46 protein-coding genes and 4 pseudogenes (1 of these 50 running past the window's edge) are annotated in these 57506 nt (G+C 71.1%); 22 read left to right on the top strand and 28 right to left on the bottom strand.

All coding sequences use genetic code 11. The features are described from left to right. The coding region (locus ACFYXM_RS01975; RefSeq protein ID WP_389285951.1) for an RNA-guided endonuclease InsQ/TnpB family protein at positions 1–584 on the bottom strand (584 nt) is incomplete at its 3' end. A 25-nt stretch (positions 585–609) separates the two neighbouring features. Here ACFYXM_RS01975 and tnpA point away from each other — a divergent pair. Beyond that, on the top strand, positions 610–1026 hold the full coding sequence (gene tnpA, locus ACFYXM_RS01980) for an IS200/IS605 family transposase (RefSeq protein WP_389285953.1): 417 nt from the start codon (positions 610–612) through the stop codon (positions 1024–1026). 365 nt (positions 1027–1391) lie between these two features. Here the strand turns inward: tnpA and ACFYXM_RS01985 are convergent, their stop codons facing one another. From ACFYXM_RS01985 to ACFYXM_RS01995, 3 genes are all read right to left on the bottom strand, one after another. Beyond that, positions 1392–1805 carry a hypothetical protein gene (locus ACFYXM_RS01985; RefSeq protein WP_389285955.1) on the bottom strand — a complete coding sequence of 138 codons (414 nt, stop codon included), beginning with the start codon at positions 1803–1805 and terminating at the stop codon, positions 1392–1394. Positions 1806–1908: 103 nt separating this feature from the next. Further along, on the bottom strand, positions 1909–2931 hold the full coding sequence (locus ACFYXM_RS01990; RefSeq protein WP_389285957.1) for a LacI family DNA-binding transcriptional regulator: 1023 nt from the start codon (positions 2929–2931) through the stop codon (positions 1909–1911). Between the two features lie 636 nt (positions 2932–3567). Then, positions 3568–4404, bottom strand: coding sequence for a TIGR02452 family protein (locus tag ACFYXM_RS01995; RefSeq protein ID WP_389285959.1), 837 nt, complete (start codon positions 4402–4404; stop codon positions 3568–3570). A 150-nt stretch (positions 4405–4554) separates the two neighbouring features. Here ACFYXM_RS01995 and egtA point away from each other — a divergent pair, with 150 nt between their 5' ends. Genes egtA through egtD form a run of 4 tightly spaced genes read left to right on the top strand, consistent with a single transcriptional unit; the run spans position 4555 to position 8955 of the window. After that, positions 4555–5874: an ergothioneine biosynthesis glutamate--cysteine ligase EgtA gene (egtA, locus tag ACFYXM_RS02000; protein ID WP_389285961.1), complete on the top strand. Its 1320-nt coding sequence runs from the start codon at positions 4555–4557 to the stop codon at positions 5872–5874. After that, positions 5871–7241, top strand: a complete 1371-nt coding sequence (gene egtB / locus ACFYXM_RS02005; RefSeq protein ID WP_389285963.1) for an ergothioneine biosynthesis protein EgtB — start codon at positions 5871–5873, stop codon at positions 7239–7241. Before egtA ends, egtB begins: the two co-directional genes overlap by 4 nt. Then, positions 7241–7996, top strand: coding sequence for an ergothioneine biosynthesis protein EgtC (gene egtC, locus ACFYXM_RS02010; RefSeq protein WP_389286538.1), 756 nt, complete (start codon positions 7241–7243; stop codon positions 7994–7996). The genes egtB and egtC overlap by 1 nt, the downstream gene beginning before the upstream one ends. Beyond that, complete coding sequence (egtD, locus tag ACFYXM_RS02015; RefSeq protein WP_389285966.1) at positions 7993–8955, top strand: L-histidine N(alpha)-methyltransferase; 963 nt, start codon at positions 7993–7995, stop codon at positions 8953–8955. The genes egtC and egtD overlap by 4 nt, the downstream gene beginning before the upstream one ends. Before the next feature lie 245 nt (positions 8956–9200). Here the strand turns inward: egtD and ACFYXM_RS02020 are convergent. After that, positions 9201–9701, bottom strand: a pseudogene (locus ACFYXM_RS02020) (extracellular solute-binding protein); the annotation flags it as partial. 68 nt (positions 9702–9769) lie between these two features. Here ACFYXM_RS02020 and ACFYXM_RS02025 point away from each other — a divergent pair. Beyond that, positions 9770–9985, top strand: coding sequence for a dodecin (locus tag ACFYXM_RS02025; protein WP_389285968.1), 216 nt, complete (start codon positions 9770–9772; stop codon positions 9983–9985). A gap of 101 nt (positions 9986–10086) precedes the next feature. Here the strand turns inward: ACFYXM_RS02025 and ACFYXM_RS02030 are convergent, their stop codons facing one another. Beyond that, on the bottom strand, positions 10087–10575 hold the full coding sequence (locus ACFYXM_RS02030; protein ID WP_389285970.1) for a hypothetical protein: 489 nt from the start codon (positions 10573–10575) through the stop codon (positions 10087–10089). Positions 10576–11009: 434 nt separating this feature from the next. Here ACFYXM_RS02030 and ACFYXM_RS02035 point away from each other — a divergent pair, with 434 nt between their 5' ends. Further along, entirely contained in the window at positions 11010–12380 is a 1371-nt protein-coding gene (locus tag ACFYXM_RS02035) for a polysaccharide pyruvyl transferase family protein (RefSeq protein WP_389285972.1), read from the top strand. 336 nt (positions 12381–12716) lie between these two features. Here the strand turns inward: ACFYXM_RS02035 and ACFYXM_RS02040 are convergent, their stop codons facing one another. Genes ACFYXM_RS02040 through ACFYXM_RS02050 form a run of 3 tightly spaced genes read right to left on the bottom strand, consistent with a single transcriptional unit; the run spans position 12717 to position 16118 of the window. Beyond that, positions 12717–13463 (bottom strand): succinate dehydrogenase/fumarate reductase iron-sulfur subunit, encoded by a 747-nt coding sequence (locus tag ACFYXM_RS02040; protein ID WP_389285974.1) that lies wholly within the window; start codon positions 13461–13463, stop codon positions 12717–12719. Beyond that, positions 13460–15409, bottom strand: coding sequence for a fumarate reductase/succinate dehydrogenase flavoprotein subunit (locus tag ACFYXM_RS02045; RefSeq protein ID WP_389285976.1), 1950 nt, complete (start codon positions 15407–15409; stop codon positions 13460–13462). Before ACFYXM_RS02045 ends, ACFYXM_RS02040 begins: the two co-directional genes overlap by 4 nt. A 1-nt stretch (position 15410) precedes the next feature. Beyond that, positions 15411–16118 carry a succinate dehydrogenase gene (locus ACFYXM_RS02050; protein ID WP_389285978.1) on the bottom strand — a complete coding sequence of 236 codons (708 nt, stop codon included), beginning with the start codon at positions 16116–16118 and terminating at the stop codon, positions 15411–15413. A 96-nt stretch (positions 16119–16214) separates the two neighbouring features. Here ACFYXM_RS02050 and ACFYXM_RS02055 point away from each other — a divergent pair, with 96 nt between their 5' ends. Further along, complete coding sequence (locus ACFYXM_RS02055) at positions 16215–17126, top strand: LysR family transcriptional regulator (RefSeq protein WP_389285979.1); 912 nt, start codon at positions 16215–16217, stop codon at positions 17124–17126. Between the two features lie 139 nt (positions 17127–17265). Here the strand turns inward: ACFYXM_RS02055 and ACFYXM_RS02060 are convergent, their stop codons facing one another. Together ACFYXM_RS02060 and ACFYXM_RS02065 are read right to left on the bottom strand one after the other, a co-directional pair. Further along, entirely contained in the window at positions 17266–19440 is a 2175-nt protein-coding gene (locus tag ACFYXM_RS02060) for a putative bifunctional diguanylate cyclase/phosphodiesterase (RefSeq protein ID WP_389285981.1), read from the bottom strand. Then, positions 19437–20255: an SAM-dependent methyltransferase gene (locus ACFYXM_RS02065; RefSeq protein WP_389285983.1), complete on the bottom strand. Its 819-nt coding sequence runs from the start codon at positions 20253–20255 to the stop codon at positions 19437–19439. The genes ACFYXM_RS02060 and ACFYXM_RS02065 overlap by 4 nt, the downstream gene beginning before the upstream one ends. Before the next feature lie 1376 nt (positions 20256–21631). On the opposite strand from ACFYXM_RS02065, the gene ACFYXM_RS02070 reads away from it, so the two are divergent. Continuing rightward, positions 21632–21763 (top strand): hypothetical protein, encoded by a 132-nt coding sequence (locus tag ACFYXM_RS02070; RefSeq protein WP_389285985.1) that lies wholly within the window; start codon positions 21632–21634, stop codon positions 21761–21763. 17 nt (positions 21764–21780) lie between these two features. Then, entirely contained in the window at positions 21781–22548 is a 768-nt protein-coding gene (locus tag ACFYXM_RS02075; protein ID WP_389285987.1) for a hypothetical protein, read from the top strand. A 141-nt stretch (positions 22549–22689) separates the two neighbouring features. Here the strand turns inward: ACFYXM_RS02075 and ACFYXM_RS02080 are convergent, their stop codons facing one another. After that, positions 22690–22941 (bottom strand): hypothetical protein, encoded by a 252-nt coding sequence (locus ACFYXM_RS02080; protein ID WP_389285989.1) that lies wholly within the window; start codon positions 22939–22941, stop codon positions 22690–22692. Positions 22942–23771: 830 nt separating this feature from the next. Between ACFYXM_RS02080 and ACFYXM_RS02085 the strand changes: the two genes are divergently transcribed. Further along, positions 23772–24425: a peptidoglycan recognition protein gene (locus ACFYXM_RS02085; protein WP_389285991.1), complete on the top strand. Its 654-nt coding sequence runs from the start codon at positions 23772–23774 to the stop codon at positions 24423–24425. A 46-nt stretch (positions 24426–24471) separates the two neighbouring features. Here the strand turns inward: ACFYXM_RS02085 and ACFYXM_RS02090 are convergent, their stop codons facing one another. The 5 genes from ACFYXM_RS02090 to ACFYXM_RS02110 all read right to left on the bottom strand — a co-directional run bounded on the left by ACFYXM_RS02090 (position 24472) and on the right by ACFYXM_RS02110 (position 36014). Next, on the bottom strand, positions 24472–25461 hold the full coding sequence (locus ACFYXM_RS02090; RefSeq protein WP_389285993.1) for a helix-turn-helix domain-containing protein: 990 nt from the start codon (positions 25459–25461) through the stop codon (positions 24472–24474). 307 nt (positions 25462–25768) lie between these two features. Beyond that, the gene (locus ACFYXM_RS02095; RefSeq protein ID WP_389285995.1) at positions 25769–26404 is read right to left on the bottom strand and encodes a hypothetical protein; all 636 of its coding nucleotides are present in this window, start codon (positions 26402–26404) and stop codon (positions 25769–25771) included. Then, positions 26404–30078 carry a S8 family serine peptidase gene (locus tag ACFYXM_RS02100; protein WP_389285997.1) on the bottom strand — a complete coding sequence of 1225 codons (3675 nt, stop codon included), beginning with the start codon at positions 30076–30078 and terminating at the stop codon, positions 26404–26406. The genes ACFYXM_RS02095 and ACFYXM_RS02100 overlap by 1 nt, the downstream gene beginning before the upstream one ends. Positions 30079–30542: 464 nt before the next feature. Then, on the bottom strand, positions 30543–34280 hold the full coding sequence (locus ACFYXM_RS02105) for a S8 family serine peptidase (protein WP_389285999.1): 3738 nt from the start codon (positions 34278–34280) through the stop codon (positions 30543–30545). An 891-nt stretch (positions 34281–35171) separates the two neighbouring features. Beyond that, complete coding sequence (locus ACFYXM_RS02110; RefSeq protein WP_389286001.1) at positions 35172–36014, bottom strand: polysaccharide deacetylase family protein; 843 nt, start codon at positions 36012–36014, stop codon at positions 35172–35174. Between the two features lie 222 nt (positions 36015–36236). On the opposite strand from ACFYXM_RS02110, the pseudogene ACFYXM_RS02115 reads away from it, so the two are divergent. From ACFYXM_RS02115 to ACFYXM_RS02125, 3 genes and pseudogenes are all read left to right on the top strand, one after another. Beyond that, positions 36237–36357 (top strand): annotated as a pseudogene (locus tag ACFYXM_RS02115) (universal stress protein); the annotation flags it as partial. A gap of 109 nt (positions 36358–36466) precedes the next feature. Continuing rightward, the gene (locus ACFYXM_RS02120; protein ID WP_389286003.1) at positions 36467–37912 is read left to right on the top strand and encodes an amino acid permease; all 1446 of its coding nucleotides are present in this window, start codon (positions 36467–36469) and stop codon (positions 37910–37912) included. A gap of 287 nt (positions 37913–38199) precedes the next feature. Then, positions 38200–38769 (top strand): sigma-70 family RNA polymerase sigma factor, encoded by a 570-nt coding sequence (locus ACFYXM_RS02125; RefSeq protein WP_389286005.1) that lies wholly within the window; start codon positions 38200–38202, stop codon positions 38767–38769. Here the strand turns inward: ACFYXM_RS02125 and ACFYXM_RS02130 are convergent. After that, positions 38703–38900 carry a zf-HC2 domain-containing protein gene (locus tag ACFYXM_RS02130; protein WP_389286007.1) on the bottom strand — a complete coding sequence of 66 codons (198 nt, stop codon included), beginning with the start codon at positions 38898–38900 and terminating at the stop codon, positions 38703–38705. The two genes, ACFYXM_RS02125 and ACFYXM_RS02130, sit on opposite strands and share 67 nt — an antisense overlap. 125 nt (positions 38901–39025) lie before the next feature. Between ACFYXM_RS02130 and ACFYXM_RS02135 the strand changes: the two genes are divergently transcribed. Next, entirely contained in the window at positions 39026–39601 is a 576-nt protein-coding gene (locus ACFYXM_RS02135) for a hypothetical protein (protein ID WP_389286009.1), read from the top strand. Between the two features lie 17 nt (positions 39602–39618). Here ACFYXM_RS02135 and ACFYXM_RS02140 read toward each other — a convergent pair whose 3' ends face one another. The 4 genes from ACFYXM_RS02140 to ACFYXM_RS02155 all read right to left on the bottom strand — a co-directional run bounded on the left by ACFYXM_RS02140 (position 39619) and on the right by ACFYXM_RS02155 (position 43481). After that, entirely contained in the window at positions 39619–40827 is a 1209-nt protein-coding gene (locus ACFYXM_RS02140) for a histidine kinase (RefSeq protein WP_389286011.1), read from the bottom strand. Then, a complete protein-coding gene (locus tag ACFYXM_RS02145; protein ID WP_389286013.1) occupies positions 40824–42305 on the bottom strand; it encodes a cation acetate symporter in 1482 nt (493 codons plus the stop codon). The genes ACFYXM_RS02140 and ACFYXM_RS02145 overlap by 4 nt, the downstream gene beginning before the upstream one ends. Continuing rightward, the gene (locus tag ACFYXM_RS02150) at positions 42302–42664 is read right to left on the bottom strand and encodes a hypothetical protein (protein ID WP_389286015.1); all 363 of its coding nucleotides are present in this window, start codon (positions 42662–42664) and stop codon (positions 42302–42304) included. Before ACFYXM_RS02150 ends, ACFYXM_RS02145 begins: the two co-directional genes overlap by 4 nt. Before the next feature lie 64 nt (positions 42665–42728). After that, a complete protein-coding gene (locus tag ACFYXM_RS02155; RefSeq protein WP_389286017.1) occupies positions 42729–43481 on the bottom strand; it encodes a LytR/AlgR family response regulator transcription factor in 753 nt (250 codons plus the stop codon). Here ACFYXM_RS02155 and ACFYXM_RS02160 point away from each other — a divergent pair. Then, positions 43442–44314 (top strand): transposase, encoded by an 873-nt coding sequence (locus ACFYXM_RS02160; protein ID WP_389286019.1) that lies wholly within the window; start codon positions 43442–43444, stop codon positions 44312–44314. The genes ACFYXM_RS02155 and ACFYXM_RS02160 overlap by 40 nt on opposite strands. Before the next feature lie 403 nt (positions 44315–44717). Here ACFYXM_RS02160 and ACFYXM_RS02165 read toward each other — a convergent pair. From ACFYXM_RS02165 to ACFYXM_RS02175, 3 genes and pseudogenes are all read right to left on the bottom strand, one after another. Next, positions 44718–44831: pseudogene (locus ACFYXM_RS02165) on the bottom strand (Fpg/Nei family DNA glycosylase); the annotation flags it as partial. 117 nt (positions 44832–44948) lie between these two features. Continuing rightward, entirely contained in the window at positions 44949–46337 is a 1389-nt protein-coding gene (locus ACFYXM_RS02170; RefSeq protein ID WP_389286021.1) for a wax ester/triacylglycerol synthase family O-acyltransferase, read from the bottom strand. A gap of 242 nt (positions 46338–46579) precedes the next feature. Then, positions 46580–48646 (bottom strand): SpoIIE family protein phosphatase, encoded by a 2067-nt coding sequence (locus ACFYXM_RS02175; protein ID WP_389286023.1) that lies wholly within the window; start codon positions 48644–48646, stop codon positions 46580–46582. 261 nt (positions 48647–48907) lie between these two features. Between ACFYXM_RS02175 and ACFYXM_RS02180 the strand changes: the two genes are divergently transcribed. From ACFYXM_RS02180 to ACFYXM_RS02195, 4 genes and pseudogenes are all read left to right on the top strand, one after another. Next, positions 48908–50275, top strand: a complete 1368-nt coding sequence (locus tag ACFYXM_RS02180; protein ID WP_389286025.1) for an FAD-dependent oxidoreductase — start codon at positions 48908–48910, stop codon at positions 50273–50275. 129 nt (positions 50276–50404) lie between these two features. Further along, positions 50405–50908 (top strand): annotated as a pseudogene (locus ACFYXM_RS02185) (iron chelate uptake ABC transporter family permease subunit); the annotation flags it as partial. A gap of 230 nt (positions 50909–51138) precedes the next feature. Then, on the top strand, positions 51139–51663 hold the full coding sequence (locus tag ACFYXM_RS02190) for a DUF1990 family protein (protein WP_389286027.1): 525 nt from the start codon (positions 51139–51141) through the stop codon (positions 51661–51663). Positions 51664–51768: 105 nt separating this feature from the next. Then, on the top strand, positions 51769–53223 hold the full coding sequence (locus ACFYXM_RS02195) for a lipase maturation factor family protein (protein WP_389286029.1): 1455 nt from the start codon (positions 51769–51771) through the stop codon (positions 53221–53223). Positions 53224–53361: 138 nt separating this feature from the next. Here ACFYXM_RS02195 and ACFYXM_RS02200 read toward each other — a convergent pair whose 3' ends face one another. After that, entirely contained in the window at positions 53362–53538 is a 177-nt protein-coding gene (locus tag ACFYXM_RS02200; RefSeq protein ID WP_199883084.1) for a hypothetical protein, read from the bottom strand. 370 nt (positions 53539–53908) lie between these two features. Then, complete coding sequence (locus tag ACFYXM_RS02205; RefSeq protein WP_389286031.1) at positions 53909–55393, bottom strand: SDR family NAD(P)-dependent oxidoreductase; 1485 nt, start codon at positions 55391–55393, stop codon at positions 53909–53911. 550 nt (positions 55394–55943) lie between these two features. Between ACFYXM_RS02205 and ACFYXM_RS02210 the strand changes: the two genes are divergently transcribed. After that, entirely contained in the window at positions 55944–56414 is a 471-nt protein-coding gene (locus tag ACFYXM_RS02210) for an ATP-binding protein (RefSeq protein WP_389286033.1), read from the top strand. A gap of 154 nt (positions 56415–56568) precedes the next feature. On the opposite strand, the gene ACFYXM_RS02215 is transcribed toward ACFYXM_RS02210, so the two are convergent. Then, positions 56569–57252 carry a (2Fe-2S)-binding protein gene (locus ACFYXM_RS02215; protein WP_389286035.1) on the bottom strand — a complete coding sequence of 228 codons (684 nt, stop codon included), beginning with the start codon at positions 57250–57252 and terminating at the stop codon, positions 56569–56571. 224 nt (positions 57253–57476) lie between these two features. Between ACFYXM_RS02215 and ACFYXM_RS02220 the strand changes: the two genes are divergently transcribed. Continuing rightward, positions 57477–57506: the 5' portion of a DMT family transporter gene (locus tag ACFYXM_RS02220; RefSeq protein WP_389286036.1), read on the top strand. It continues 885 nt past the right edge of the window; the window shows 30 of its 915 coding nt (coding positions 1–30); it begins with the start codon at positions 57477–57479; the stop codon falls past the right edge of the window.

Below are 57506 nucleotides of genomic sequence, written 5' to 3' on the forward strand. Positions count from 1 at the left end.
CCGAGCCCGAGGTCGATGCCCAGCTCGGGCGTCGTCTGCGCCAGCACCTCCAACGGGCCGGTCTCCACGATGAAACTCGCGAAGTACCGGCCCGCACTGTCCTTGACCACGCTCACCGTGGACGGCGTGGAGGGCAGCGTGCGGGACCACTTCACCCGCACGTCCCCGATCTTCGGCAGGCGCAGCTTCTGTCCCGGGGTGATGGACCAGCGGGCGTTCGCGGTGAACCGGACGGCCTGCCGGGTGTCCTTGCGGGACTTGTACCGGGGCGCGCCCATGCGCGGGCGCTTGCCCTTCAGGCCGTCGAAGAAGTTCTTGTACGCCGTGTCCAGGTCCCTCAGGGACTGCTGGAGGACGACCGCCGACACCTCGCCGAGCCAGGCCCGTTCCGCAGTGTTCTTCGCCTCGGTGATGAGCCGCTTCGAAAGGTTTCCGGTCTTCGGGAACGGCAGCCCCTCGCTGCGGGCGGTCTCCCGAGCCCTGAGGGCGTCGTTGTAGACCACCCGCGCACACCCGAACGCACGTGCCAACGCCGTGCGCTGACCGGCGCTCGGGTACAGGCGGAAGCTGTACCGAAGCTGCACGCGGATCACGATACACAATTGGTTTATGGGTATCGATGAGAACGTTCGTACAGGCCGCCACTGCGTTTTCCGCATGCATGTCCACTTGGTTTTCGTAACGAAGTACCGGCACTCCGTCTTCGCCGACCGGCATCTGACGCGCTGCGAAGAGATCATGCGGGCCGTGTGCGAGGACTTCGAGGCCGAACTGGTGGAGTTCAACGGCGAGGCCACCCACGTCCACCTGCTGGTGAACTTCCCGCCGAAGGTCGCCGTGTCCAGGCTGGTGAACTCCCTCAAGGGCGTGTCCTCCCGCAGGCTCCGCCAGGAGTTCCCGGATCTCGTCCGCCACTACTGGCGGGCGCAACGCCTCTGGTCCGGCTCGTACTTCGCCGGGTCGGTCGGCGGTGCGCCGCTCAGCATCGTGAAGCAGTACATCGAGCAGCAGAACCGGCCGCTCTGACGCCGGCCGAGGTGAACAGTACGGACCCGTGTCCACAGCCGAGGTCAGAGCAGGCCAAAGATTCGCTTCACCACCGGGCTGAAGCCCGGTGCACTGCGAATAGACCCGGTAGCGGGGTGGGGATTCCCCTCGTGGAGTGAAGCCGAGGGAGCGGGAACGCGCCGGGCTCCGCACGGCAGGCGACGGTTCGAAGACAGTCCCCGGTCCCGTGCCCGCGCGAGCAGGGTGAGCGGCCCGGCCCTCCCGCCGGTCGGGCCGCTCACGCGTCCGATGGGGGAACGTCGGTCGCCTGTGCGGGTGATCGGTGCCCGCCGCGGGGCCGGCGCGGCCGGCGCGGCCGCTCAGTGGGCCGCTCAGTGGGCCGCTCAGTCGTCGGCTCCGTCGCCGGGGGCGTCGGCGGTGCGCTCGTTGATGCGGACGGAGAGACCGTAGTCCAGTTCGGCCCCGTCGACCAGCAGGGCCTCGACCGTGCGCGTCGCCGGGTCGATGTCCGCCACGACGCCCTCGCCCGCGTACCGCGGATAGCCCGACGCGCCCGTCTCACCGGTCGCCGCCACGACGGCCGAACGGAGGACGACGGTGTCACCCCTCCCGGTGTCGTCGGTCTCGTCCGCTCCGGTTCCGGTACCGGACGTGTCCGTCGCGCCACCGGCCCCGGAGGTGTCCTTCCCGGCACCGGTCTCCGACGCGTCCTTCCCGGCGTCCGTCGCGGACGTGTCGGCGGCTTTCTCGGTGAATCCGGGAACGAGCAGGATCTCGTAACTCTGCGGATGGCTCATGGTCACGACGCTAGGCAAGCGGCGCGCGGTGCGCACGTCGCCGCTCCCCCGGGGCGGGCGCGCTCCCCGGCCCGCGCGTGGCGGACGGGGAGGCGGGGCGGATTCAACTGGATTCGCGGTGGACCACCTCGGCCCTGAGCAGGTCGTGGCACTCGGGGGCGCCACCGGGCTGCCGCACCAGCCGGTCGACGAGGTCCGCGAGCGGCTGGGCCGTGGCCGCTTCGGTCCGTACGGTGCTCAGCCGGGGCCGCAGCAGCCGGCCGAGCATCAGGTCGTCGGCGCCGATCACGGCCGTCTCGCCGGGCACGTCGACCCCGGCGTCCTGGAGCGCCCGCATCAGGAGCATGGCGTAGGCGTCGTCGTACGCGAACACGGCGTCGAGCCGCAGGGCGCGCCAGCGGGCGGCGAGCCGGGCGGCGGAGTCCTCCTCGTACCGCAGCGGCAGGGGTTCGACGAGGGCCGCGTGGTTCCGTACGGCGTGCCGGGCCCCGGAGAGCCGGGGTTCGGCGTACGGGGCGAGGCCCTGGTCCTCCGGCATGATCACTCCGATGCGGCGGCGGCCGCGGGCCAGCAGATGGCCGACGGCCCGGCCGCCGATCTCCCGCTGGTCCATGACGAGCGCGTGGGCGCCGGCCACCGGTCGTGGGCCGAGGGTGACGACGGCTCTGGCCCCCGATCTCCGGAGCGTGGATATGCCCTGCGGGGTGAGGGCGATGGTGCCGGGTGCGACGACGGCGACGGGGCGCAGTTCGGCCCAGGCGAGGGCCGCCTCGTCGGCGCCCAGGCCGGTGCTGCCGTACTGGACCACGGTGTAGTCGAGGCCGCGCAGACCGGATTCGAGTTCGCACAGGAAGCGGTGGTGGAGCGGGCCGGCCGGGAGGTCGACGGTGGGCAGCAGCACGGTGCGGCTGTGTCCCGCGCGCAGGCTGCGGGCGGCGGCGTGCGGGACGTAGCCGAGTTCGGTGGCGGCCGCCCGGACCCGGCGCCGGGTGGACTCGCTGATCCGCACGGTCGTGCTGTCGTTCAGTACGTACGACACGGTGGCCCGGGAGACGCCGGCGAGGCGTGCCACATCCGCGCTGGTCGGGACGGGGCCCTCGGTGGGTTGCTTCGGTAACTGGCTCATGGCGTCGGGCAGTCTCGCAGACCCGGGCACCGGGAGCGGACCGATCGCGCCGACCTGACGCCCCGTCGGACCCGGGGCACCGCCGGACCGGCCCGGTCCGCGGCCCCGCCCGCCGGACGGTCCGGGGTCGGGTGTCGGGTCTCGGGTGTCGGATTCCACGGTGTGGGGGTTGAACGCGCAGCACCATGACGACCACGCCGACGACGCGGCCTTCGTCCCCGGCCGCACCGGCTCCTTCGCGACTCGTGAGACCGACCCGCGCGACGTGGGCCCGGTCCGCGGCCCCGCCGGTCCGGGCCGTGGGACGGCTCGGGTCGGCCGTCCTGGGTCGATCTGGACCGCTTACGACCTCACCCGCGATAGGCAGTGGATCAGCGAGCGGCGCCGTGCGGCTTCGAATCCAGGGCGGAGGAGGGAGGCGGATGGGGTCTCCCCTGCTCGAACGCAACTGAGAGCTCGGGGAAGGGGCGTCGTTGACCGACGACAACGCCGGAGGCGGAGTTGCAGGGCGTCGGGAGCCCGCTCTCTATCGCGGGTGAGGTCGTTGCTGCGGGTGCACGAGGACGGGATGCGGCGCGAGGCGTGCGCCCTGGACCGCGAGCGGTTCGGCCGGGTCGTCGGCCGGCTGCGGGAGCGCTACGGCCGGCACTGACTGTCGAACACCCGCGCAAAGGCGGACCGGGTGGCGGAATCCGGGGCACGGTCGAGGATGCCGAAGACGATCTGCTCGAAGTGCCCGGCGAACCGCCCGCCGTCGAGGAGCAGCGACCGGAACGCCCGGGCCACTTGCTCCGGATCGTTGCGGAACACACCGCATCCCCAGGCGCCCAGCACCAACCTGCGGTAGCCGCGCACCGCCGCCACCTCCAGGACGCGTTCGGCGCGGGAGGCGAGGACGGCGGGGATGCGGTGGGCCTCCTCGGGGGTGCGGTCCCGGACGACCCCGGCGTTGGGCGCCGGGGAGGTGAGGAAACCGACGGTGTACGGGATGTCGAGCAACCGCCCCCGGTCGTCGCGGAAGACCGGCACGCCCGGTGAGTGGATCACCCGGTCGGTGTAGAGGGCGCTGCGCTCCGCGCGGTGACGGGCGTAGTACTCGGGCGCGCGCAGCAGTGTGGCGTGGAGGGCCGACGCGCGGCACAGAGCCTCTTCCTGGGCCTGTGCGCCGTTGAGGTAACCGCCACCGGGGTTACGGGCGGAGGCGTAGTTGAGGACGGCGATCCGGCCGGGGGTCTCGCCGGTCATCCGGTGCGCCGCCCGCAGACTGCTCTCGTCGGTCACCTCGATGGCGGGGGTGCGGTCGGTGTCGAGTGCCGCCACGGGCACCGGCTGCGGACCGTACAGCCGGGTGCCCGAGAGCGCGGCCGTGACGGCGCGCTCGATGTCCACCTCGCGTCCGTCCGGCGTGCGGTAGCGGCCGGCCGCCACGATCTCCTCGGTCTCGCGCGCGATGGCGCGCAGCCGTGTGCTCATCGATACTCCCCCGTGTGGTGCATACCGGGCATCGTCGTCGCTCCGGGGGCACCCGCGCAATCGAATTTCCGACGCGGAAGGGCACTCTTGTGCGATCCCTCCGCGGGGGTTTGGGTGGTACGGACGAACCGAGCAGAAGGAGGTCCCGGCATGTCATCCGACGGCGTATCGGGCGACCACGGTCCGCCCGTCCATGCCCCGCCCCTCGACGAGGGCGGGGCGGAGGACTTACTGCGTTGCATCTGTTTCAAGACCGGGCCGCCCCGCACCGTCGGGGTCGAACTCGAATGGCTCATCCACCACCGGGACCGGCCTCGCGTCCCGGTCCCGCCCGAACGTCTCGACGCCGCCCGCGCGGCCCTGCGGGAGCTGCCCCTGAGCGCGGCTCTCACCTTCGAACCCGGTGGCCAGCTGGAGCTCAGCTCGCGGCCCGCGAACTCCCTGATGGCCTGTGTGGAGGCCGCGTCCGCCGACCTCGCCGCCGTGCGCGGCGCCCTGGATGGACTGGATCTCGCACCGGTGGGGCTCGGTCTCGACCCCTGGCATCCCCCGCGCCGCGTGCTGCGCGAGCCGCGCTACGACGCCATGGAGGTCTCGCTGGACCGGTCGGGCCCGGCCGGGCGCGCCATGATGTGCAGCACCGCGTCCGTCCAGGTCTGCCTGGACGCCGGGGAGGAGGAACCCGGCCCGCTGGGCTACGCGCGGCGCTGGCAGCTGGCCCACCTGCTGGGTGCGGTGCTGGTGGCGGTCTTCGCCAACTCGCCCCTGCGCCGGGGCCGTCGCACACCGTGGCGGTCCGCCCGGCAGTCGCTGTGGGCCGAGCTCGATCCGCGGCGGTCGCTGGCCCCGGCCGGTCATCTGCCGCCCCGCCACGCCTGGGCGACGCACGTCCTGGACTCGCCGGTGATGTGCGTCCGGGACGACACCGGGCCGTGGGTCGTGCCGGACGGTCTGACCTTCCGCGAGTGGATCCGCACCGGCGCTCCGAGACCACCGGTGCGTGCCGATCTCGACTACCACATCAGCACCCTCTTCCCGCCGGTGCGCCCGCGCGGGCATCTCGAACTGCGCATGATCGACGCGCAGTCCGGCACGGACGGATGGCTGGTACCGCTCGCCGTCACGACCGCTGTGTTCGACGATCCGGAGGCCGCCGAGACCGTGTACCGCGCCGTCAAGCCGCTCGCCGAGACGGCGGGACCGAGGCCCGCCCCACGCAATCCGTTGTGGGTGGCCGCAGCCCGTGACGGGCTGAGCGACCCGGAGTTGCGGGCGGCGGCCACCGTCTGCTTCGAGGCCGCGCTGGAGGCACTGCCCCGGATCGGGGCGACCACGGCCGTGCGGGACGCGGTCGCGGAGTTCGACGACCGCTTCGTCGCGCGGGGCCGCTGCCCGGCCGACGATCTTCCCTGGCTGCTCACACCGCGACCGGCGGAGGGCTCCGGCCACTTCGAGGGACACCGCTCATGACCCGCTCCCCCGCACCCGACACGTCCGGCCCCGCCCCCTCGGCCGGGCCGGACCGGACGGAATCCATGGACACCGAGACGCTCCGCGAGCGCGCCCTGGCCGCGCTGCTCGCCGCCCGGGAACGGACCGCGCTGCTCACCGACAGCGTGGACGACCACGAACTGACCGCACAGCACTCACCGTTGATGTCCCCGCTGGTCTGGGACCTCGCGCACATCGGCAACCAGGAGGAGCTGTGGCTGCTGTGCACGGTGGCGGGCCGGGAGGCGATGCGCCCGGAGATCGACGGGCTGTACGACGCCTTCCAGCACCCCAGGGCGACCCGGCCCTCGCTGCCGTTGCTGCCGCCCGCCGAGGCCCGCTCGTACGCTGCGGAGGTGCGGGACCGCGCGCTGGACGTCCTCGACGGTACGGTGTTGCGCGACGACCGTCCGCTGCTCCGGTCCGGGTTCGCTTTCGGAATGATCGCCCAGCACGAACAGCAGCACGACGAAACGATGCTGATCACCCATCAACTGCGGTCCGGTCCGGCGGTGCTCACCGCTCCGGAACCGCCCGCGCCCACCGACGCGGGCCCCTCGTCCGCCGAAGTCCTGGTCGAAGGCGGCCCGTTCACGATGGGCACGTCGACCGAGCCATGGGCCCTGGACAACGAGCGCCCCGCCCATGTGCGCGACGTACCGGCGTTCTTCATCGACACCGCCCCGGTCACCTGCGGCGCGTACCTGCGTTTCGTCGAGGACGGCGGCTACGCGCAGCAGCGCTGGTGGACCCCGCAGGGCTGGGCGGTGGTCCGCGAGCACGAGCTGACCGCCCCGCTGTTCTGGTACCGGGACGCCGGCCAGTGGCTGCGCCGCCGCTTCGGGGTGACCGAGCCGGTGCCCGAGCGCGAACCCGTGCTCCACGTCAGCTGGTACGAGGCGGACGCGTACGCCCGCTGGGCGGGGCGTCGGCTCCCCTCGGAGACGGAGTGGGAGAAGGCGGCGCGCCACGACCCGGCGTCGGGGCGTTCACGGCGCTATCCGTGGGGCGACGAGGACCCGGCCCCCGAGCGGGCCAACCTGGGCCAGCGCCATCTGCGCCCGGCCCCGGCGGGCGCCTACGCGGCCGGGCAGTCGGCCCTGGGCGTGCGGCAGCTGATCGGCGACGTGTGGGAGTGGACCGCGAGCGACTTCCTGCCGTACCCGGGCTTCTGCGCGTTCCCGTACCGCGAGTACTCCGAGGTGTTCTTCGGACCGGCCCACAAGGTGCTGCGAGGCGGTTCGTTCGCCGTGGATCCTGTGGCGTGCCGGGGGACGTTCCGCAACTGGGACCTGCCGGTGCGGCGTCAGATCTTCTCCGGATTCCGCACCGCAAGGGATGCATGATGTGCCGTCATATCGCTTTTCTGGGGCCGCCGATGACACTCGGCGAGGTGCTGACCCGGCCGCCGCACGGCCTGGTGCGCCAGTCCTGGGCGCCGCGCCGCCAGCGGCACGGAACGGTCAACGCCGACGGTTTCGGCGTCGGCTGGTACGCGGACGGCGACCCGGTGCCGGGCCGGTACCGGCGCGCGGGCCCCGTCTGGGGCGACGAGACGTTCGCCGACCTGGCCCGGGTGGTGCGCACCACCGCGCTGCTGGCCGCGGTGCGCGACGCGACCGAGGCCGCTGCCGGCGGGGAGGCCGCCGCCGCGCCGTTCGCCGCCGGCGAGGTGCTGTTCAGTCACAACGGCGCGGTGAAGGGCTGGCCCGGCTCCGTGGCCCCGCTCGCCGCCGCACTGCCACCGGCCGAGCTGCTGTCCCTGACCGCCCGCTGCGACTCGGCCCTGGTCTGGGCCCTCGTTCGGCACCGCCTGGCCGACGGGGACCCGCTGCCGCAGGCGGTGGCGGACACCGTGCTCGACGTGGCGTCGGCTGCGCCCGGCTCACGCCTGAACCTGCTGCTGACCGACGGCACCTCGATCGTGGCGACGGCCTGGGGCGACACCCTGTGGTACCTCACCGGCCCCGGTCCGCGCACGGTCGTGGCCTCGGAGCCGTACGACGACGACCCGCGCTGGCGCGAGGTCCCCGACCGGACGCTGCTGACGGCGAGCCGCGCCGACCTTCTGCTGACCCCGCTCAAGGAGCCGACCCAGTGAGCCCCTTCCTGCTGACCCGCACCCTGCCGGAGGACGCGACGGACGCGGCGCTGCGCGCCGACGTGCTGCACGGCCTGACCCGGTACCCGAAGACGCTGCCGCCCAAGTGGTTCTACGACGCGCACGGCAGCGAACTCTTCGAGGAGATCACCCGGCTTCCCGAGTACTACCCGACCCGTGCCGAGCGGGAGATCCTCATCGACCGCGCCGAGGAGATCGCCCGGGTCTCCGGGGCTCGGACCGTGATCGAGCTGGGGTCGGGCTCGTCGGACAAGACCCGGCACCTGCTGGACGCGCTGCCCGGGCTGCACAGCTACGTACCGGTCGACGTGAGCGAGAGCGCGTTGCGCGGCGCGGCCGAGTCGCTGCTGGCACAGCGGCCCGGGCTCTCCGTGCACGCGCTGATCGCCGACTTCACGGGTGGTCTGGCGCTGCCGGGGACCCCGGGGCCGCGGCTGGTCGCGTTCCTGGGCGGCACGATCGGCAATCTGCTGCCGGACGAGCGGGCGGTGTTCCTGAGGTCGGTGCGGTCCTTGCTCTCCCCCGGCGACGCTCTGCTGCTGGGCACGGACCTGGTGAAGGACGAGAAGGTGCTGGTCGCCGCGTACGATGACGCGGCGGGGGTGACGGCCGAGTTCGACAAGAACGTGCTGCGGGTCGTCAACCGGGAGCTGGGGGCCGACTTCGACCCGGCGGACTTCGAGCACGTGGCGCTGTGGGATCCCGAGCGGGAGTGGATCGAGATGCGGCTGCGGGCCCGTTCGACGCTGACGGTGAAGATCCCGGCCCTCGGCTTGGTGGTGCCCTTCGAGGCGGACGAGGAGATGCGTACGGAGGTGTCGGCCAAGTTCCGCGAGGACGGTGTCCGCGCCGAGCTCGCCGGGGCCGGCCTGCGGCTGGATCAGTGGTGGACGGATTCCGGTGAGCGGTTCGCGCTGTCGCTGGCGACGGCCGTCTGAACGAGACGGGCCAGGGTCCGGCGGTCCGTCGGGCCGTCGGCCGGGAGCGGCGGCAGGACGTGGACCTCGGCGGTCAGTCCGGCGGACGTCACCACCCGCCAGAGCGAGGCCGTGAGCGGATCGTCGCCGACGAACGCGGCCGCGCCGGCCGCGGCAGGGCGCTGGGCCGGAGCGGACCCGTGGGGCCCGGGCGCCCGGTCGCCGTGCGGGACGCCGCGCAGCGGCCCGGCCCGGTAGCTGATGCGCACCGGCCGGATCTCGGCGTGCGCGTCGATCGCGGCCTGCGGGGGCTTCGCCTCGTCCGCGTCCTTCGGGCCGTCGCCGAGCGCCTGAAGCTTCTTGCAGAAGCTCATGCCGCGCAGCGCCTCGGGGCTGTCCAGGGCGCCTTCCCACGCGCCGGAGCCGTCGTAGGCGAGCTCGCCGCCCTCGTCCCAGATGAATCCGGCGAGTACGTACCAGTTCTGGCCGGCGAGGTAGATGCCCTGGTCGCCGTTCCGGCCGAGCTTCTCGGTGTCCGCGATCCACTCGTCCCTGGTCTTCGGCGGGGATTCGATACCGGCCCGCTCGAAGAGTTCCTTGTTGTAGATCACCACTCGATCGGCCGCGTACCACGGAATTCCGTACTGGACCCCGTCGATGCTGCCGGGGTCGGCGAGTCCGGGCAGCCAGTCCGCGCCGCCCAGGTCACGCACGGACTCCAGCGTGAGGTCGCGCAGACCGCCGCTCTCCGCGTACTGGGGCACACCCTGCACACCAATCCCTCGCGTACCCGGGCAGGGTGGGGCACCTTGGTAGAAGCGAGAGGGGACAAACCATGTCGAACCACACGTATCGAGTCACCGAGATCGTGGGGACCTCCCATGAGGGCGTCGATGACGCCATCCGCAGAGCTGTCGCACGGGCCTCGCAAACGTTGCACAATCTCGACTGGTTCGAGATCACCGAGGTTCGCGGAGAGATCAGGAATGGCCGGATCGAGCACTATCAGGTGGGGCTGAAAGTAGGCTTCCGACTCGACGAACCAAGCTGAACCACCACGGCCGGCGGGGACCGTCGACGCACCGACCGGCGCGAACCGTCGGAACACCGGATGTCCGCCGCCGGAGCACGGACCGCCGGAACCCTCGAAGGTCAGGTACGCCCCTGACGCTCCTGCGCTTCCACGAGCGCGGGCGACACCGCGCCCCAATCGGCCCGCACCACCGCGAAACCGACCCGCTGCGCCGCCTCGCAGACGAGCTCGTCGTCGTCGACCAGCATCCGCACCTCTCGCTCGCGGCCCAGCCGCTTCAGGACGTCCAGCTTGGTGTGCCGGGCCGGCCTGCGGTCGTCGTTGCGGCGCATGTACAACTTCCCCTCGGGCAGCCCGTGTCCGGCCAGCCAGGCCAGGGTGTCCCGGCGACACCGCTCGGGCCTCCCCGTGAGGTACCTGATCTCGCACTCGTCGGCGCTGCCCAGGACGAGTCGTACGCCCTCGGGGAGCGGCGGATCGTCGACGGCCGCGGCGAAGAAGGCGTTCCAGTCGCGCCGGGCCCCTTCCAGGTGGTACTGGCGGTGGCCGGTGTCCGCGAGCGTTCCGTCCAAGTCGAATACGGCCAGGGGCCGGTGTTCGTCTCTCACCGCTCCATCACATCAGATCGGCGACGCACCCAGGAGCGCCGGTATCAGGTCCGACGCGTCGTGCGCGCCGGGTCCGGGCTCGGGGTGTGTGGAATGCGTCTCCAAGCACCGGAGCATCCGCGGGTCGGGCATCGGGCTCCGGGCGATGCCCGACCCCGGCGGCACGCCCGCGCGCGGACCGCGGCGTACGGTCGGGGCCGACCGGCCCGGGGCCCGGAGGGCCGTCGGATCCGGGGAGCCGGGCCGCCGCCGAGCCCCGGGAGCCGGCCGGCGCTCACGCGGATCCGTCCGCTACGAACCGCGCGCACCCGCACGCGGATGTGTGATCATGTACGTGCGTTCCGTATGGTTGGCAAAAAGTTGTGCAGGATGCGCGTGGAACCCGACGCATCTGTAAAGCTATATTCAGCTTTGTGGCATCCAACGTTCAACATGTGAAGCGAATACTCCTGCGCTCCGGGAAGAGTCCCTATGACGTCGTCCCCGTGGAGCGCGCTCTGCACGAGGACGTATTCGCCACCAACGCGGGCAATCTGATCTTCAGCGATGCCGCGCACAAGCTCCTGGAGACGCCGCGCGCGGAGGTGGTGTCGAACGGCATCGCCACCCGGGTCGCCGACGCCGAGCGCATCAACAGCGAGTACGACGTGTTCGTCGTGCCGCTGGCCAACGCCTTCCGCCCGTCCTTCGAGCGGCAGTTGGCACGCCTGACCCAGCTCATCACCAAGCTGAGGATCCCGGTCGTCGTCCCGGGCGTGGGGGCCCAGACCGGGGTCGACTACTCGGCGGAGCGGCTGCGTCCGATGAAGGACACGGTCTACGCGTTCGTGTCGGCGGTGCTCGACCACAGCGCCTCCATCGGCGTGCGCGGCGAGTTCACCGAGCGGTATCTGCGCGACATGGGCTTCCGTGACGTGGACGTCATCGGCTGCCCCTCGATGTTCCTCCACGGCCCCCGGCTGGACATCCGCGCGAAGGCCGGGTCGCTCGGCCCCGGGTCCCGGATCGCCGTCAACGGATCGCACGACGCGGTGCGCAAGCACAAGCTCGGGCAGATCATCGACCGCGCCCACGCGCGCTACCCCCACCTCCGGTTCGTCGGCCAGAACCTCTCCGACGCGCGCCAGCTGCACTGGCGTGACCTGTCGCACCCCAACGCCGCCGTGACCGGCATCCCCACCCACCCCGACCACCCCATGTACCGGGAGGACAAGGTCCGGGTCTACATCGATCCGGTCACCTGGACGAACGACCTGCGGGGCTTCGACTTCTCCTTCGGCTCCCGCATCCACGGCAACATCGCGGCGCTCCTCGCCGGAACCCCCGCCACCGTGCTCTGCGGCGACTCCCGGACCCTGGAACTGTGCCGCTACTTCGACATCCCGCACCGGATGCTGACGAAGGTGCCCACCGGCATCGACCCGGCCGAGCTGTACGCGGAGGCGGACTTCGGACCGCTCAGGCGCGGACACCAGGAGCGGTTCGAACGGTTCACGGACTTCCTGGACAGGAACGGCCTGGAGAACACCTTCTCCCACGGCGACGGCGGTGCGGCGTTCGAGGAGCGAATGAGCGCCCTGGCCTTCCCCCCGGGGATCCGGCCGTGGAACGGCGACGACGCCGCGGCGATGGGCGACCGTCTCAACTGGCTGCAGACGCAGCTGACGGAGCTCGCCGCGCAGAACACCGTGCTCAAGCGCCAGCTCGCGAAGAAGGCGGCGGTTCCCGCCCAGCGCTCCACCTACCAGCGGGCCCGCAGCGCTGTCGGCCGGCCCCTCAAGCGCGCCCTGCGTCCCTCCCGCTGAAGGCCGTACCCGCACGCCTCCCGACCCGGGACACCGCGCCCCGTCACCGGCACCCCGTGCCCGGACGCGGCGCCGTCCCGGGCGTCCGGCGCGCGCTGCTCGACGTCGGCCTCGGCGTCGGCGAACACCTGGGGCTCGTCGGACGGCTACGCCAGGCGGTCCGTCACGTTCACGACCGGCTCGACCGGCAAGGTGACCGTCCATGTGCACGGCTGGTACGGGCAGGGCGCCGTCCACGCGGACGACCTCGCCGTGACGTCCTGACCCCGCGGGACGTCCAGTGAATTCCTGGTCCCGGAGGTGGGCGGCCTCCGGGGCCAGGAACCCGACGCCTTCTCAGCGACGCGCCTTCCGGGTCGCCCGCAGCCACTCCTTGTTCATGGCGGCGATCGACGGCAGCGGGATGCCCTTCGGGCAGGCGGTGGCGCACTCGCCGGTGAGGGTGCAGCCGCCGAAGCCCTCGTCGTCCATCCGCGCGACCATGTCGAGGACCCGGGTCTCGCGCTCGGGGGCGCCCTGCGGCAGGACGTTGAGGTGGTTGATCTTCGCCGAGGTGAAGAGCATCGCCGAACCGTTGGGGCAGGCGGCGACGCAGGCGCCGCAGCCGATGCACTCGGCGTGCTCGAAGGCGAAGTCGGCGTCCGGCTTGGGCACCGAAGCGGCGTGTGCCTCGGGGGCGGTGCCGGTCGGGGCGGAGATGTAGCCGCCGGCCTGGATGATCCGGTCGAAGGCCGAGCGGTCCACGACCAGGTCCTTGACGACCGGGAACGCGGAGGCGCGCCAGGGTTCGATGTCGATGGTGTCGCCGTCCTCGAAGGACCGCATGTGGAGCTGGCAGGTGGTAGTGCGCTCGGGGCCGTGGGCATCGCCGTTGATGACGAGACTGCAGGCGCCGCAGATGCCCTCGCGGCAGTCGTGGTCGAAGGCGACGGGGTCGTCACCGGCGAGGATGAGCTGTTCGTTGAGGATGTCGAGCATTTCGAGGAACGACATGTCCTGCGAGATGCCGTCCACCTCGTAGGTGGACATGGCTCCGGTGGCGTCGGCGTTCTTCTGGCGCCAGACGCGCAGGGTGAGCTTCATGCGTAGCTCCGCTGGGTGGGGTGGACGTACTCGAAGACGAGGTCCTCCTTGTGCAGGAGGGGTGCCTCGCCGGTGCCGGAGAACTCCCAGGCGGCGGCGTACGAGAAGTCCTCGTCGCGGCGGGCGGCCTCGCCGTCCGGGGTCTGGGACTCCTCGCGGAAGTGGCCTCCGCAGGACTCGGTGCGGTGCAGGGCGTCGAGGCACATGAGCTCCGCGAGCTCCAGGTAGTCGACGATGCGGTTGGCCTTCTCCAGGGACTGATTGAGCTCGTCGCCGGTGCCCGGCACCTTGATCCGGCGCCAGAACTCCTCGCGGATCTCCGGAATCCGCGCGAGCGCCGTGCGCAGCCCCCGTTCGTCGCGGGCCATGCCGCAGTACTCCCACATCAGCTCGCCGATCTCGCGGTGGAAGGAGTCGGGAGTGCGGTCACCGTCGACGGAGAGCAGCAGGTTGAGCCGGTCCTCGGTCTCTGCGACGGCCTCCTCGACCGCGGGGTGCGAGGCGTCGACGTCGTCGTGGTGCGGGTTGCGGGCCAGGTAGTCGTTGATGGTGGAGGGCAGGACGAAGTACCCGTCGGCGAGCCCCTGCATCAGCGCGGACGCGCCGAGGCGGTTGGCGCCGTGGTCGGAGAAGTTGGCCTCGCCGATGGCGAAGAGGCCGGGGACGGTGGTCTGGAGGTCGTAGTCGACCCAGAGTCCGCCCATCGTGTAGTGCACGGCCGGGTAGATCCGCATCGGTGTCTCGTACGGGTTCTCCGCGGTGATCCGCGCGTACATGTCGAAGAGGTTGCCGTACTTCTCCTCCACCCCGGCCCGGCCCATGCGCTGGACGGCATCGGCGAAGTCCAGGTAGACGCCCTGGCCGCCCGGTCCCACGCCGCGCCCCTCGTCACAGACGTTCTTCGCGGCCCGGGAGGCGATGTCGCGGGGCACGAGGTTCCCGAAGGAGGGGTAGATGCGCTCCAGGTAGTAGTCGCGCTCGTCCTCGGGGATCTCGTTGGCGGGGCGGTCGTCGCCCTTGGCCTTAGGCACCCAGATGCGGCCGTCGTTGCGCAGCGACTCGCTCATCAGCGTCAGCTTGGACTGGTGGTCGCCGGTGCGCGGGATGCAGGTGGGGTGGATCTGGGTGAAGCAGGGGTTGGCGAAGTACGCGCCGCGGCGGTGGGCCCGCCAGATGGCGGTGGCGTTGGAGTTCATGGCGTTCGTCGACAGGTAGAAGACGTTGCCGTATCCGCCGCTGGCCAGGACGACGGCGTCGGCGAAGTAGGTGTCGATCTTCCCGGTGACGAGGTCGCGGGCGACGATGCCGCGGGCCCGGCCGTCGACCACGATCAGGTCGAGCATCTCGGTGCGGGCGTGCATCTCGACGTTGCCCGCGGCGATCTGCCGCGACAGCGCCTGGTAGGCGCCGAGCAGGAGCTGCTGTCCGGTCTGGCCGCGGGCGTAGAAGGTGCGGGAGACCTGGACGCCGCCGAAGGAGCGGTTGTCGAGGAGGCCGCCGTACTCGCGGGCGAAGGGGACTCCCTGGGCGACGCACTGGTCGATGATCTCCACGGAGATCTGGGCGAGCCGGTGGACGTTGGACTCACGGGCGCGGAAGTCGCCGCCCTTGACCGTGTCGTAGAAGAGGCGGTGGATCGAGTCGCCGTCGTTGCGGTAGTTCTTCGCGGCGTTGATACCGCCCTGGGCGGCGACGGAGTGGGCGCGGCGGGGCGAGTCCTGGAAGCAGAACTGGACGACGTGGTAGCCCTGCTCGGCGAGGGTCGCGCCGGCCGAGCCGCCGGCCAGGCCGGTTCCGACGACGATGACGGTGTGCTTGCGGCGGTTGGCCGGGTTGACCAGCCTGGCCTGGAAGCGACGGGTGTCCCAGCGTTCGGCGACCGGTCCGTCGGGGGCCTTGGTGTCGGTGACGGGCGCGCCGGTCTCGTAGTGCGTGTAGTCGGTCATGTCAGCTCACGGCTCCGGTCATGACGGCGACGGGTACGGAGACGAAGCCCACCGTCAGCGCCAGGGCGAGGATGTCGGCAAGGGTCCTGAGAAGGCGGTCGCGGGCCGCGTTGCCCGCACCGAGGGTCTGGGCGGCGCTCCAGAAGCCGTGCCGGACGTGGAACCCGAGGGCGACCACGGCGACGATGTAGATGACGTTGCCGTACCAGGTGGAGAAGGTGTCGACGACGTTCTGGTACGGGTGCCCGGGCTGGAACCCGCCGGAGTGCACCGTGCCCGTCGTCAGGTCGAGGATGTGCCACACGATGAAGAGGCCGAGGATGATCCCGCCCCAGCGCATGGTCCGGGTGGCGTAGCTGGCGCGCGGCCTCTTGTGGACATACGCGACGGGGCGGGCCCGGATGTCGCGGCGGCTCAGCTGGTACGCGGAGACGGCGTGCAGCACCACCGCGGCGACGAGCACGAGGCGCAGCAGCCACAGCGCCCACTCGTAGTGCAGGACGGGCTCACCCATGGTCCGCAGCCAGTGCGCGTAGCGATTGAACTCGCCGGAACCGAAGAAGATCTTCAGGTTGCCGACCATGTGGGCGACCAAGTAGAGGAGCATGATCAGGCCGCTCACGGCCATGATCGTCTTCTTGCCGACGGAGGAGTCCCAGAGCGTACGCGTCATGGACGGCCGTCGGTCCGTCCCTGTTGCCGATGCCATGGACACGACGCTAGGGCCGAACGGCCTCATCGGTCCAAGACATGAAACAGCTCATCTTCATAGGCTTTGGCTATTGCTGGTGGTTAAGGTGCGTCCATGCAGTTCCAGCAGCTGGTCTATTTCGTGGCGGTCGCCGAGACCCTGCACTTCACCCGTGCCGCCGAGGCGGTGCACGTCTCGCAGCCCTCGCTCTCCCAGCAGATCCGGGCGCTGGAGACCGAGCTGGGGGCGGAGCTGTTCAGCCGGGCCCGCGGCAACATCACGCTCACCGACGCGGGCGAGGCGCTGCTTCCGCTGGCCCGCCGCATCCTGGCGGACGCCGACACCGCGCGCCACGAGGTGCAGGAGCTGGCCCAGCTCCGGCGGGGCCGGGTGCGGCTGGGCGCGACGCCGAGCCTCTGCACGGGTCTGCTCCCCGACGTGCTGCGCGCCTTCCACGACCGGCACCCGGGCATCCGGCTGCTCCTGGAGGAGGGCGGCTCGCTGGACCTGGTGCGGGAACTGGCCCGCGGCGCACTCGATCTCGCCCTGGTGGTGCTGCCGCTGCCCGCCTCCTCACCCGCGCTCACCACGGTCGAGCTGCTCCAGGAGGACCTGGTCGTGGTGTCGTCGGCGCATGCGCCGCGGCCCGGCCGGGGCGGGAGCGTGGCGATCTCCGACCTCCAGGGCGAGCCCCTGGTGATGTTCCGGCACGGCTACGACCTGCGCGAGCTCACAGTCGCGGCCTGCCGGGCGGAGGGCTTCGAGCCCTCGTTCACGGTGGAGGGCGGGGAGATGGACGCGGTGCTCGGCTTCGTCCGGGCGGGGCTGGGGATCGCGGTGGTGCCGAGCATGGTCGCCCGCCGGGCCGGGCACGGGCTGCGGACGACCCCGCTGGCCCGCCCGGGGCTGCGGCGCACGATCGCGCTGGCGCACCGCAGCGACGTGGCGCCGCCGCGCGCGGCCCGCGAGCTGCAGAGGGTGCTGCTGGCCAGCCGGACGGGCACGTCCGACCTCTCCGACGGCTGAGAGCCTGTCGAGTGGCCCTGACCGATCGAAGGTCGCCCGACAGGCTCTGCGCGGGGCGGACGGCGCGTCCGGTCCCGGGCCGCCTCGTGATCCCCGCCCCGGGGCCCGCCGCCGGGCGGACGTCCGTCGGCCGCCCCGCTCACACCGCGTCGGCCAGCAGCAGCGAGTGGATCCGGTCCGGAGCGCCGGGCCGCGCGTAGTACCAGCCCTGGGCCGTGTCGCAGCCCAGGTTCCGCAGCTGCTCGGCCTGCGCCCCGGTCTCCACGCCCTCCACCGTGACCGCGAGGTCGAGGCTGTGCGCCAGCGAGACGATCCCCTCGACGATCTTCAGGTCGACCGGGTCCGCCGGGTGCCGCTGCATCCCTTGAGTGAAGGAACGGTCCAGCTTGAGCACGCTGACCGGGAGCCTGCGCAGGTTCGCCAGGTTCGAGTAGCCCGTGCCGAAGTCGTCGAGGGCTATGTCCACGCCCATGTCGGCCAGTTGACGCAGCGGCTTGAGCAGGTCGTCGTCGGCCCCGATGAGCGCGGACTCGGTGACCTCCAGGCACAGCGCCCGGGGTTCCAGCCCCGACCGCTCCAGCACGTCGACGGTCTCGGCGACCAGACGCGGATGGTGCAGCTGGGTCGGCGAGACGTTGACGTTGATCCGGAGCGGGCCGCCGTCGCTGTGCCGCTCCTGCCAGAAGTTGGCCTGGCGCACGGACTCCTCCAGCACCCAGCGGCCGAGCGGCACGATCAGGCCGGTGTGCTCCGCGAGCGGGATGAACCGGTCCGGACCGAGCACCCCGTGCTGCGGATGGCACCAGCGCACCAGGGCCTCCGCCCCGTGCACCGTGCCGTCGCCCAGATGCACGAGCGGCTGATACTCGATGAAGAACTCGCCGCGTTCCAGGGCCGCGGGCAGGGCGGTGGTCAGCCCGTGCCGGGTGATGGCGCGGGCGTCGGCCTCGGCGTCGGCGAGCTCGAAGCGGTTGCCGCCCGCGGACTTGGCCCGGTACATCGTGATGTCGGCACTGCGCAGCACCTCCGCGGCGCCCCGTTCCCGGGCCGGCCCCTCCACGATCCCGATGGATCCGCGCACGGTCAGCTCGCGGCCCTCCAGCCGGACAGGGACGGAGAGCGCACCCAGGATGCGGCAGGCGAGTTCGTCGACCTCCTTCTGGGTGTCGGCTCCGGTGGTCAGCGCCACGAACTCGTCGCCGCCGAGCCGGGCCACCATCTCGCCGGGCGCGGTGGCGCAGCTCTGCAGCCGGTCGGCCACCTCGACCAGCAGCCGGTCCCCCACCGCGTGCCCCAGGCTGTCGTTGACCGCCTTGAAGCCGTCCAGGTCGAGGTAGCAGAGCCCGAAGCGACTGCCGTCCTCGGCGGCCAGCGCCTTCTCCAGCCGTTCGAAGAACAGCGTCCGGTTGGGCAGGCCGGTGAGCGCGTCGTGGGTGGCCTCGTAGCGCAGCCGCAGGTTGAGCAGCCGGCGCTCGGTGGTGTCCTCCATCAGCGCCAGCTGGTACTCGGGCCTGCCTTCGGCGTCCCGCAGCAGCGACACCGTCAGATTGGTCCACAGCACCGTGCCGTCGTTGCGGTAGAACGGCTTCTCGACCCGGAAGTGCTCGCGCTCGCCGCGCACCAGCTCCCCGTAGTACTTGCACACCTGCGGCGAGTCCTCGGGGTGCACCCACTCGTCGACGCGGTGGCTGAGCACATGGTGTTCGAGCCCGCCGAACATGCGGGTGAGGGTGTCGTTGACCTCCAGCACATTGCCGTCCAGGTCCGCGATCCCGATACCGATGGCGGCGTCGTCGAACACGGCCCGGAAGCGTGCCTGGGTGGCGTGCAGGGCCTGTTCGGCCTGGGTGCGGGCGGTGAGCGCCGAGCGGGCGATGGCCTCCTGCTCGGACAGGGTCCGCTCGCGCAGCGCCTGGGTGAATCCGCCTGCGACGGCGTGCTGGATGCGGGAGCAGCGGGCCCGTGCGTCCTCGGTGGGCAGGGCGGCCGCGCCGCTGCCGCCGCAGTAGAGCACCAGGTACGAGTCGATGACGCCGAGCGTGCTGCTGAGCGCGTCCGGGTCCGTGCAGTGGACGGCTACGAGGGCGCTGCCCACCGCGCCCGCGGGCGCCGCGTCGAAGGGGCGCGCGTGCAGGATGTCGCTGAGGGTGCGGGCCAGCGGCAGCAGATGCTGTTCGAACTCCGTGCGCGTCAGGGAGGTGGCCGTCGAGGGGAAGATGGCCCGGCTCCAGATCGTGGCGAATCTGCGGAGCCGGTCCTCGGCGCCGTCGGCCTGCGTGGCGGACGGTGCGGACGACTGGGCGGGGATGCTCACGCCTTGCGTCCCACCCCGCCGAAGCCCGAGAAGGCGAACGGATCTTCCTGGTCCGGCGCCGCGGCGGTGTCGGGTCGCCAGTTCGGCATCGCCACGAGTCCCGGCTCGACCATCTCGTACCCCTCGAAGAACCGGGCGACCTCAACCCGGGACCGCATGATCAGCGGGCTGCGGATGTCCTCGTAGACGCCGACGGCGGCGCCCGCCCGCTCCTTGCTGAGCGGTATTCCCTCGTACGAGGCGTGGGTGATGACGACGAGACTGCCGGGGGCGAGTGCCTCGCGCAGTTCGGCGACCGCGGCCTGCGGCTCGTCGGAATCCTGGATGAAGTGGAGTACGGCGACGAGCAGCAGGGCCACCGGGCGCTCCAGATCGAGCAGTTGGGTGATCTCCGCGTTCTTCACGATCTCCCGCGGGCGGCGGAGGTCGGCGGCGGCGACCACCGCCCGTTCGTTTGCCTTGAGTACGGCCTGACTGTGCGCGACCGCAACGGGATCGTGATCGACATATGCCACCCGGGCCTCCGGATCGGCCGCCTGGGCGACTTCGTGCACATTGCCGAAAGTCGGTATTCCGGATCCGATGTCCAGGAACTGGGTGATGCCCTCGCCCACCGCGTATCGCACGGCCCTGCGCATAAAGGCCCGATTCGCCTGCATGATCTTGGGGAGCCCCGGCATGAACTCCATGGCCTTGCGAGCTGCTTCCCGGTCCACCTCGAAATTGTGCGATCCGCCCAGATAGAAGTCGTACATGCGGGACACGCTCGGCACCGAAATGTCTATGCCTTGCGGTGCCCAGGCGGGACGCTCCATCGATGTCTCCAACAAGTCGCCACGGCGATCCGGCCATGTTCATGGTCAGTGTGGACCAGAGGCTACTGATCGACCGCCAAGAGAGCGAGCGGAAACGGAAATTAACCGTCCGTTATTGGTCACACACCAGTGGCATGTGCAACCACTCCGTCGCTGCGCGTGACGTTCGCGCACCCCTCCGTCATCGTGAAGTACCGTTGCCCGATGGGGAACCGCCCACCGGAGGAGGGTCCGAGGGGGTGCGCCCCATCCGCCTCCCGTGCACGTTCGCCAGTGTTTACCGGACCCGGTGCCATCACGTCGTCACATCACCGAAAAAAGGTACAGACCTGACGGTCGGGAACAGGTACGGACCATGGCGTCGAACAGTTCCGTCCGTTCCCCGGCCCGAATGGAGACGGCAAATCCCTTACCGGCGGAGCCTTTCCCTCTCTTTTGCCAGGAGGGCAAAGACCGGCCACCACCGCGGGCACACTCGGCACCGACGTGACCGCGGACCGCTTCCTTCTCGAACCGGTGAGCGCACCATGCCGTACCCCTCCCGCGGTCACGTCTTCGAGTTCCTGTCGGTCGCGGGGCAAATGCCCGGAACGGCGGCCGGGTTCGGACCGAACGGACCTTCGGCTTCGACCGTTTAACCGGCCCCCCGCGCGCAGCCCGGACCGTCCGACAGGCCCCACCGTCGAAGAACCGGCGCGTTCCCCCGTGCGCTCCTCGAAATCCTCTGCCGCGTCTTCGCGCGGTCACCATCGCAACGCGGCACGTGCCTTTGGCCGCATCGCAGCCGAATGGTATCCCAGCCGCTCCGCCGTGAACGCTGCCGGGGACCGCCCGGCGCCCGCACCGGACGCGCGGGGGCGGCGCCAAGTCCCCGTCGGCCCCGCGGTGTTCGGAGAATTCCCCGACGCCGCAAGCGCTCCGCCGCCATGTCCCACCATCAGGGGAATTCCGACTCCTTCACCGCGTGCCGCGCGAGCGGCGGGAACATGCTCCCGCTCGTGTACGGATCATTCATAGCCCGGCCGGCTTCCGCCGCGGTGCTCCTCTGGCTGTTGTCCGCCCCGGTACCCGCGGGAGCGGACAGCTGCGCGTCCGCCACCCTCGGGCAGGACGGCGGGACTTCGGCCGTCGCCGTGGCGGGCGGTGGCCCCTGTCGCACCAGCCCGCCGCCACAACCGCCGCCGAGACCCTCGCCACCGCGTCCGCCGTCGCCTCCCCCGTCACCGTCGCCGGCCCCCGCGCCGACCCCGGAACCGGCCGCACCGCCGCGTTCCGCATCACCCCGTCCTGAACCCTCACGACCCGGACCGGAAGCCGTGCCACCCTCCCTGTCGCCCGCCCCCTCCGCACGTCCCGCGCCGGCCGCGCCCCGGCCCGTGACGTACCCGGACCACCGCAGGCCGTCCCGCAAGGTCCCGCGGCACGGCCCCTCCCTGGTCACCCTGACCCTGCTGATCACGGCCCCGGCGGTGTTCGCCGTCGCCGTGCTGCGCCCCCGCTCCCGATGACCTCCGGAGAGACATCCATGTCGGAATGGCTCGTTCTCACTATCGCCATGGTCGCGGTCAGCGCCGTGGTCCTGACCATCGCCGTGCTCAACAACCGCCGGGTCGCCGCGGACGACGACCCGTCCCAGACCCCCGACGTCATCGAGTACATGGTGATGATGATCGGCGTGGTCTACGCGATCGTGCTGGGCCTCGCGATCGCCGGCGTCTGGGAGGGCCGCAGCGCCGCCCAGGAATACGTGCGCCAGGAGGCCCAGGCGCTGCACGAGGTGAGCGCGCGCTCCTCGGTGTACCCGGCCGGGGTCCGCAAGCGCATCCGCGCCGACGTCGACGCCTATGTCGCCCACGTCGTCCACCACGAGTGGCGGACGATGGCCGAGCACGGTTCCCTCGACGCCGAGGGCACCCGGCTGCTCGACCGGGTGCGCGCCGACGTCACCGACTACCGGCCGGCGAACGACCACGAGGCGGAGTCCTACCAGCCATTGGTCGACCGGGTCGCCGCGGTCGACGACGCGCGCGGCGCACGCGGGCAGAGCGCGGGCGCGACCATGCCCGGCGTGGTCTGGTTCGGCCTCGTCATCGGCGCGCTGGTGACCGTCGGGCTGATCTTCACGCTGCAGATCCGCAGGACCTCCCGCGAACTGCTGCTGGCCGGCCTCTTCAGCGCACTGATCGCTTTTCTGCTCTTCCTGATCTGGGACTTCGACACCCCCTTCGGCCGGGGCATCTCGGCCACGGCGGAACCGTTCCTCGACCTGTTCCCCGGCGTGGCGGGCACCTGAGGGCTGTGCCGTCGCCCCTGGCGGGCGCGCGGCGTCGGCTGCGGCGCCGCCTTGTCGGGACGTCCGCGTACATCCGGTATGCGGACGTCCCTGCGCCTTGCGATCCACCACGTCCGACGCCGCGGGCCGATCCACCACGGATCACCAACGGCCCTTATGGCGCGGCCTCCAGGTGAATTTGTCGCCGCCCACCCACCGGATCACGTCCGGGTCATCGAGGTCGTGGACCGTGATGCCCGCGGACGCGGCCGCGACGAGCACATCGGTCACCGATGTGGCCGCGCTGGCGACCTCCCGGTCGATCTCCACGATACGGAAGGGCGGATCACCTGGCTGCACGGCCAGCACCGTGATCCGAGGCGTCGAAATATGAGGGCTTGCACTTTCGGTCACGTATTGATCCGTTCCACTCCGTGGTCGGCAATATGCCCGGCACCCGGATGGGTGTCGCGCCCGGGTACCCCACCGCGAGTGCGCCGAGGGCCATCCGGCCACGCCGGGTCCCCGTTCCAGAGCAACCGGAGTCGCGCCGTCGGCCCGGCCTTCCGGGAACGGGTCCGATCCGCGCGAGGCGTCCCGCACGACCGTCGATCACCCGGAGGTGGGTGCCATGACGCTGGACTGCTGCGTACGCGACACCACCGACGGCGCCCCGGGCATCATGATCTGCACCGCCGAGCCCGACACCGGGACGCCGGGCGACGGGGTCTCCTCGCCGTCCTGGGCATCCGGATACTCGTCGGACAGCCTCCTGCCGCAACCGTCCCTCGTCCGGCCGCATGCTGGGGCCAGGCCTCGGTCCGGCCGTGCTCGCCGGCCACCGCAGTCGCGCGGATCGTCCTGCGCACCACCGACCGTGCGGCTCCCGCGGGCGGGGACCTGCTCGCCTGCATGCAGTAACCCCGGGCGCACGCCGGACCTTCCACCGCAAAGCTATGGGGATACGCGCTCCCGCCATCCTGTCGGCGAAAGACGAAGAAGGTTTTCCCGTGCGTTTTTGCAGAATTGCGCTGTGGGTCACGGCTCCTGTGGCCGCTGCTCTCCTGGCGGCGCCTCCAGGAGTGACGACGGACGGCACCGTCGGCGGGACAACACCGGAAGGCCCCCTTTCCGCATGGCGCGCCGGAGCAGTCCGGCCGTTGGCCATCGAGTCCGCGCTGCCGTTCCCTGCCCTCGGAGCGGCCTCGGCGGCATTCCCCCACGGAGCGCCTCGGCCGGCCGTCGTGTCGCGTACCCAGTGGCGGGCCGACGAGACCAAACGCGACCCCCATGCCCACTACTCGCAAGGAGTGAAGGCGGTCTTCATCCATCACACCGACACTCCCAACAGCTACGACTGCGCCGATGTCCCGCGTACCGTGCGCAATCTGTATGCGGGCCAGACCCGCGACCTGCGATGGGGAGACCTGGGCTACAACTTCCTCGTCGACAAATGCGGAACCATCTACGAAGGCCGCGCCGGCGGTGCCGACCGCCCGGTCGTCGGCTCCCACACCCTCGGGTTCAATCAGGGCACCACGGGCATTGCCGCGATCGGCACCTTCGGGCGAGGCACGCCCGTGCCGGCAGCCATGGAGCGCGCGATCGCGGCCCTGGCCGCCTGGAAGCTCGGCTTGAGCGGTATCGATCCCACCAGCAAGGTGCGGCTCACATCCACGAACGACAAGAGTCTTTATTCCAAGGGGATTTCAACCGAATTCGACGCCGTCTCCGGCCATCGCGACGGCTATGCCACCACCTGTCCCGGCGAAGCGCTTTTCGCGCGGCTCCCGGCGATCAGGAACCTTGCGGCCCGCCTCCAGGGCAGGTCCCCGCGAACACCCTCCGGTGCGGGCCTGCCCACGAGCCTGCTCAGCCTCCAACACATCAGCCGCTGACGATCACGGCGCTCAAGCACGCTCCGGTCCTGAGGCAGGTTGACCTTCAATCGCCGTCCTGCTCGGCGTCGAGCCAGCCCAGCCGTGCCGCGCGAAAGCCCAACTGCATGCGATTCTGTACTTTCGCGGTGTCCATCATCTGCCGGATCCGGCGCTGCACCGTCCGCATGGAGGTCTGCAGTTGGGTGGCGATCGCCTGGTCGGTGAGGCCGGTCAGCAACAGACTGAGGATCTGTGCTCCCAAGTCGTCGATGGCGGGCGCGTTCTGCAAGGCACCCGCAGAGGTGACGAGCGGCGTTGCCTTCTCCCATTCGGACTCGAACAGTGCGATCAGCGCGTCGAGCAGGCTGCACGCGTGCACGAGCAGGGCTCCCGCCTTTGCGGCATTGGCCGAACCGAGGAGTGGGACGACGGCCAACTCGCCGTCCACGATGAAGAGTTTAAGTGGTACTGATTCAGCGATTCGGACCATTTCTCCGGCGGCCCGCGCCTGGGTGATCTCGTCGAACGACGGATCTCCCCCGTCGAGCATCACGCGTTCGACTATCACCCGGTAACGGACACCGCGTTCGATGACCGCATCTTCGGTCATGTTTCCGGACGAAAAGAACGGCGCCTTGACGAAGTTCATGACCTCCTTCCGTGCGCCGAGCTGTATGTGTGCGATGTGCTCGCGGATGGCCTCGGCGCCGTGGATCACGTCGACGACCTCCGCCGCGCCGCGTCCGAGAGTGGCCGCGCGGTAGATTTCGTCGAGGGAGTCGAGTTCGAGTTTCGCCACATTGAGCTCGTTCTGCCGCTGGATCAGGGGCGCCCGCAGCGCCGCCGCCGGTGGGGCGGCGGCGAACCGAGTGGTGTCGCCGAGGCAGCGCGCGACGAGCCCCCGGTCTTCGAGCCTGCTGAGGATGCCCACCACCCCACGGATGTCGCAGCCGATGAGTTCGGCGAGTCCGGTGGGCGTGGCGGAGGCCACCGAGACCAGAATGCGGTAGGTGTCCGCCTCTTCGGGGGCAAGTCCCAGCACGTCTGACAGCATGATGCCTCTCCATCCGTCCGTCGGTACTCCGGCCCGGCGTCTGTGTCGTGGGAGGAGTGCGCCGGCCTCCCTTCGCCACCGGGGCGAGGCCACCGGAATGCGGATCCGCGGTATGCCGTTGGTCCGGTGTGAGCGGCACCGGACCAACGGCATGATCAAGCGGTGCGGGTACGGAGCAGTTGCTCGCGAACTGTCTGCGGGCGCTGCCCCTGTCCGCATGCGCCGAGCAACTCGCCGAAAACGCGGGTCGCAGCCGGGGCGAATCTCATGTCTCGCCCCGGCCGTGACCCCTTCGGGTCGGTTCGCCTCAGCGCAGTCGGTACGCCTGGGGAATGGTCTGCTCGACTTCATTACCGGCACTGTCGGTCGCGGTGATCCGCAGTGCGACTCCTTCGGGAGCCTTGTCGCGCTTCGGGTGCTTGATGCGCGCCGTGAAGGTGTTCTTCCCGTCCGCCTTGGTGCTCACCGACTGCCAGGTCTTGCCACCGTCGAAGCTGGCCTCCGCCCGCAACTCGGTCACGGTCGGTGGCGTGCTGAGCCGATCCTGGTAGTAGCCGGTGACGGTGATGGGGTGGGGCCCGTTTGCCTTGGCGGTGTTGTCCAGCCCCAGGCCCAGGTCGTACCGCAGGAAGATGAGCGGCTCCGGACGGCACGGACCGGTTTCCTTGACAACGACGTCCGCGACGCACGGCTGTGACGTCGGCGTGTCAGGCTTGGTCGGCCGGTCGGAGGTGTACTCCCACGCGGTCTTGACCCCGTTGGTCTCCGCCTGGAACGTGTAGCGGGCTGATTCCGCAGGCAGGTCGTACGAGATGACGTCGGCCTTGCACCCCGCCAGCGCGAGCATCGCTACGGCTGCCGACGCCGCCAGGTTCACCTTCCGGCGCCATCCCGATGGCGTGGCCGCGTTCATCGGAGCGGTCTCCTTTCCCATTTCGGTCATCACCGCCCGCTCCTCGACATCAGGCCCGACGCGTTGCCGGGCTCGCCGAGTTGGAAGGCGAACTCGACCGGGTTGAGCTTCTGCTGGAGTTCGTGGCCGGCGTCGTCGAAGAGGCTCACCTTGCAGGCGGGGGGCTCACAGGGCTGGATCCCGTAGATCAAATGGGCGACACCCGTGTCGTTGAGCATGCCCATCATGGTCTGGCGACCGCCCCCGCTGCTGGTCTGGTAGAGGGTGGGCCAGAAGCGGTCGCCCTCCCGGCAGCCGGCGCACGGCAGGCCGGTGTCGGCGGTGAAGCCCGACTTGGTGCGGGCCTGGGGCGCCGCGCCGGGAAGGGACGGACCCTCGTTCCAGTCGATCGTGTTCTTCTTGCCGAGCACCAGGTCCTGGGTTTCGCCCGGGCCCGACGGACGTGCTACGGACGGCGCGAGATAGTCCCTGACGGACATCTCGAAACGGTCGATCGCGTTGTCGTTCCGCGGCCCGACCAACGTGGTGAACTGCCGCTGACTGTCCGGCTTGGGCAGCATGATTTCCTCTGTCACCGGGCCGGACTCGGTCATCCGGTTCCAACTGAAGTGGGGAATCGCGCCGGGCTGGTCGGCGTGGAGGCGGTGATCGACACGGTCGAGATCCCGGGACTGGACCTGGTACGGCAGGTTGCCGGGAACCTTACCGGGGGAGTTGAAGGCCAGAGCGTAGGCCTTGGACACTTCCCGGCTGCCGCCGAGTTCGATCCGGACATCGGACTTCGCTCCGCCCTCGATCCGCTGGATCAGCGTGGCGGCCTGGGCCGGGGGTACGGTCACGATCGGCAGCGCTGCGTACGGATCGACCGGCGGACAACTGCCGGGACCGTTCTCGCACTTGTACTGCCGGGACGACTCGTACTTCAGCAGGGCGATCCGATCGGTTTCACCGGTCACCAGCACCCCGACCGCGCCCACGGAGGCGGCCGCCGCCACTCGCTTGCGCAGTGCGGTGAAGTCGCAGGTCGACCCGCAGATGTCGGTGGGCTTCAGCAGCACCAGCGCACCCTTGGCATCGACCTTGGCGAGTTCCTCGGCCGAGCCGGTGCCCGCGTAGACGACGGGCTTCTTGCCGCCGGTGGGCAGTCGGGGAATCGACGACCGCACGAGGGTGGTTACGGGCTTCCCGTCCTTAGTCCACTTCTGGTTGCCGCCGTTGATGGTGGTGTCCGGTGTCGCGTAGCGGGCGCCCAGGTCGAAGGAGTCGCCGTTCCCCGTGACCTCCATCGTCACTGACGGCGGTACCAGGACATGCTCGCTGTGGAAGTCGAGCGTGCCGAGACTGACCTCACCGGCGGTCGGCAGTCCCCACCAGTTCGGCTCAGCGGGACCGTATTCGGTGGCCAACGACGCCGTGATCCCCCAGTTTCCGTCCACGGAGGTCCGCTCGGTCTTGAAGGCTGCCTGGTATGTCTCGGTCGGCTCCGGGGTGTTCACCTTGACCGGCTTGGCCTTCCGAAGGTCCAGCTCCACCGTGGTCGCTCCGGTGACCTCCACCTCCGGCACCATTGGTGCGGCCCGGTGCAGCTCGCCGGCCGCGTCCCGCCACGTCACCCCGATGGCCGCCGTGACAGTGCCGGAGAATACCCGTGCCCTGATCGTCTCGCCGCCCGGTGCCGTCAGCGGCTTTTCGTACAGGTTCAGCTCGTCCTCGTCGACCGGGACGATCAGCGCGCTGCCGTACGAGACATCGGTGGCACCGGCCGGGGGAATGACCTTGATGGTCAGGTCATGGCGGATCGGCTCCACAAAGGTCGAGATCCGCGACGATCCGAGCAGTGCCCCCGCGCTGTCCTTGGCGGTCAGGACGCCGGCGTATGCGCCGTACTGCCCTGAACTGTCCACCACCCTGCCGTCCATGGTCACCGTCACATCGGCCGAGCCCTTGGCGGGCACGGTCACCTGGTCGGCGCTGAGTGTGAACAGTCCCGCCGGTGCGGGCTTGCCCGCGTAGGAGGCCGAGGCGGAGAGCGTGAGAGTGATCGGCTCGTCGGTCCAGTTGCTGTAGGTGACCGTCCTGGATACCGGCGAGTGAGGGTACTCGGCTCGGCCGAAGACCAGGTTTCCGTCCGGAATGATCTTCGGGTCGATCGCGCGGGCCACGTCCACCCGGCCGGCGCCCTGCGCGAACAGGTCGTGCCCGAGGTCCTTGGAGGTCGCCATCAGCAGTGCCTTGATCTGCCGCCCGGTGAAGTCCGGGTGCTGCTGGGCGATGATCGCCGCGGCACCGGCCATATGGGGCGTGGCCATGGAAGTGCCGCTGGCGGACGTGTAGTACTCGTCCACGGGCTTGCCCATCGAGGAGCCCTTGGCGCGGGCCGCGACGATGGCGACGCCCGGAGCCGCGATGTCGGGCTTGGCCGCGCCGTCCCCGACGCGAGGTCCGCGGCTGGAGAAGGGAGCCATCTGGTCGCTCTTGTCCACGGCCGCGACGGTCAGCGCATCGTCGGCGGCACCTGGCGATCCGACCGTCTCGGCATCCGGGCCGCTGTTGCCCGCGGCGATGACGAACAGGGTGCCGTAGGTGCGGCTGAGAGCGTTGACCGAACTGCTCAGCGGGTCCCGTCCGTCGCTGGGCGCGCCGCCGAGGCTCATGTTGACCACATCGGCACCGGACTTGGCGGCCCACTCCATGCCGGCGATGACCGCGTCGCCGGCGCATCTGCCCTCGTTGTCACACACCTTGCCGATGGCGAGCTTCGCACCGGGCGCCACACCGCGACGCAGCCCGTCGGAGGCCTTGCCGGTACCGGCGATCGTGGACGCCACATGGGTGCCGTGTCCGTGTCCGTCCACCGGACCGTTCGGGCTGTTGGTGAAGTCGATCGCCTCGGCGACCTGGCCGGACAGATCGGGGTGGGTGGCATCGACGCCACTGTCCAGCACCGCGACCTTCACGTTCGAACCGTCATAGCCGCGTTCCCAGGCGGCGGGCGCGCCGATCTGGGGTACGGACTGGTCGAGCTGCAGCTTCGTCAGCTCGTTCAGCCACACCTTCCCCACCCCGGCCAGCGGGCCGGTCGCCAGGGAGGCGGCGGACTTGCCGGTGTTCTTCTTCCGCGCCTCTCGCCACCACTGGCCGTTGCCCTTGATGGTCATCGAGCGGGCGTTGATGCTCGGCAGGACGGCCTTGGCGCTCGTACCGGTGGGGGGCTTCACCGTCCGGGCACTGGTCTTGCCGGTGTACGTGGCGATCACCGGGACCTCGCCGGTCCTGCCCTCGGCCGCCCAGTCGGCCAGCTTGGCGAGGTTGAAGAGCTCCCAGTCCAGCACGTCGGCACGGAGCAGCGGCAAGGCGTCTTCCGGTACGACGTAGACCTGGTCGTTTCTGGTGACGGTGTGAAAGAGCACCGACTCGTTCCCGGGCCGCGTCGCGGGCACGATCTCACGGACGACCGGCTTCCGGTCCTCGGTGACGCCGATCTGCACCTTGTCGCCGGTCACCAGCGTCAGCGACAGGTCCGCCCGGTTCCCGGCGGCAGCCTTGAGAAGGCTGCCGCTGACCGAAGCCGGCAGGTTGAGGGAAGTAGGTGAAGACGGAGCCGGATTCGGGTTGGAGGCGTTCGCCGCGGTGCTCGCCATGACTGTCCCGAGGACGGTCATGCCGACGGCCGCGGTGACCAACCGTCGCCTGAGACGCCTCACCGTGAGACCTCCTGAGATCCCATCATGTCGAGAAAATGGCGCGGGGGATGCATGACTGTCTCCTACTCATCGCGAGAAAGAAGTACGTGCCACATTCGGCAGACACTTTCGGGGTCCATGGCGGACCGAGGCAACCGATTGACAGTGGCGGATTTCCCCCATGTCGCAAACCCGCCACGGCATTCGGCTGGAGGCTGGCTGAGGAACGCCAAACCAATCACGGGCAGGGGAAACTGCTGGCGCCGCGTTCGGGAATGCGGAGCTGCGCCGATGAAGCGGTATATCAAGAGGGCTGATGCGGACGTCGGAACTCTCGGATATGTCCGGTCTTTTCGAGGATGCTCTCGATTTCGGCAATACGGAGGAACGGCGAAGTATCCGACTGCCGGTACAACGGGGTGCGCCCCTGGCGCAAGGGCGTTCCTTGTGCCAGGGGTGCGGTCAGGAAAGGACTGCCATGCGGGTCAGCGCACGGCGTAGGCCTTGATCAGGGTCTGCTCGATCTCGCTTCCGTGGGTGTCCTGTGCCTTGACGCGCAGGGACACGTAGCCAGAATCCGGGTTGTTCACGGACACCTTGCAGCTGCCGTCGCTCTTGCTCTTGACCTTCGCGGGCTGCCAGGTGGCACCGTCGTCGGTGGACGCCTCCACCTTGACTCCGTCGATGTCCGGGGTGGCTCCGTTCTGGAGGACGAACGCCAGGTCGAAGTGGTAGGTGTCGCCGCCCTTGGCGGTGTTCTCCGCGTCCAGGTCCAGGCCGTACCTCGGCCAGAGCAGTGCCAGGTCCTCCTTGCCGTTCGCCGACCGGGCGGACTTGAACGTCCAGGCGGTGCTGGCCTTGGTGGACAGCGGGAACCACGCCGGGTGCTCGGTGTCCATGGTGATCCGGTAGGTCGCCGGGTCAGGGCCGACCGGCAGCGTCGTGAGCGTGAACCAGCCCTGCTCCTTGAGGAGTTTGTCGTCCTGGTACAGCCGCACCGTCGACGCGGTGCCGTTGTCGCCCTGGAAGTAGGCGTAGTGTCCGGGCTGGCTGTCGCCCATCTCCTGCATGTTGAGGGTGACCTTGTCACCGTCGCGGAACGCGAGGGTGCTCTCCGGGCCAGGCGGGCCGTTCACCGCACCCAGCCAGGTCTCCTCGCGCTGCCCGCCCGGGCTGTAGTTGCGGACGAGGTCTCTCATGCTGGTGACGATGTCCTTGCGGTCCGGGTAGACCGTGTGCCACCACCCCATGTCCTTCATCGTCGGCCACTTGCTGCCGGTGGAGTACCACTCCTCCCGGTCCACCGGGGCGTCGTAGAAGTCCACGAGCTGGGTGATGAAGGATTCTCCCGGGCGGATCGCCGAGGTGGTGTCACCGATCAGAGTGCCCTTGGTGCTGCGGTAGTGGGACTTCACCACGGCCGAGTTCTCCGCGGTGACCGCGTCGGTGGGGTCGGCCGGAATTCCACCGGGAACCATCAGCGCGATGTTGTACACGGAGGGATTCTTCTTGATGCCCTGCAGGTTGATCCGCGTGGGACCGTCGGCCATCCGGCCGAAGAGCACCGCGCCCTCGTCCTGGGTGAGGCTCCAGGCCGGGACGGCAGTGCCGGTGACGCGCGGCACGCTGGTGGCGTAGACGCCGGGCCGGTCGTTGACGATGACCGCTGCCTTGGCGCCGGCACCGGCCACGGCGGCGATCTGGTCGACGACCTTCGAGGTGGCATCGCGGGTGACGACCGCGAGCTTGCCGTCGAGGTCCTTGCCGGCCAGGTCCTCCGGCCGTCCCGTGCCGGCGTCGACCGCCTGGAGCTTGCTGGAGCCGTACAACCGGGCCGCATAGGTCACCGGCGTGAGCGGGAGCGCGCCTCCCTGCCCGGCATAGGACGCCCGGATCACCGGCGAGTACCTGCGATCCTGGAAGTTGAACTCGAAGGTGCCGTCCGTCACCGGCTTGGTGGGCACCACATAGGCGTGCTTCGCGAACAGGCTCGACGTACCCTTCATGTAGTCGATCCCCTTTTTGCCGGGGAGGCTCTGGCGGTACCCGAGCTTGTACTGGCTCGACTGCGACACCTTGGGCGTCGAGACCTTGACCTCCTTGCCCAGCCGGGCGTCCATCGTGATCGTCCGGTCCGCCTTCAGATCCACGACGGGCTCACCGGCGAGCGTGTTGCTCACGGCCAGGCCCGTGGCCTTGTCCTTCGTGTACACCATGCCCATGACGGAGTAGCGACCCTGCGGCAGCGCGACGGTCTTGGTTCCGCCCTGGGGGAAGACCTCGCTGACGACCCCATTGTCCAGGTCGAACACCGCGAGCTCGCCGGAAGCCGGGTCTCCGTTCCGGTCGATCGTGTTGAGAGTGAGGTCGACGGTGGGCACGTCCTTCGTGGCGCCGACGGTGGTGCGGATCGCGGTGCCGTCGGCCGCGGTGGCGGTGATGATGCCGGTGTAGTCGCCCACGGCGCCGAGCTCGGGGTGGTAGGTCGCCGTCACGCTCGCGGTGGAGTTCGCCGGGACCGTCACGCTGTTGGCGCTGAGCGTGAAGATGCCGTCCGGCGGGGGTGCCGTCTCTCCGGCGCTGAACAGGCGGAGCGACAGCGTGGTGTCCGCCGCGGAGGTGTTGACGTAGTCGATCGTCTTGGTGACCGGCGCGCTCTCGGCCGACTCCTTGCCCATGCTGACGACGGCGGGGCTGGAGTACATCGTGGCGTCGATCGCCTTGGGCACGTCGACGCGGCCGTTACCGCCCTGGTAGGCGTTGTACGAGCCCTGCTTGGCGGTGCTGACCAGCACCTGCTTGAGCCGGTCGGCGGACCAGTCGGGGTGGCGCTGGACGAGGATCGCCGCGGCGCCGGACACGTGCGGGGTGGCCATCGAGGTGCCGTTGGCCGCGGTGTAGTTGGCGTCGACCGGGGTGCCCATCGTGGTGCCGGCGGCGCGGGCGGCGACGATGCCCACGCCCGGTGCGGTGATCTCCGGCTTGACCGCGAAGATTTCCTTGAGCGGGCCGCGGCTGGAGAAGTTCGCGAGCTGGTCCTGTTTGTTCACCGCACCGACGGTCAGTGCGTCCTCGGCGGCACCCGGCGAACCCACGGTCCCCTTGCCCGGGCCGGTGTTGCCGGCCGCGACGACGAACAGCGACCCGGAGGACTCGGTGAGCTGGTTGACGGCCTGGCTGATCGGGTCGGTGCCATCACTGCCGGCCGCCCCGCCCAGGCTCATGCTGATGACGTCCGCGCCCTGGGCCGCCGCCCACTCCATGCCGGCGATGACCATCGATTCGGAGCCCGACCCGGCCGTGTTGAGGACCTTGCCGATGTACAGGTCGGCGCCCGGCGCCACGCCCTTGAGCCTGCCGCCCGACGCGGCACCCGAACCGGCGATGGTCGAGGCGACATGCGTGCCGTGGCCGTGGTGGTCGACCGCGTCGGGGTCGTCGGTGAAGTTCTGCGTCTTCTTCACCCGCCCCGCCACATCAGGGTGGTCGGGGTCGACACCGGTGTCGAGGATGGCGACCTTGGTGCCGGTGCCGTCGTAGTCGGCCGCCCACGCCTCCGGGGCGCCGATCTGCGGCACGCTCTGGTCCAGAGTGACGCGCACCGGCTTGTCGAGCCAGAGCTTCTTGATGCCGCCGGCGAGCTTCGGCGCCTTTGCCGCGGCGGCGCTGTCGTCGTCGACCGCCTCCCAGAACGTCGCCGCCTTCTTCTTACCGGCGTGCAGCGCCACCGCGTTGGCGCTCGGCAGCTCGTCCTTCTTCACCGAACCGGCCGGCGCGGCCTTCTCGAGCGCCTTCCCGGCCTTGCCCGGCGCGCCCCCGTAGGTCGCGATCAGGGGTACGGCGGGGCGGCGCGCGTCGTCGTAGCCGTACTCGACCAGCTTGGTTACGTTGAACAACTCGCGGTCGAGTTCGTTCGCGGCGAGGTAGGGCTGTGCCTTGTCCGGGACGACATAGACCTCGTCGCCCACCTTCATGGTGGTGAACGCCGCCGGGATGCCGTCGGCCGCGGGCGCGACCGTCGCCGCCTGCAAACCGTTGGCGTGACGCTCCAGGGTCACCACGTCGCCGGTGACGAGGGTGAGCTTGTGTGTGGCGACAACGGGGCTGTTCTGCTGCGGCGGGGCGGCCTGGGCCGCCGGCGTCTCGGCGGCGGTGGCGACCGGAAGGACGCCGAGCGTGCCGACCACACAGGCCGCGGTGAGCAACCCCAGGACCGTCCGCACCGGACGGTCCGTCAGCCGGTGCGCCGAGGCGGCGGGGCCGGCCGGGAGCCAAGTCGGCCCAGCCGGTCGTGACCCTCTCATCGACGTGATGACCTTCCCCGAAGGGGAATCAAGGCGCGCGGAACCACGCGCTCGTCGGCTCATGTCGCCAGAACCAAGTGGCGACGATCTCCGCAAACGCCTCATCGAGAGACCTGCTGAGGTTCCGTTGTTCCGGGTTCGCCGCAAAAATGACGCAAGAGATGCACGAGTGTCTCCTACTCATGAAAAAAAGGAAGTACTTGCTTCATGCAGCACTCACTTTCGGCCTCTGCACACACCGAGACAACTGATCGACAGTGGCGGATTCCTTCCATGTCACAAACACGCCACAACGATCGGCCTGGCGAAATGTCATCCGGCGCTCTCGGGGCCCGAGCTTCGGCTTGAGGGCTGTCCCGTATTCCCTGGCGGACCCACGACGAAAGATACGGCGCCTCACCGAGTTTTCGGAGCGCCCGAGTACGCCAGGCCCAGATGCACCTCTCTGCCTTGCGATAAACGGCATATGACGTCATTTGCCGATACGCCAGGGATCACGGGACAGCCCTTGACCGCCGCCTTCTCTCGAAATTTCATCCCGGAATCGACGTCTGATTCTGCGCTATCGGATCGTGTCGAGAGATCGTGAGGTTCACGGGCCGCTGCACCCGGGAGGCGCGCGCCGCCGCAGGGCATCGCGACCGGGCTCTCCCAACTGGCCCGGGACTCAGGCCGGCCGACGGACGAACCGACGGTGAGCGCGACCGTGGACGGTCCCTTGATCACGCCGCCCTCGTCCCGGGCGGCCGCACCGCGAGCGGCGCGGCGAACAGCGTGCCGTTCCGCCCCGGAACGGCGCCGACGGCACGGTCACCGGCGGCGCGGCACCGTGATCCGGTAGCCGTGGTCGAGCAGTTCCGGCAGATAGCGGCGCAGCGCCGACACGCTCTGCGAACGGTCGCCGCCCGCGTCGTGCGACAGCACCACGGCGCCGGGCGCCGCCCCGCTCCGGACCCTGCGGACGATGGTCCCGGCACCGGGTTCGGTCCAGTCCAGCGTGTCGACGGTCCAGGCCATCGGCTCCATGCCGAGATCGGCGCCGATCTCGAAGGAGTTCCGGTTCCACGCCCCGTACGGGGCCCGGTACCAGACCGGCGGGGTGCCGGTGGCCTTCTCGATCACCTCGCTGGTGCGGCCGAGTTCGTCGCGCACCCCGGCCCGGGACAGCCGGGTGACCAGGGGATGCGTCCAGGAGTGGTTCCCGACGGTGTGCCCGTCCTCGGCGATCGCCCGTACCAGGTCCCGGTACTCGTCGGCCATCTCGCCGCAGACGAAGAACATCGCGCGGACATCGTGTTCGCGCAGGGTGGCGAGGATGCGCGGGGTGTAGCGCGGGTCGGGGCCGTCGTCGAAGGTGAGCACCATGGCACGCCCCAGCTCCGGCAGGTGTTCGAAGGGCCTGGTGCGGACCGGGGGCACCGCCGGGCGGAAGTGGGGCGGGGCACCCGCGGTCATGGGCGCCGGCCGGTAGGAGGAGGGCACCTCCCCGAGGGCCGAGGAAAGACCGGCGGCACCCGCCCGCTCCGGCGCGGGCGACCGGACCTGCGTGCCGGCCGGATCCGCGGCGATCACGCGCACGGCACCGGCGGTGCCCAGTCCGGCGGCCAGCCGCAGCAATGCCCTGCGCCCCGGAAACCTCTGATCATTCTTCATGACCAACTGCTCGCACGTCCGCTGCCCCGCGCCGATCAGCGACACCGACCACCGGCCGTTTTGCACCTGATAAGGGGAATGTCCGCGACGTGAGCGGAGTCCGGGCCGGAACCTCGACCGTCGTCGGCATCGGCCGCGGTTCCGGCCGTACCCGCCACCGTCCACACCCCGTCCGGAACGCGCCCGCACCCGGCCCACGCCACGGCCCGCGCCGTCCCCCCGGCGGCGGACGAACTGAAGGCGGACGCGGTCGTGGTGGGCGCCTCGGAGCCGGCCGGTCACCGGTTCGGTGGCGGTCCGGCTGGTGAAGGCGGGCCGTTGGCCCGTCACGGTGGTCCCCTGACCGTCGCAAGCCCCCCGCCCCGGCCCGACGGCACGCCGTCTTTCGGACGGACGTCACCTGGGCCATCATGAGCGCCCGTCAGCGACATCCGTCAGCGGAGGGGTGACTCATGGCCGGGCTGCGAGTGGGCGAGGGCGTGCTGCGCCGCAAGCCGATCGAGCGGATCGACGAGAAGGCGCCGACGGGGGACGCCACCACCCGGCTCAGCAGATCGCTCGGTCTGTGGCAGCTCACGGCGATCGGCGTGGGCGGCATCATCGGCGCGGGCATCTTCACGCTCGCCGGTACGGTCGCGAACGGCACCGCCGGGCCCGCGGTGCTGATCTCCTTCCTGATCGCCGGCGTGGCGAGCGCCGCCGCCGCGTTCAGCTACGCGGAGTTCGCGGGCCTGATCCCGAGGGCCGGGTCCGCGTACACCTACGGCTACGCGGTGCTCGGGGAGCTGGTCGGCTGGTTCATCGGCTGGGACCTGCTGCTGGAGTACACGGCGATCGTCTCGGTGGTGGCGATCGGCATCTCCGGCTACTTCGGCTTCCTGCTCGGCGAGACGGGGCTGAAGCTGCCGGCGTGGATGCTGGGCGCGCCCGGCACCGGGGACGGTCACCGGGTGGACCTGTTCGCCGCGCTGCTCTGTCTGCTCGTGGCGTACCTCCTGACCCTCGGCATCAAGAACGCGGCCCGCTTCGAGACCGTCGTGGTCGCACTGAAGGTACTCGTCGTCCTGCTCGTCATCGGCGTCGGCGTGTTCCACGTCAGCACGGCCAACTACCACCCGTTCTTCCCGTTCGGGGTGAGCGGTGTCTTCACCGGGGCGGCCACGGTCTTCTTCGCGGTGTTCGGCTACGACGCCATGTCGACCGCCGCCGAGGAGTCCAAGGACGCCCAGCGGCACATGCCGAAGGCGATCCTGTACTCGCTGGCCATCTCGATGGTGCTGTACGTGGCGGCGTGCCTGGTGCTGACGGGCATGCAGAGCTACAAGGACATCGACCCGGAGTCGGGCTTCTCCTCCGCGTTCAAGTCGGTGGGGCTCAGCAGTCTCGCCGATGTGATCGCGGCGGGCGCGATCATCGGCATCCTCACGGTGATGTTCACCTTCATGCTCGGGGTGACGCGGGTGTGGTTCTCGATGAGCCGTGACGGGCTGCTGCCGAAGTGGTTCGCCAAGACCCACCCGACCCGGCACGTGCCGACCCGGGTGACCTGGATCGTCGGCGGGGCGTCGGCCGTGATCGCCGGGTTCCTGCCGATCGGCGAGGCCGCCGAGCTGACGAACATCGGCATCCTGCTGGCGTTCGTCGTGGTGTGCGTCGCGGTGATCGTGCTGCGGTACAGGCGTCCCGAGCTGCCGCGTACGTTCCGCACCCCCGGCATGCCGTTCGTCCCGGCCCTCGGCGTGGTGTTCTCCCTCTGGCTGATCACGTTCCTGCAGTGGCAGACGTGGGTGCGGTTCCTCGTGTGGTTCCTGGTGGGTCTGGTGATCTACTTCGGCTACTCGTACCGGAAGTCGGAGATGGCGAGGACTCCGGGGTCGGGCACGGGCCGGCCGGACTGAGTACGTCCGTACGCGAAGACGCCTCGACCGGCCGGGCCGGAGGACGTCCGTACGGGATCACCCCGGACCACCGAATTGACCAGACATCCGTTCGAAGTCGGGCGGCGGGCCGCCGACCGTCCGCCGCCCGCCCGCCGTCCGCCGGACCGTTCACCGCACCATTCGCCGCACTGTGCGACCGCTCGTCGCACGACACCGCCCGTCGCCTGTTCCCGGGCGCCCCGATGCGTTCGGATACGCCCGTCGACAACGAAACGGCAGGGCCGGCGCGGGGAAGGGCGTTCACGATGACCACCATGACGACGGACGAGCGGGCCCTCGCGGATCTCCAGCGGGAGCACGGCCCCGCCCTCTTCCGCTTCCTGCTCGGGCTGACCTTCGGCGACCGGCAGCGGGCGGAGGACCTGCTCCAGGAGACGCTGGTGCGGGCCTGGCAGCATCCGGAGGCCTTCGACGCCCCCTACGCGTCGATGCGGCCCTGGCTGTTCACCGTCGCCCGGCGCCTCGCGATCGACGCGCGGCGGTCCAGTCAGGCCCGGCCCGCCGAGGTCAGCGACGTGGTGCTGGAGGCCACCGCGGGCGAGCACGACACCGCCGAAGCCACGGTCGCGGCGCTGGACGTGCGCGAGGCGGTGCGCGCGCTCAGCCCGGAGCACCGCGCGGTCCTCGTCCAGATGTACTTCCGCGGGCTGAGCGTCGCCGAGACGGCGGAAGCCCTCGGCATCCCGGCGGGCACGGTCAAGTCGCGGTCCTACTACGCGCTGCGCCGGCTCTCCCGCAGCCTGCCGGGCTACTCCGGCAGATCGTCCTCGGTCAGCAGCGCGAGCAGCGAGGCGGCCTGGGCGATCTCCACGTAGTCGGCGGCGCAGGCGTCGCAGGTCCGCAGGTGACGGGTGACCGTGCCCGTCTCGTCGACGGTGAGCGCGTCGAGGACGTAGGCACCGAGCAGTCGCCGCACGTGCGGGCTCTCGCGGGGATCTGCGGTCATCGCGTCCTCGGATCGTGGGCGGGTCCGTTCGTGACGGATCCTGTGCTTCTGGCCACGCGGGCCGCGCCGCCCCGGTTCAATGCTCCGTGAAGCCCGTTGCCGAGAACGGAAAGAGGCGAGACGGGATGCGCCCGGAACGTCAGGACGGAACCAGTGACGGAACCGGCGACGGAACCGGCGGGGGCGGGCTGCTGGTCCCGATGGCCTGGATGTGCGCCGAGTACGTCGCGGACGAACTGCTGCGGACCGGCGATCTGATGGAGCCCGGCACGCTGGAGTACCGGGCGGGCCGCGAGGCGCTCGCGCTCACCGTCTTCCTCTCCGGCATCCGCGGCCCCGGCCACGGCGTCCGTCCTCCCGACGCCGGGACGGCCGGGGTGCTGCCCACGGCGCGGATGGACGAACTCCGGCTGCTGACGGCGTACGGCACGGCCTGGCGCGACTGGGTCCGGGAACGGCTCGACGCGCGGGAGGCGGCGTCGGGACCGGTGGGCGGCACGGCCCCGGACGTGACGCTGGCCCGCGCGGCCTGGCGGTGGCTGGAGGGGACCGAACTGCTCGCCGCCGGCCTCGACGCGATCGGCGCGCCGCTCCCGGACCCGGCCGACAGCACGGGGGAGACCGAGGAGAGGGCCCGGGTATGGATCCCGGCCTGGCAGCTGGGCCTGCCGCTGGGGCATCTGGCGATCCATCTCCACTGAGCTCCCCCGTCCGTTGATCAGGAACCGTGCACCCCCGCGCGGTATTTCGGCAGCCGTGCCGTGACCTTCATCCCGGCGCCGACGCCCGTCTCGATGACGAGCCCGTAGTCGTCGCCGTACACCTGGCGCAGCCGTTCGTCGACGTTCGGCAGACCGACGCCCGTGGACCTGCCGCCCTCGCCGCGCAGGATGCGGCGCAGGCGCTCCGGGTCCATTCCGGCGCCGTCGTCCTCGATGACGACCTCGGCCTCGGACCCGGCGTCGAGCGCGCGGATGGTGATGTGGGTCGGGGTCTCCTCGCCGCCCCGGTCGGCGGCTCCTTCGAGGCCGTGCTTGACGGCGTTCTCGACCAGGGGCTGGAGACAGAGGAACGGCAGCGCGACCGGCAGCACCTCGGGGGCGACCTGGAGGGTGACCGAGAGCCGTTCGCCGAACCGGGCCCGGACGAGCGCGAGGTACTGGTCGATGGAGTGCAGTTCGTCGGCGAGGGTGGTGAAGTCGCCGTTGCTGCGGAACGAGTAGCGGGTGAAGTCGGCGAACTCCAGGAGGAGTTCGCGGGCCTTCTCGGGATCGGTGCGGACGAACGAGGCGATGGCGGCCAGGGAGTTGAAGATGAAGTGCGGGGAGATCTGGGCCCGCAGTGCCCTGATCTCGGCCTCGATGAGACGCGTGCGGGAACGGTCCAGTTCGGCGAGTTCGAGCTGGACGCAGACCCAGCGGGCCACTTCCCCTGCGGCCCTCGCCAGGACGGCGGACTCCCGCGGGGCGTAGGCGACCAGGGTGCCGAGGACCCGGTGGTCGACGGTGAGGGGGACGGCGACGGCCCAGCGCAGGGGGCAGTCGAGGTCGTCGCACTGGCTCGGGAAGGCGGTGCCGCGTCCGCTGTCGAGCAGGCCCCGTACCCGCTCCATGACGTGCCGGCCGTGGTGCTCGCCCGCACCGTCCCAGACGAGGACGCGGTCGCGGTCGGTGAGGCAGAGCGCGTCGGTGCCGAGCAGGGAACGGAGCCTGCGGGCGGCCTTGCGGGCGCTCTCCTCCGTGAGCCCGGCGCGCAACGGGGGCGCGGCGAGGGAGGCGGTGTGCAGGGTCTCGAAGGTGGCGTGCTCGACGGGGGTTCCGACGTCGCTGGGACGGACGGTGCGGGCCGCGCGGCGGCCGAGCAGGAATCCGGCGGTGGGCAGCAGGAGGGCCAGCACGACGAGCACGGCGTATCCGGCCCCGGTCATCGGTGTCTCCCCGAGGTCAGTGACTCCGGCAGGTGGAAACGGGTCATGGCGGCGTTCGTGCCGGGTGGTATCCGGCCGGGCGTGGCCAGGGAGACCAGGACCATGGCGAGGAATCCGACCGGTACCGACCAGACGGCGGGCCAGGCGAGCAGGGCGTGCGTCCAGCCGGGCGGGCGCACCGCGCCGCTGACGGTGATGGCGACGGCCAGGAAGGCGGAGCCGCCGCCGAACAGCAGTCCGGCGATCGCGCCGGGCGGGGTGAGCCGCCGCCACCAGATTCCGAGGACGAGCAACGGGCAGAAGGAGGAGGCGGAGACGGCGAACGCCATGGCCACCGAGTCGGCCACCGGCACCCGGCTGACCAGCAGTGAGCCGGCCAGCGGCACGGACATGGCGAGCATGGTGGCCAGCCGGAAGTGCCGGACGCCCCGGGTGGGGAGCACGTCCTGGGTGATGACCCCGGCGACGGCCATGGTGAGGCCGGACGCGGTCGACAGGAACGCGGCGAAGGCGCCACCCGCGATGAGCGCTCCGAGCAGATCCCCTCCGACCCCGCCGATGAGCCGCCCGGGCAGCAGCAGCACGGCGGCGTCCGCGTCCGAGCCGCGGACGAGGTCGGGGGCGTAGAGCCTGCCCAGTGCCCCGTAGACCGGTGGCAGGAGGTAGAAGAAGCCGATGAGCGCGAGGACCGCGACGGTCGTGCGGCGGGCGTCCCGCCCGTTGGGGCTGGTGTAGAAGCGGACGACGACGTGGGGCAGGCCCATGGTGCCGAGGAACGTGGCGAGGATCAGCCCGTAGGTGGCGTACAGCGGGTGGTCGGCGCGGAAGACGGAGAGTTGGCCGTCGAAGGAGACGCGGGGCCGGCCGTCGCCCTGCCAGGCGAGGACCAGGAAGATCGCGGGGATGAGGAGCGCGGTCAGCTTGAGCCAGTACTGGAACGCCTGGACGAAGGTGATGGAGCGCATGCCGCCCGCGGCGACGGCGATGACGACGACCGCCGCCACGAGGACGTCGCCGAGCCGGCCGGGCGCCCCGGTGAGGATCTTCAGAGTGAGCCCGGCGCCCTGGAGCTGCGGCACCAGGTACAGCCAGCCCGCGGCCACGACGAGGACGCTCACCAGCCGGCGCACCCGCCGCGACTCCAGCCGCCCTTCGGCGAAGTCGGGCAGGGTGTAGGCGCCGGAGCGGCGCAGGGGCGCGGCGACGAAGACGAGCAGGACCAGATAGCCCGCGGTGTATCCGACCGGGTACCAGAGCATGTCGGGCCCGTGCACGAGCACCAGTCCGGCGATACCCAGGAAGGAGGCGGCGGAGAGGTATTCGCCGCTGATCGCGGCGGCGTTGAGGCGGGGCCGTACGGTGCGCGAGGCGACGTAGAAGTCGGAGGTGGTGCGGGAGATGCGCAGCCCGAAGCCGCCGACGAGGACGGTCGCGGCGACGACGACGGCGACGGCCGTCACCGCGTACGTGCGGCTCACTGCGCGGGGCGGCCTTCCACGAGCCGGGCGAAGTCGCGTTCGTTGCGCTCGGCCCGCCGTACGTACCACCAGGCGGCCAGGGTGAGCGGCGGGTAGGCGGCGAAGCCGAGCACGGCCCAGACGGGGGCGTCGCCGCGCAGGGCCTCGAAGACCAGGGGCAGGGTCCCGACGACGACGGCGAGGACCACGAACACGGTGAGCCCGGCCCGAAGCTGACTGCGCATCAGGGATCGTACGTACGCGCCGCCGAGTGCGGTCTGTTCGTCGATCTCCGACTGGGTGCGGTAGCGCGGCAGCGGGCGCGCCCGTCGGGGCTCCCCCGTCACCACTTCGCGCCGGGGTGTTGGCTCTGCGGACATGGGCCCGGAGTGTACGCAGCGCGGGACGGCCCTGGGAAGGGGGTGACGTCCGGGTCGCCCCTGGTCAGCGGCCGGTCCTGCGCATCAGCAGATCGCGCAGCGCACGGCTGTGACGGCGGCTCACGGCGAGTTCCGCGGTGCCGATGCGCACGCTCATGCTGCCCGCGTCGAGACGGAGTTCGTCGATCCGGCCCAGCGCGACGAGGTGGCGGCGGTGGATGCGTACGAAGCCGCGGGAGCGCCAGCGTTCCTCCAGGGTGGTGAGGGGGACGCGGACGAGGTGGCTGCCGGTTGCGGTGTGCAGCCGGGCGTAGTCGCCCTGGGCCTCGGCGTAGGCGATGTCGTCGATCGGCACGAACCGGATCACCCCGCCGAGTTCCACGGGTATCTGGTCGCCCGCGGTGTCGAGCACAGGTGCGGAGCGGTCGCCCACCTGCTCGGCGACGCGGCGGACCGCCTCGGCGAGGCGTTCGCGCCGGACGGGTTTGAGGACGTAGTCGACGGCCTTGAGGTCGAACGCCTGGACGGCGAAGCCCTCGTGGGCGGTGACGAAGACGATGAGCGGGGGCGCGGCGAACCCGGCCAGCAGCTGGGCGACGTCGAGACCGGTGAGTCCGGCCATGTGGATGTCGAGGAAGACGACGTCGACGGCGGCGGGGTCGTCGGGGCCGGCGTCGACGGCGGCGCCGATGCGGCGCAGCGCCTCGGTGGCGCCCGACGCCCCCTCGGCGCTGCGGACGCGGGGATCGGCGCGCAGGAGGTAGAGGAGTTCCTCCAGTGCGGGTTCTTCGTCGTCGACGGCGAGTACGCGCAGCATGGGCGGAGTGTAGAACGTGTCCGGGGTCACGGGCCGGGCCTCTGCCGCCGACGGCCCGGCCGGCGGGGCGTCGGCCGCCGGGGCGAGCGGGCTGCTTGAGGAGCCGGGAGAGTCGGCGGTCGGCCAGTGGCCGGCCGCCGGTCCGGCAGGCCGCCGAGGCGGTTCGCTGCCGCATCGACTTCAAATACGCCATGGCCATGGAGTTGGACGACCCCGGGTTCCACCACAGCGTGCTGGCCGACTTCCGCGATCGCCTCGCCGAAGACGACCGCGCCGACCGTCTTCTCGACCTCGCGCTGGCCCGCCTCAAGGAGGCCGGACTGGTGCGCGAGCGCACCACGCAGCGCACCGACTCCACCCACGTCCTGGCCGCCGTGCGCGGCCTGACCCGCCTGGAGTTGATCACCGAGGCGGTCCGTGCCGCACTCGAAGAAGTCGCCGGGACCTCCCCTCACCTGCTCGACGAGCTGGTCGACGAGGACTGGGGGCTCCGCTACGGCCGACCGGTCCGCCTGGGCAAGAACCCCACCAAACCCAAGACCAGAATCCTCGCCACCGGAAACGACGCCGTCCGGCTCCTGGAACACCTCTACCGGCACGGAACAGACCACGCGGCTGGCCCGCGCGTCCAGGCCCTGCGCCAGATCGTGGTGCAGAACTACCACCGTGACGCCGCAGGACACCTGCGCTGGCGCACCGCCGAGAAGGAAGACGGGCCCGGACTGCCACCGGACGAGGAAACCCCCGCACCCCGCCGACCGACCGCCTTCCAGGACTACCTCGACCAGCGCGAGATTCCCCGGCTGAAGTCTTGGCGAACCTTGGGCAGCTGACCTCGGCGACTCCAAGATCCCCGACAGAGTCAAGCCAAGGGCTGTCCCGTAATCCCTGGCGGGCGCGCGACGACAGCTGCGGCGCCTCGCCGCGTTGTTGGAACGTCCGCATACGTCCAGTATGCGGACGCCCCTCCGCCTTGCGATGCACCACATCCGACGCCGCGCGCTGGTCCACCACGGACTACGGGACAGCCCTTACGACCTGGGGAACGATAGGGAGTGGATCAGCGAGCGGCGTCGTGCGGCTTCGAATCCAGGGCGGCGGAGGGAGGAGGATGGGGTCTCCCCTGCTCGAAAGCAGCTGAGAGCTTGGGGAAGGAGCGTCGGTGACCGACGACGACGCGGGAGGCGGAGTCGCAGGGCGTCGGGAGCCCGCTCTCTATTGCTCCCCAGGTCGTTAGGCGTTGCCGATGCCGGCGATCAGGGACTGCTCGCACAGGACCCCCTTGATCCGGCGGTTCTCCCGGGCGAGCAGCGCGGCGAACGTGTCGCGGTCGAAGGCGTCGTCGAGAGGGTTTCCGGCAGTTCGGGCATGGTTCCAGGGTGCCGGAAGCATGGCCCGTACTCCCGTCAGGGGCCATGCTCCTGCCGGAGGCCGTACGCCCGTCCGGGCCACGGCCCGGGCAACCGGTCAGGGCACCGGCAGCAGGGCGAGCAGTTCCGCCACCTCTTCGTCGGCGCAGTGCGCGAGCCGGTCCAGATCGGGCAGCGCCTTGCCGTCTGCCACCAGCCCGACGTGCACCCGGCCCCCGTACGTGGAGAGTGCGACGGCGAGGGCCTGGCCGCGGGCCAGCGGCGCCATCGGGTAGACGGCGCGCAGCGGGAAGCCGCCGAGCGAGAGCGTCGAGCGCGGCAGCGGCACGCTGGTGACCAGCAGGTCGAAGAGCATCCGGGCCGCGCTGCCCGCGATCGGTGCGCCGAAGCGGTGGGCCAGCGAAGGCAGTTGGTCGGCGAGCACGGCGACGGCACCGGCCCCGCGCAGCGGTCCGGCGGCCTTGTTGCGGTCCATGGCCGTGCGCACGCGGTGCAGCCGCAGCCGGGGGTCGGGTTCGCCGACGGGGAGGGCGAGCAGGTAGGCGGAGAGCCTGTTCCCGGTCGCGGCGGGCTGGCCGGGTCTGCGCCGGGAGACGGGCACCAGGGCTCGGGGGTCGTCGACGGGCGGTGTCTCGCCCCGTTCCCGCATCCAGCGGCGCAGTGCCCCGGCGACCACCGCGAGCAGGACATCGTTGACCGTGCCCCCGGCGGCCCGGCGGATCCGCCGGACGGCGGCGAGGTCCAGGTCCGCGGTGGCCAGCCGCCGGGTCCCGCTGGATCGCGCCGTGAGCGCGGGCGCGCCCCGAAGGTCCAGCCGGCTGGCCCGCACCACGGAGGCACCGACGCCGAACGCCCGGCCGAGATCCTCGATCCGGCCCAGGGCCAGGCCGGCCACCTGGCGCGGGCCCGGCATCCAGGAGCGGGGCGGCACCGCGCACGCCCGGACGGACGGCGGGCCGCCCGGGGCGCGTCCGGCGAGGGGGGCGATCTCGTCGAAGATCCCGGCGCCGATGGCAACCGCGCGCATTCCGTCGGCGAGCGCGTGATGGAGCTTGACGAGCACGGCGAACGGGCCGCCGTCCGCCCCGCCGATCACATACATCCGCCATGGCGGACGGCCCCGCTCCAGCGGCCGTTCCATCAGCTCACCGGCGAGCCGGGTGGCGCCCGCCATGAACCCGGCGTCCCCGTCCCGCGCCTCCTGCCCGGTCAGCCGCACCCGCTCGATGTGTCGGCGTACGTCGAAGTCCTTGTCGACGAACCAGGCCGCGCCGCCGACCGGCAGCAGTACGTCCCTGACCCGCATCCGCAGCCGGGGGATCGCGGCGGCACGGGTCTGCAGCAGCTCCAGGACGGCCTCGGCGCCGCCGCGCGCCGTGCCGGGCGCCGCCGAGAAGACGGCGAGCGCGCCCAGGTGCATGGGGTGGGCGTCGGACTCCAGGTGCCAGAAAGCCAGATCGAGAGGTGCCAGCAGCTCAGTACCCACCGCGTCCCCAGGTCGTCGAAGTCGAAGGAAAGGAGGTGAAAGGAGTGAAGGAGATGAAAGGAGTGGCAAAGGCGAAGAAGATGAAGAAGGGCGAGGAACGGAGAACGCCGCCCGACGGGCGGAACGGAGCGGCGCGAGCCATCGGACGGAGACCGGCGAAACCGGTCGGCCGCCTCCGATCACTCACGATCACTCAATAGCCCATCGCGTTCAGTTACTGTCGGGTAGCGCCTGAACGGCGGTCAGTCACGCCCCGGAATGACGAATTCGCACCACACACACTTTCCGGTGCCGCGCGACTCCACACCCCAGAGGTCGGTGAGCCGGTCCACGAGCATCAGCCCCCGGCCGGAGACCCCGGTCTCCCCCGCGTCGCGGCGGCGGGGCAGCGCGCTGGACCGGTCCTCGACGTCGATCCGCAGGCGCCGCTCGGGGCCGGTGAGCACCCGGATCGTCACGATGGCCCCGCCGTCCGTGTGCATCAGGGCGTTGGTCATCAGCTCGTCGGCGGCCAGCTCGACCTCGTCGGCCCGCACCCGGGCCCCCCAGGCCCGTACGGCAGCACGGATCATGTGCCGCGCGGCGCTCAGCGCCTCCGGATCGCCCTGGGCGACGTGCTGCTGGAGCCGGCCGCCCGGCTGGGGCGCGTGGGCGGCCTTGCGGCCCAGCAGCAGTACCGCCACGTCGTCCTCGCCGCCGCGGTCGTCGATCTCCTCGCAGAGCCGGTCGGCCAGCTTCTGCAGGTCGCGCGGACCGTCGCGCACCATGGACGTCAGCAGTTGCATGCCCTCGTCGAGGTCGGCGCCGGGCAGCTCCACCAGACCGTCGGTGAAGAGCACCAGTGTCTGCCCCGGGTCCAGCTCCACCGTGCCGACCGGGTATTCGAGCCGCCCGAACTCCGCGGAGAGCCCCAGCGGCAGCCCGCCCTCCGCGGGCAGTCTGCGGCAGTCGCCGTCGGTGTCACGGACGAGTGGATCGACGTGCCCGGCCCGGACCAGCTGCACCACCCCGGTGGTCAGGTCCACCTCGGCGTAGGTGCACGTCGCGAAGCGGTCCGTGTCGAGTTCGTGGAGGAATACCGAGGCACGGGCCATGACCGTGGCCGGGCTGTGTCCTTCGGCGGCGTACGCCCGCAGCACGATGCGCAGCTGTCCCATGACGGCCGCGGCATGCGTGTCGTGTCCCTGGACGTCCCCGATGACCGCGCCGACCCGGCCGCCGGGCAGCGGGATGACGTCGTACCAGTCACCCCCGATGTCCCGGCCCAGCCGGGCCGATCGGTAGCGCACGGCGACCTGCGCCCCGGGCACCTCCGGGATCCGGCGCGGCAGCATCGCCTGCTGGAGCCCCTCGGCCAGATCGTGCTCCTGCTCGTAGAGCATGGCCCGCTGGAGGCTCTGGGCGATGGAGCTGCCGAGCGCGACCAGCAGATTGCGCTCGTCGCCGGTGAAGCCGTCCTTCCCGCTGTAGAGCAGCCCGAGGGCGCCGATGGGACGGGCCTGCGCGACCAGCGGCAGATAGGCGGCGGACGTGATGCCGAGGTGGCTGATGTGGGGCCAGAGGATCGGGTACGACTCGGCGAAGTCCACCGCGGACTCGATGAAGCGGGGCGCGAGCGTGCTCACCACCTCGCTCATCGGGTACGGCTCGTCCGTGCGGGTGTACCGGGTACCGGGGACGAACGAGCCCTCCGGGCCGTCCGCGACCAGGTGGATGCGCCCGGCCTCGATCAGCCCCACGACCAGGCTGGTCGCGCCGAGGTGCGCCAGGCCCTGCGATTTCTTCAGGACCTCGATCACGTCACGGACCGTGCGCGCGTGGGCGAGCGCGGCCGTGGCCCCGTCCACCAGGCTGGTGCGCCGTCGGCGCTCCTGGTCGATTTCGCGGCGGGCGGTGGAGTCGGCCAGTTCCTGGGTCGCGTCACGGACGATGCCGATGATGCGCCGGGGGCGGCCCGACTCGTCGCGCCGGATGAAGCCCTGGGTGTGGGTCCAGCGCAGGGTCCCGTCACGCCGCTGCAGCCGGAAGTACGCGCCGTAATTGCTCCGCCCGCTCTTGAGCGCCTGCGCGACCATGGCGTCCAGGCGCACGCTCTCGTCCGGCGGCACCCGGGCCGCGAGCGACTCCGGCCGGTCGTCGTATTCCTCGGCCCGCAGATCGAACACGTCGAGTGCGGGCCGGTCCATGTGCATGAGGCCACTGTCGAGGTCCCAGTCGAAGCTGCCCATTCGGTTCAGGGCGAGACTGAGATCCGGGTGGGCGGGCCAGTCGTCCGGGAGTGACAAGGCACCCGCTACCCGATCATCCATGACCGTCACTCTGCCATCATTTGTCCGATTGTTCGAGCGAACGCCGGTGCCGCCGGGCGAATCCGGAGCGCGCCGCCCGGACCCCGGCGCACCCCCTCCCCCGGGCCACGGAACACCCCCGTGTCGGCCCGCGCGCAGCACGGCCCGGCGCGAGGCCGCAGGTCACAAGCGGTTACCGTGTTCTGTGGAGCACGGTAGGTCCAGCCTTACCTGCGCCTGCACCGCACTGCCCGCGTCACCCGTTCTAAGGACCCGCACTCCATGACCCGCCCCGTCCGCGTCGCCATAGTCGGAGCCGGCCCCGCCGGAATCTACGCGGCGGACGCGCTGCTGAAGTCCGACGCCGCACAGGACCCGGGGGTGTCGATCGACCTGTTCGAGCGGATGCCCGCCCCCTTCGGCCTGATCCGCTACGGGGTGGCCCCCGACCATCCGCGGATCAAGGGCATCGTGCAGGCACTGCACCAGGTGCTCGACAAGCCGCAGCTGCGTCTGTTCGGCAACGTCGACTACCCCTCCGACATCGGCCTGGACGACCTGCGGGCGTTCTACGACGCGGTGATCTTCTCCACCGGCGCCGACCGGGACCGCGCGCTCGACATCCCGGGCAGCACCCTGGAGGGCTCCCACGGCGCGGCCGACTTCGTCTCCTGGTACGACGGACACCCCGACGTGCCGCGCACCTGGCCCCTGGAGGCGGAGAAGGTCGCCGTGCTCGGGGTCGGCAACGTGGCCCTGGACGTGGCACGCGTCCTCGCCAAGACGGCGGACGAACTGCTGCCGACCGAGATACCCGCGAACGTCCATGACGGGCTCCGGGCCAACAAGGCGCTGGAAGTGCACGTCTTCGGCCGACGCGGCCCCGCACAGGCCAAGTTCAGCCCGATGGAGCTGCGGGAGCTGGACCACTCGCCGAACATCGAGGTCGTCGTCGCCCCCGAGGACATCGAGTACGACCAGGGGTCGATCGAGACCCGGCGCGCCAACAAGCAGGCCAACATGGTCGCCTCCACGCTGGAGAACTGGGCCATCCGCGACGTGGGCGACCGCCCGCACAAGATCTTCCTGCACTTCTTCGAGTCCCCGGCGGAGATCCTCGGCGAGGACGGCCGCGTCGTCGGCCTGCGCACCGAGCGGACCGAGCTGGACGGCACGGGGAACGTCAGGGGCACCGGCCGCTTCACCGACTGGGACGTGCAGAGCGTCTACCGCGCGGTCGGCTACTACTCGCGCGAGCTCCCCAAGCTCCCGTTCGACGTGACCTCCGGCACCGTCCCGCACGTCGCGGGCCGCGTCGTCGAGGGCGAGGAGCCGATGGCCTCGGTGTACGTCACGGGATGGATCAAGCGCGGCCCGGTCGGCCTGATCGGCCACACCAAGGGCGACGCCAACGAGACGGTCGCCTGCCTGCTGGAGGACCACGCGTCCGGCCGGCTGCCGGCCCCGGCGAGCCCCGACCCGGCGGCCGTCACCGCCTTCCTGGAGGAGCGCGGCGTCCGCTGGACCACCCGTGAGGGCTGGCACCGCCTGGACGCGCACGAGCAGGCGCTGGGCGCGGCGCAGGGGCGCGAGCGGATCAAGGTGGTGGAGCGGGAGGCCATGCTGGACGCCTCCGACCCCCGCCCCTGACCGTACGGGCGGCTCCGTCCGTCCCGGCGGAGCCGCCCGGCTCATGGCGCGCTCAACGGCCCTGGAACGCCTTGGCGTTGTCGCCGAAGGTCCAGTTCCTGGAGCCGTCCCCGTTGAGCGACCAGGTCGAAGAACGCCTTCGTCCTGGAACGGCTCCGCGGACCGCGGCTGACGGTCGCCGCGGGAACGGGCGCGGCACTCGGTCCGTCCGGGGCGCCGTTCCAGTCCGTCACCCGCAATCCGCTCGGCAGCCCCGACGTGATCGGCCTGGCCGCGGGCGCCGGGGCGGGTGCCGCGATCGCCGCCCTGCTCTTCCCGGACTCCGTCCCGGCAGGGCTCGGCGCGCCGCTCGGCGCCGTAGTCGCCGTCGTGCTCCCGGCGGGGGCCGTCGCCGGGCCGGTCGCCCCCATCTTGCTGACGGCTCCTCAGATCGCCAAGCGGCTCACCCGGGTCTCCGGCCCGCATCTGCTGCTGTCGGCACTGACCGGTGCGCTGCTGCCGGTCCTCGCGGATCTCTGCGCCCAGCAGCTGCCGCTGTGCGACAACCTGCCGGTCGGCATCTGCACGATGGCCATCGGGGGCCTGTACCTGGGCCGACTGCTGGTACGGGAGTGGCGCCGCGGCGTTCCGTGAGACGTGGGACCGAGAGAGCGGGGCGGGGCGCGCGTTCCTGGTGGCGGCACCGGCCGCCCCCGGTGACGCCGCCCCGCCCCGGTCCATGCCGCCGCCCGGCCCGGACCCACGCCTCGGCCCGGCTCGATCCCCCTTGAACACGTTCAAGGGGGATCGTAGAGTCACGCCGAGCAGGCTTGAACGCGTTCAAATCTGCTGGTCCGGTCCGTACCCCACGAAGGCAGGCCCGCATGAGCACGCTCACCTACCCCGAGGTCGGCGCCACCCGCCTCGGTCCGCTCCCCCACGGGTACCACCACCTCCACCACCAGGCCCGCGTCGGTCGCGGCAGGGCCGATTTCGAGGCGGCGGGCGCGGCGGTCACCGGCTGGGGCATGCACCGCCGCAGCGGGGCCCGGATCAGCGCCTCGGCCGCCCGCGCCGAGCCGGGGGTCGGTGTCCGGGTGTCCCTGGGCGTCGGCCCGTTCCGGTTCACCGCGCCCTGCCGGGTCGTCTGGACGGCGTACGAGCGCGAGCGCGTCGGTTTCGGCTACGGAACGGAGGCCGGGCACCCGGAGTGCGGCGAGGAGTGCTTTGTGGTGGACCTGGCGGACGACGGGTCGGTGTGGTTCACCGTCCTGGCGTTCAGCCGCCCGGCCGCGTGGTACAGCCGCCTCGCCGGGCCACTGGTGCCGGTCGTCCAGCGGTGGTACGCCCGTCGGCTCGGCATCGCGCTGGGCCGCCTCGTCGCCGAGGACCGGGGCGCGCGGGGCTGAGGGGTCGGGACGGGTCCGCCCAGGAGGACGGGACGGGCAGCCCGAGAGGACGGGGCGCGCCGGGCCGAAGGGCCGGGGCGCCCCGCCGGGCCGATACTGGAGGTGATGCAGTGGTTCACCGCGGACGGGTACTGGCTCAGCCGGCTGATCTTCCAGCGGGCCCTGGCCGGGGTCTACCTGTTCGCCTTCCTCGCCGCCGCGCTCCAGTTCCGGGCGCTGATCGGTGAACGCGGCATGCTCCCCGTGCCGGACTTCCTCCGGCGCACGGAGTGGCGCGACGCACCCGGTCTGTTCCGGCTCCACTATTCCGACCGCTTCTTCGCATGCGTCGCCTGGACGGGCTGCGCCCTCGCCGTCGCCCTGCTCGCGGGCGCGGACTCGCACGTCCCGCTCTGGGCCGCGATGGCGCTCTGGGCGCTGCCGTGGGCGCTGTACCTGTCGATCGTCCAGGTCGGCCAGACCTGGTACGGCTTCGGCTGGGAGTCGCTGCTGCTGGAGACCGGCTTCCTCGCCGTGTTCCTCGGCAACGCGCACACGGCTCCGCCCGTACTGGTGCTGTGGCTGCTGCGCTGGGTGCTGTTCCGGGTGGAGTTCGGCGCCGGGCTCATCAAGATCCGGGGCGACGAGTGCTGGCGCAGGCTGACCTGCCTGTACTACCACCATGAGACGCAGCCGATGCCGGGACCGCTGAGCTGGTTCTTCCACCGGCTGCCGAAGCCGGTGCACCGGACCGAGGTGGCGGCGAACCACGTGACCCAACTCCTCGTGCCGGTATTCCTCTTCACTCCGCAGCCGGTGGCGAGCGCCGCCGCGGGGCTGATGATCGTCACCCAGCTGTGGCTGGTGGTCTCGGGGAACTTCGCCTGGCTGAACTGGCTGACGATCACGCTGGCCCTGTCCGCCGTCGACTGGTCCCTGTTCCCCGAGCCGCCGGCGCAGTCCGCGGCGCAGCTCTGGTACGAGATCGTCGTCATCGCCGTCACCGCGCTGGTGCTGTTCCTCAGCTACCGTCCGGCGCGCAATCTGGTCTCCCGGCGCCAGGTGATGAACCGCTCGTTCGACCCGCTGCATCTGGTCAACACCTACGGCGCCTTCGGCAGCATCAGCCGGGTACGGCTGGAGGTCGTGGTCGAGGGCACGGACGAGGAGACGCTCCACGAGGGCACGGTCTGGCGGGAGTACGGGTTCCGCGGCAAGCCGGGCGACCCGCGCCGGCTGCCCCGGCAGTTCGCTCCCTACCATCTGCGGCTCGACTGGCTGATGTGGTTCGCGGCGCTCTCCCCCGCCTACGCGGGCCCCTGGTTCGGCCCGTTCGTGGAGCGGCTGCTGGAGAACGACCGGGACACCCTGCGGCTCCTGCGCCACAACCCGTTCCCGGACGCCCCGCCCACCCATGTCCGCGCCCGGCTGTACCGCTACCGGTACACGACCTGGCGCGAGCTGCGGGCCACCGGGCGGTGGTGGCACCGGACCTTCGTACGGGACTTCATGCCGCCCGTCGCGCTCGCGCCCTCCCTGCGCGGCCGGACCGGGGGGTTCCGGCCGGACGGGCGGCTCTGACGGGGCCATGGGCGCCGCAGGCCCGGCCCTTCGGGCGGACGACGCTGCATTCGAAACACGCCCTCGGGCGGCACGCGCCGGGGCTCCGGGACCGCCCCCGCGTTCGGAAGGCGGCCCCGGAGCCCCGGCGAGGAGCGGTCAGTCGATGCCGGGTAGGATGTGCGGCTCGGCGAGGTCGTCCTCGTAGCCGGCCAGCCTGATCGGTGCGGACCTGGCCCAGACCTCGATGTTCCGGAGCTTCTCGGGCCGCCGCGCCCGCTCTCCGTACCGTTCGGCCGGTGGCTTCTCTTGCTTCGTCAGCTCTGGTGTCGTCACCGCGCACTCCTTCGTGTCGCGTAACCCGGGGCGCCGCCGGCTTCCCGGCCTCTTTCCGGGAGTCGACCACCCGTGAGGGGCAGGGAAATGAACGTTCGGTCGCGGTGGCGCCGTATGCGGGGCGGGACGGCGGCTCGGTTGACGAGCCTGTCCCTGGACGGGCGGGGAGGATTTTGTGAACTCCCCGATGACGTCCGTTCGCATCAGAGTAACCAAATGAGCATGATCCCGCTCGATGGGACGTGTGCCATAGGTCACTTTTGGCCACTCCATACGGCAAAAACCCGGCCAGGAGGATTCTCCCGGCCGGGTCCATGGCCCCGCGCGCCCGCCGTTCACCGGACGACGGGCGTGATCGCTCCCCCGGCGGCTACCAGTTGGCGGGCACGTAGTCCTTGAGGAAACAGCCGTACAGGTCCTCGCCCGCCTCGCCGCGCACGATCGGGTCGTAGACGCGGGCGGCGCCGTCGACCAGGTCGAGCGGGGCGTGGAAGCCCTCCTCCGCGAGGCGGATCTTGTCGGGGTGGGGACGCTCGTCGGTGATCCAGCCGGTGTCGACGGCGGTCATCAGGATGCCGTCCCTCTGGAACATCTCCTGGGCGCTGGTGCGGGTGAGCATGTTCAGCGCGGCCTTGGCCATGTTGGTGTGCGGGTGGCCCGCTCCCTTGTAGCCGCGGCTGAAGACGCCCTCCATGGCGGAGACGTTGACCACGTAGGCGCGCTTGGCCGCGGTCGCCGCCATGGCCGGGCGGAGCCGGCTGATGAGGATGAACGGCGCGGTGGAGTTGCAGAGCTGGACCTCCAGCAGCTCGATCGGTTCGACCTCGTCGACCGTCTGGATCCAGCTGTTGGTGTCGTGCAGGTCGGGCACCAGACCGCCCGCGTCGATCGCCCGGCCCGCGGCGATCCGCTCCAGCGAGGCGGATCCGCTGACCAGGGCGAGTTCGGTGACGTCCTGCGCGGTCAGACCCTCCTGCCGGGCGGCCGGGAGGGCCGCCACGCGGTCGACGGAGCCGCTGCCGAAGGCGCCGATGACCTCGGCGGCGGGCAGCTCGCCCGAGGGGAGCGGGGCCGACTCCGCGCCGACCAGTTCGCTGTACGCGTTGGCCGAACGGCGTACGGTCTGCGCCGCGTTGTTGATCAGGATGTCCAGCGGGCCCTCGGCGGCGACGGAGTCGGCGAGCGCGACGACCTGGGCGGGGTCGCGCAGATCTATGCCCACGATCTTCAGCCGGTGGATCCACTCGTCGCTGTCCGGCATCGCCTTGAAGCGGCGGATGGCGTCGTTGGGGAAACGGGTGGTGATGGTGGTGTGCGCGCCGTCGCGCAGCAGCCGGAGCGCGATGTACATACCGATCTTCGCGCGGCCGCCGGTGAGGAGCGCGCGACGCCCGGTCAGGTCGGTGCGCGCGTCGCGGCGCGCCCGGTTCTCCCTGGCGCACGGCTGGCACAGCTGGTGGTAGAAGGCGTCGACCTCCACGTACCGGGTCTTGCAGATGTAGCAGGACCGGGGACGCTGAAGGATGCCGGCGATCTCGGACGCGGTGGAGGACGACGGCAGGACGCCGTTGGTCTCGTCGTCGATCCGGTCGGCCGAACCGGTCGCGGTCGCCTCGGTGACGGCCTTGTCGTGGGCGGTCTTCGCGGCGCGGCGCTCCTGACGGCGGCGCTGCTTGACGGTCCGGTAGATCCCGGCCGTGGCGCGGCGTACGGCGATGGCGTCGGGGTGGTCGATCTCGATGCCGTCGAGTTCTTCCAGCACGCTCAGGCAGACGGCCAGCCGCTCCGGATCGATGCCGGGACCGAACTCCTCCGTACCGGAAACGAGCTGCGGACCGTCCTCTGTCACCGTCACTGCCATTCCTCTGTCAATCGTCGCTCGTGGCGGAGACCGCCGCACCTGCTCCTGCCGGGCGGAACGCCCCGGTCAAGTCTGCCATGCACCGGATGCTGCTCCGTTCGTGTGACCCGCGCGCGAGGGCCGGGGCGCGGCGGCCGACCGCGGTGTCCCCCGCGGCCCGCCCATCCGGCGTCCCGCTCCCCCGGCCCCGGTACCGTCCCTGTCCCGTCCCTGTTCCGTCCCGGTCCCGCTCCACCTCCCTCCGAGGCCCCGTCCCGTCCGGGTGTGCGCCCGTTCCATCGCCGTGCCCTCCCTGTTCCGCCCCCGTGATTCCGGCATGGACGGGTCACATATGCTTCCCTCCGGTGCGGCCGGGCCACGCTCGGTGACCGCGGCCGCAACAGCCGTGCGCCCGTCACGCCGTCGAGGAGTTCCACGTCGTCGGGGGAGGACGCCGGGCCCGTGAACGCGGCCGGCGGCTCCCCGGAGTGAGACCGTTCGTCGCGGGTAGGCGAACGTCGAGAAGCCGACACCGAACACCCCTGCGTCGCCCTGGCTGGAGCACATGAACGAACAGGTCACCGCACGGCCGGCCGACCGTCCCCGCGCGGACCGTCCCGCCGGCCACGGCCCCACCGAGGTTCTGCACAGCGCCGAGGTGTTCGACGGCGAGCCGGGCTGCATCGCGCGCGCCCGTGCCCTGGCCGACCGCTTCCTGGCCCGGCTGGCCGCCGAGTGGCTCGCGGTGTTCGGCGAGCGCACCCGCGGCGATCTGATGCTGGCCGTGAGCGAACTGGTCACCAACGCGGACCGCTACACGCAGGGACCGTATCTGCTGGAGCTGGAGGGAACGGCGGAGCGCGTCAGCGTCACGGTGTACGACAGCAGCACGGCGCTCCCTTTGTTCTTCTCGCCCGATCCGGCGCGCCCCGGAGGCCATGGCATGGAGATCGTCGTGGCGCTGTGCGACCGGCTGACCGCCGAGCGCGTGCCGGTGGGCAAGCGCATCCGCGCCGAGTTCGAGCTGAGCAGCTGAGCTGTGGGGCGGGCGGGACGCCGCCCGCCCCACGACCACGCCCCCGGCCGGGCCGGCCGCCCCGGTCCGCCACACACGTGTCAGGCCCGGTCAGGCGTACCGGTCGCACCGAACGCGTAGGGCGTGTCAGATATGTCAGACCTTGTCAGGCGTGTCAGGTGCGTCCGAAGACGCAGTCACCGCACAGCCCTCCCGCCGGGCAGCGGTAGTAGAGGCAGCAACTACGGCGCCGGAACGCCGTGTCGTGCGGAGCGCCGGTGTTCCGCAGATCCGGGTGGTCGAAGAGCTCGGCGGTCAGCGCGCGGGCCCGCGCGGCCACGTCGGGGCGGTGGTTCGCGTGCGCCCAGTCGACGAGCTGGCTCAGCGCACCCGCCAGGGCCGATCCCGCGTTGCCCCACAACAACCGGTCCGCCAGCGGGCCGTCCCGGTGGACCGCCTCGGCCAGCGGCACGAGATGACCGTACTGGACCACCTCCCGTATCCGCTCGGCGGTGCCGGGCAGCGTTTCGGCGGTGCTCAGCCACAGGTCGTCGGGGCTGCTCGCCCGGGGGTCCCAGCGCAGGGCGTCGGGCGACAGATCGGGGAAGCGGCCGGTCAGCACCGCCGGGCCGAGCGCGATCGACCAGAGCCGCGCCGCGAGCCCCAACTGCGCGATGGAGGCGGCGACTCTGCGCTCGTGCGTCCGGTGCCGCGCCGCGACCAGGTCGATGCGGGAGGACAGCGGTGCCGTCCCGCCCGCGTACAGCAGTGCCAGCGGCCGGTGCGCGCCCTCGGGCGGCGCGGTGGCGCGCAGGGCGAAGAACCCGCCCAACGGGGCCGCGGCCGACTCGTCCGTCACGCCGTCCTCCCCCACTTCTCCGTCACTGCCGGTGGCGCCGTACGGAGCGCGTCCACCATGACCGCGTTCACCGTACCTCTCGGGACCGACGCCCCGGGTCCCGCGCGGGGTGGGCCGTCGACGCGAGAGGGACAGCGGCCGTGCGCCGTACAACCAAGGGAGTACACATGATCGCCGACTCAGGTACGACGACGCGGCGGCTTCGAGACGACAGGGTGGTGCACATGAGTTCCCTCGCGCTGTCCGTGCTCCTG

It is taken from the genome of Streptomyces sp. NPDC002476 (genome assembly GCF_042889785.1).
In the GTDB taxonomy this organism is placed as follows: Bacteria; Actinomycetota; Actinomycetes; order Streptomycetales; family Streptomycetaceae; genus Streptomyces.

Bases quoted from the DNA above. Each gene is read 5' to 3' on its own strand.
- ACFYXM_RS02180 (WP_389286025.1), top strand. From the start codon at position 48,908: ATGACCCGCCCCGTCCGCGTCGCCATAGTCGGAGCCGGCCCCGCCGGA.
- ACFYXM_RS02045 (WP_389285976.1), bottom strand. From the start codon at position 15,409: ATGACCGACTACACGCACTACGAGACCGGCGCGCCCGTCACCGACACC.
- egtA (WP_389285961.1), top strand. From the start codon at position 4,555: ATGTCATCCGACGGCGTATCGGGCGACCACGGTCCGCCCGTCCATGCC.
- ACFYXM_RS02110 (WP_389286001.1), bottom strand. From the start codon at position 36,014: ATGAAGAATGATCAGAGGTTTCCGGGGCGCAGGGCATTGCTGCGGCTG.
- ACFYXM_RS02090 (WP_389285993.1), bottom strand. From the start codon at position 25,461: ATGCTGTCAGACGTGCTGGGACTTGCCCCCGAAGAGGCGGACACCTAC.
- ACFYXM_RS02065 (WP_389285983.1), bottom strand. From the start codon at position 20,255: ATGGAGCGTCCCGCCTGGGCACCGCAAGGCATAGACATTTCGGTGCCG.
- ACFYXM_RS02075 (WP_389285987.1), top strand. From the start codon at position 21,781: ATGTCGGAATGGCTCGTTCTCACTATCGCCATGGTCGCGGTCAGCGCC.
- ACFYXM_RS02190 (WP_389286027.1), top strand. From the start codon at position 51,139: ATGAGCACGCTCACCTACCCCGAGGTCGGCGCCACCCGCCTCGGTCCG.
- ACFYXM_RS02055 (WP_389285979.1), top strand. From the start codon at position 16,215: ATGCAGTTCCAGCAGCTGGTCTATTTCGTGGCGGTCGCCGAGACCCTG.
- ACFYXM_RS02150 (WP_389286015.1), bottom strand. From the start codon at position 42,664: ATGTCCGCAGAGCCAACACCCCGGCGCGAAGTGGTGACGGGGGAGCCC.
- ACFYXM_RS02195 (WP_389286029.1), top strand. From the start codon at position 51,769: ATGCAGTGGTTCACCGCGGACGGGTACTGGCTCAGCCGGCTGATCTTC.
- ACFYXM_RS02025 (WP_389285968.1), top strand. From the start codon at position 9,770: ATGTCGAACCACACGTATCGAGTCACCGAGATCGTGGGGACCTCCCAT.
- ACFYXM_RS02210 (WP_389286033.1), top strand. From the start codon at position 55,944: ATGAACGAACAGGTCACCGCACGGCCGGCCGACCGTCCCCGCGCGGAC.
- ACFYXM_RS02095 (WP_389285995.1), bottom strand. From the start codon at position 26,404: ATGACCGAAATGGGAAAGGAGACCGCTCCGATGAACGCGGCCACGCCA.
- egtC (WP_389286538.1), top strand. From the start codon at position 7,241: ATGTGCCGTCATATCGCTTTTCTGGGGCCGCCGATGACACTCGGCGAG.
- ACFYXM_RS01995 (WP_389285959.1), bottom strand. From the start codon at position 4,404: ATGAGCACACGGCTGCGCGCCATCGCGCGCGAGACCGAGGAGATCGTG.
- egtB (WP_389285963.1), top strand. From the start codon at position 5,871: ATGACCCGCTCCCCCGCACCCGACACGTCCGGCCCCGCCCCCTCGGCC.
- tnpA (WP_389285953.1), top strand. From the start codon at position 610: ATGGGTATCGATGAGAACGTTCGTACAGGCCGCCACTGCGTTTTCCGC.
- ACFYXM_RS02175 (WP_389286023.1), bottom strand. From the start codon at position 48,646: ATGGATGATCGGGTAGCGGGTGCCTTGTCACTCCCGGACGACTGGCCC.
- ACFYXM_RS02125 (WP_389286005.1), top strand. From the start codon at position 38,200: ATGACCACCATGACGACGGACGAGCGGGCCCTCGCGGATCTCCAGCGG.
- ACFYXM_RS02135 (WP_389286009.1), top strand. From the start codon at position 39,026: ATGCGCCCGGAACGTCAGGACGGAACCAGTGACGGAACCGGCGACGGA.
- ACFYXM_RS02140 (WP_389286011.1), bottom strand. From the start codon at position 40,827: ATGACCGGGGCCGGATACGCCGTGCTCGTCGTGCTGGCCCTCCTGCTG.
- ACFYXM_RS02040 (WP_389285974.1), bottom strand. From the start codon at position 13,463: ATGAAGCTCACCCTGCGCGTCTGGCGCCAGAAGAACGCCGACGCCACC.
- ACFYXM_RS02050 (WP_389285978.1), bottom strand. From the start codon at position 16,118: ATGGCATCGGCAACAGGGACGGACCGACGGCCGTCCATGACGCGTACG.
- ACFYXM_RS01985 (WP_389285955.1), bottom strand. From the start codon at position 1,805: ATGAGCCATCCGCAGAGTTACGAGATCCTGCTCGTTCCCGGATTCACC.
- ACFYXM_RS02155 (WP_389286017.1), bottom strand. From the start codon at position 43,481: ATGCTGCGCGTACTCGCCGTCGACGACGAAGAACCCGCACTGGAGGAA.
- ACFYXM_RS02130 (WP_389286007.1), bottom strand. From the start codon at position 38,900: ATGACCGCAGATCCCCGCGAGAGCCCGCACGTGCGGCGACTGCTCGGT.
- ACFYXM_RS02120 (WP_389286003.1), top strand. From the start codon at position 36,467: ATGGCCGGGCTGCGAGTGGGCGAGGGCGTGCTGCGCCGCAAGCCGATC.
- ACFYXM_RS01990 (WP_389285957.1), bottom strand. From the start codon at position 2,931: ATGAGCCAGTTACCGAAGCAACCCACCGAGGGCCCCGTCCCGACCAGC.